Genomic DNA, 54,327 nt, shown 5'->3' with positions numbered 1-54,327 from the left:
CTTTGACGAACAGAAATCTGATAGTAGGCATAATCAACTTGGGTAACCTAGCAACATATAGAATAGCCCGAAGTCTCGAACAGAAGTGTGATTATGTAAATCAGGCAGAGCTATGGGAAAGGGTGGCATCTTACCTCGGGAGATCTTGTCAATTGTCTGAGAGACTAGGCTAGCAGTGATGCTAGACGAAGATTGATAAGAAGTCAGCAGAGGGCATAGTACCCACAGTGTGGGGAAGGCCTGAACCAAGGTTTTAAGCCTACAGTTCACAGATTCTCAGTGTGTATGGAGTCTCAGTCAAAGTAGAAACCCTACAACTACGTTAGGAATGATGGTGAAGTCGGAAACGGATCTGTTACTAGCGAAGAGAGACAAGCCACATTGGCGTTGAAGTTAATATAGTAGATTTAAGCTAACGGAAGTTAGTCTACCTTGTTAGTTTAAAAAAACACTTTGGGTTTTATTTATTATTGCGTCAGTTATTTTGTATCTGATGATATTTGGGAGGTGGTTAGCTAAATATTAATTAACGTAAGAGGATATATCTATGGAAAGTTACTCCCCGGGTTCAGATATTATTTCTGTTGTGAAATCATTATTGCTAGCACAATCAATTGTTGGTGCTGCTGTGATTTTATATCAAATAGTGTCGGGAGATTCCCTGAGTGTTGAGTCAGCATTAATTGGCGTTGCTGTTGCTGTTGTTCCCTCTTTATTAGGTTTGCTTGCTGTTGCAGTAAAAGTTAAGCGTAATAACAGAAGTCACATCAGTGAATTAGCATGGTTTAATGAGTCGATCAAATTGACGTACACCGCTGTATTGATGTTGTTGGTCTCTAGGTTTATAGAAATCAATGAGATAGTAATGCTTATCGCTTACTCTCTGACTTATATGGGAAGTTGTTTAACCCCTATACTTAACAAACCTCAATTTAGGATGACGTAAGGTGGAAATAGTTACTTCTGCTCATGAATATATTGAGCACCATCTGACATTTCTCACGGCAGGCGAAGGATTCTGGAGTATTAACTTAGACTCCATGTTCATGGTTTGGGTGTTAGGTTTAACTTTTATTGGTGTGTTTAGGTATGTTGCAACTAAAGGAACAAGTGGTGTTCCTGGTAGGCTGCAATGTTTTATTGAAATCACATTTGAATTTGTTAATAACCTAGTAAAAGAAATATTTAAAACAGAAGATAAATTAATAGGTCCTCTTTCATTAACCATATTCGTATGGGTGTTCTTAATGAATGCTATTGACTTGCTCCCTGTAGACTTTGTGCCAATGATTGCACGTATTCTGGGTTTTGAGCATTTCAGAGACCTACCATCAGCTGATATAAATGTTCCTGTGTCGATGGCGCTTGGTGTATTCATTCTTATTATTGGATATACGCTTAAAAATAAAGGTTTAGTTGGGTTTATTAAAGAACTAACAACACAACCTTTTGCTCATCCACTGTTGTATCCAGTGAACTTTGTTTTGGAATTAGTAACACTGATCTCCAAACCTATTTCACTTGGTTTACGGTTGTTTGGAAATATGTATGCAGGTGAGATGATTTTTATTCTTATCGCATTAATGCCTTGGTGGATGCAATGGGCACTGAGTGTGCCGTGGGCTCTGTTCCACATCTTAATCGTGTTCTTGCAGGCTTTCATTTTCATGGTACTGACAATTGTTTACCTGGGAATGGCAGTAGAAGAGCAACATTGATTTTATTTTCTTTAGTTTCATTTTTTCACAATTAGATTCGGAGTTATTCATGGATATTGTTAGTGCGGTTCTTTACGTTGCGGGTGCACTGCTTATTGGTTTAGGTGCTGCGGGTGCAGCAAGCGGTATCGGTAACTTGGCCGGTAAATATCTTGAAGGTGTGGCACGTCAACCTGATTTGACCCCAATGCTACGTACTCAGTTCTTCATCATGATGGGTCTGGTGGATGCGGTACCAATGATCGGTGTAGGTATTGGTCTGTACATCATCTTTGCTGTGGCATAAGTCATTCAACCACTCTTTTAAACAACATTGGGTTACCAAAAGTGAGGATGGAATGAACTTAAATGCCACCATGCTAGGACAGGCACTGTCATTCGTGATTTTTGTCTGGCTTTGTATGAAATATGTTTGGCCTCCTTTGACTGCATTACTTGATGAGCGCCAGCGAGTTATCGCCGAAGGGCTGTCTCATACCGAGTATGCGGCGAAAGAGCTACAAATGGCAAAAGCCAATGGCGCCAAATTACTTGATGATGCTAAACAGCAAGTCAGTAGTTTAGTTGAACAAGGTAATAAACGTCGTACGCAGATCATCGAAGATGCCAAGCTCGAAGCGGAGCAAGAAAAAGCACGCATTATTGCCGCTGGGCAAACTGAGCTGGAAAGTGAGCGTAATCGTATTCGCGAAGAACTTCGCCACGAAATGACAGCCTTGGTGATTGAAAGTGCAGAGAAGCTGATTAACCGTCAGCTAGACACAGACACTAACCGAGCATTGGTCAATAAGATCATTACCGATCTGTAATAAGGGGCTAAGAATGTCTGATTCACAAACCATTGCTTACCCCTACGCAAAAGCAGCGTTTGATTATGCTCGCGATGCGGATCAACTAGAAGCTTGGGAAAACATGCTGGTGGTGATGAAAGAAGTCGCCGAAGCGCCAATTGTTGCCAGCCAGATTGAAGCACTCGATATGCTTGGCCCAGATGCTCACGATGCATTTAACCAGTCTTTTCTGGCTATCTGCGATGGTCTCATTGACGAGCACGGGCAGAATTTGGTCAAGCTAATGGCAGAGAACGGCAGGTTAGCGGTATTGCCTCAGGTTACTGAGCTTTACCAGACGTTCAAGTCTGATTTTGAACGCACTGTCGAGGCTTGTGTTGTTACGGCTGAACCATTGGATGAGCAGCAAGCAAAGAGCTTGAGCCAAGCTCTGGAGCGGAAGTTGAACCGCACTGTTTCTCTGACTTGCCAGGTTGATAAATCGCTGGTTGGGGGAATTAAGATCACTGCTGGTGAACTGGTGATTGATGGCTCGCTGAAAAGCGCTATTGATCGACTTGCGATCCGCCTAGAGGTGTAATTAGGTACTAGATATGCAATTAAATTCAAATGAAATCAGCGATCTAATAAGACAACGGATCGCCACCTTTAACGTAGCCAGTCAGGCACGTAACGAAGGCACAATTATCTCTGTCAGCGACGGTATCATCACTATTAATGGCCTTGCGGATGTAATGCAAGGTGAGATGATCGAATTACCGGGTGGCCGTTATGCACTTGCATTAAACCTTGAGCGCCATTCTGTCGGTGCTGTTGTTATGGGCCCTTATGCTGATCTTGCAGAAGGCATGACAGTAAAAGGTACAGGCCGTATTCTTGAAGTACCCGTCGGCAAGGGGTTACTTGGCCGAGTTGTGAATACGCTAGGTCAACCCATCGATGGCAAAGGCGCGATTGAAAGCGACGGTTTTGCTCCGGTAGAAATTATTGCTCCTGGTGTAATCGATCGTAAGTCGGTTGATCAACCTATTCAAACGGGCTACAAAGCGGTTGACTCCATGGTGCCTATTGGCCGTGGTCAGCGTGAATTGATCATCGGTGACCGCCAAACAGGTAAAACAGCGATGGCGATTGATGCCATCATCAACCAGAAAGATTCTGGTATCTACTCGGTTTATGTTGCTATTGGTCAGAAGGCATCAACCATTGCTAACGTAGTACGCAAGCTTGAAGAAAACGATGCATTACAAAATACCATTGTTGTAGTGGCATCTGCATCAGAAGCGGCAGCACTGCAATACCTGGCGCCGTATGCAGGTTGTACTATGGGTGAGTACTTCCGTGACCGCGGTGAAGATGCACTTATTGTTTACGATGACTTGTCTAAACAGGCTGTTGCTTACCGTCAAATTTCACTATTGCTTAAGCGTCCACCTGGCCGTGAAGCCTTCCCTGGTGATGTGTTCTATCTTCACTCTCGTTTGCTAGAACGTGCCGCTCGCGTTAACGCAGACTATGTTACTCATTTCACTAATGGTGAAGTCACTGGACAGACGGGGTCATTAACCGCGTTGCCAATCATCGAAACGCAAGCTGGTGACGTATCTGCATTCGTTCCAACTAACGTTATCTCCATCACTGATGGTCAGATCTTCCTACAGACGCACTTGTTCAATGCAGGCTTACGCCCAGCGGTTGACCCAGGTATCTCGGTATCTCGCGTAGGTGGTGCTGCTCAAACCAAGATCATCAAGAAATTGTCTGGTGGTATCCGTACCGCGCTAGCGCAATACCGCGAATTGGCAGCCTTTGCTCAGTTCTCATCTGATTTGGATGATGCAACCCGCAAGCAGCTGGATCACGGTGAGAAAGTGACAGAACTGATGAAGCAGAAGCAGTATTCACCAATGTCAGTTGCTGAGCAGGCACTAGCCATCTTTGCTGCCGAAAAAGGCTATCTCAATGGTATTTCATTGGCGAAGGTTGGTGAGTTTGAAGAAGAGTTAATGGCTTTTGCTAAGAGCACTCAAGCTGAGTTACTCACTTCAATCAATGCATCGGGTAACTATAACGATGAGATTGAAGCCAGTCTGCACAACCTGTTGAAGACCTTCATGGATACCCAGTCGTTTTGATCGTCAGGGTAAGCCGCTCAGCGGTGTAGCAACAAGGTAGACAGGAGCGAAAAATGGCAAACGCAAAAGAAATTCGCACCAAGATCGGTAGTGTTCAAAACACCCAAAAGATCACCAGTGCGATGGAAATGGTTGCCGCGAGCAAAATGCGTAAGGTGCAAGACAACATGGTGTTGACGCGCCCTTATGCAGACAACATGCGTAAGGTGATCAGCCACGTTGTTTCAGGCTCGCTGGAGTACAAGCATCCATATCTTGAAGAACGCGAGATTAAGCGGGTCGCATACATCATTATTTCTTCTGATCGAGGATTGTGTGGTGGTTTGAATAACAACCTGTTTAAGAAAGTACTGGTCGAGATGCAGCAGTGGCGAGAAAAAGGGGTAGAAGTTGATACTTCTCTGATTGGCTCGAAAGCCATCTCTTTCTTCCACCGCATCGGCAATGTTGTTGCTCAGACCTCGGGTCTGGGTGACAAGCCTAAGTTGGAAGATGTACTTGGTCCAGTAAAAGCCATGCTGGAACATTACGACGAAGGCAGAATTGATCGCTTACACCTAGTGTACAACGAATTCGTCAACACCATGGTGCAAAAGCCGCAGGTTGTACAGTTACTGCCTCGGCCTGAGTTGGCACAAGCCGATAATGCGGATAGTAAAAAGTCGGCAGGTCGTTGGGACTATATCTATGAACAAGATCCCAAGGCGTTACTGGATGAACTAATGCTGCGTTATATCGAATCGCAGGTCTATCAGGGAACAGTAGAAAGTTGTGCGTGTGAGCAAGCAGCCCGAATGGTAGCAATGAAAGCGGCCACCGATAACGCAGGCGCCCTGATTAATGATCTTCAGTTGGTATACAACAAAGCTCGACAGGCAGCGATCACTCAAGAGTTGAGTGAGATAGTGTCTGGTGCCCAGGCCGTGTAATACCAAGCTAACTAAGTAAGAGTCTGAACACTTACTTACTCCGATTGGTATAAATGAATTTCCGAGGATAACAAATGAGTACGGGAAAAATTGTTAAAGTCATCGGCGCGGTCGTTGACGTAGAGTTTAGCCAAAGCAGCGTACCACGTGTGTACGATGCGCTGAATATTATTGATGGCGATCACGCCTCGCTAGTGCTGGAAGTCCAGCAGCAAATTGGTAGTGGTGTTGTACGTTGTATTGCAATGGGTTCATCAGACGGTTTGCGTCGCGGCTTAACTGTTGAAAACAGTGGTTCACCAATCTCGGTTCCAGTTGGTGAAGCAACGTTAGGGCGGATCATGAACGTGCTAGGCACACCGATTGATGAATGCGGTGAGATAGGCGAAGAAGTGACTTACGCCATTCACCGTGACGCGCCTTCGTATGAAGATCAGGCCAATAGCGCTGAACTGCTTGAAACCGGCGTGAAAGTTATCGACTTGATCTGTCCGTTTGCGAAAGGCGGTAAGATCGGCCTATTCGGTGGTGCGGGTGTGGGTAAAACCGTCAACATGATGGAGCTTATCAACAACATCGCAAAAGCACACTCAGGTTTGTCTGTGTTCACTGGTGTAGGGGAGCGTACCCGTGAAGGTAACGACTTCTATTACGAGATGAAAGAGGCGGGCGTACTCGACAAAGTAGCCATGGTTTACGGCCAAATGAACGAGCCTCCAGGTAACCGCCTACGTGTTGCTTTAACGGGTTTGACCATCGCTGAGCGTTTCCGTGATGAAGGCCGTGATGTGTTGTTGTTTATCGATAACATTTACCGTTACACCTTGGCGGGTACAGAAGTATCGGCACTGTTAGGTCGTATGCCATCAGCGGTAGGTTACCAACCTACGTTGGCTGAAGAGATGGGTGTACTGCAAGAGCGTATCACTTCGACTAAGAAAGGTTCGATCACCTCGATCCAAGCGGTATATGTACCTGCGGATGACTTAACGGATCCATCACCAGCAACCACCTTCGCGCACTTAGATGCCACGGTTGTACTGTCACGTAACATTGCGGCGCTTGGTTTATACCCTGCGATTGATCCGCTTGATTCTACCTCACGTCAGCTTGATCCGCTGATTGTAGGTCAGGAGCATTATCAAGTTGCTCGTGGTGTACAAACTGTATTGCAACGTTACAAAGAGCTCAAAGATATTATCGCCATTCTAGGGATGGACGAATTGTCTGAAGAAGATAAACAAACTGTTTCTCGTGCTCGTAAAATTGAACGTTTCTTAACTCAGCCTTACCACGTTGCTGAAGTGTTTACGGGTCAGACTGGGGTGTTCGTTTCTCTTAAAGAAACTATCGAAGGCTTCAAAGGGCTGCTAAGCGGCGAGTATGACGATATTCCGGAGCAGGCATTCCTGTACTGCGGCAGTATCGATCAAGTAATTGAAAAAGCGAAGCAAGTATAGAGAGGAAGTTATGGCAATTGGCGTTACTAACAATACGTTCCAGCTCAACATTGTGAGTGCCGAAGGCCCACTGTTTTCTGGTCCAGCCCATGCGCTGGCGATTGCAGGGTTCGATGGTGAGTTAGGTATTCGCCCGGGCCACTCTCCTTTGCTGAGTGGGATCAAACCAGGTGTGGCGAGTTTCGTTACCGGTCTAAAGGATCCTGAAGAAATCCTTTATATCTCGGGTGGGATTGTTGAAGTACAACCTTCAGTAGTAACCGTGTTGGCTGATACAGCTATGCACGGGAAGGATATCAACAAAGCCCGCGCGGACGAGGCACGCCGTGCAGCAGAAGAGAACATTGTTAAGCATGCTAACGATGTGAACTTCGCACAGGCGCAAATGGATTTGGCAAAAGCAATGGCGCAACTTCGTGCTGTTGAATTAAGCCAGAAACAGAGGCGCCGATAGACCGATATTGCAGTCTGGACACGGATTACCGACCGCTGTCCAGATTGAAATACGGTTTCAGAAAAGCTAATTAAATTTCATTTCCAGAGTTGTCTTGCCCCGTTCAGTGATGAGTTCGGGGCCTTTTTTTTGCGTGGAATTAATCGAGCTGATGATCTAAAGGTGTTTAACTGCGTACACTAGGGTATAGGTTACCCATAGCGACGAAATTTGTAATGACCAAACTAACGGTATTTTATGATGGCACATGCCCGCTTTGTTCAAAAGAAATGGCGGCTTTAGCTGCAAGAGACAAACAGCATTTCATTCAGACCGTGGATATCTACAGTGACGCCTTCAGTGCTTACCCACAAATAGATGCGAATGCAGCCAATACAGTGCTACACGCGTTAGATGATAAAGGGCGGTTATTACTGGGGTTAGATGTCACATACCGTGCATGGCAACTCGTCGGGCGAGGCTGGTTATACGCACCGTTACGTTGGCCTCTCATTAAGCCACTAGCCGATCGTTTTTACCTGTACTTTGCTAGAAACAGATACCGATTTTCATACTGGTTAACCGGTAAATCGCGTTGTGATAGTGGGACATGTTCACGGTAATCAACTTCGGATTGAATCACGTTAGTTTATTAACTTCTTTTCATCGCCGCCCGATAAGCCGTCGGCGTAACATGCTTGTATGCTTTGAACTGACGGTTAAAATTTGCTTGGTTATCGTAGCCTACTTTTTGGATAATGATATTTATCGGTAAACTGGTATTCATCAGTAGATCGCAGGCGACATTTAGCCTGATCTTCTTTAAGTGTTGGCTGAAGCTTTCCTTGTAGTGCTTTTGATACAACCTTCGAACGCTACTCTCACTGATATATAAATGTTCAGCCAGATCGTTAACGGCAATATCATTTGCAAAGTTTTGCATCAAAAATGCCTCGGCTCTACCAATACGCTCACTTATTCTTTCGTCTTCATCAACGGGTGCCACAACATTAATGAGCTGCTGCGCTTGTTTATCTTCAAGCAGCAGTGAGAACAATGAAAATAGTGTGGTGAGTTGTTGGTGAGGTGGCAGTTCAATTACACCTTCTAACAATTGTGTTGCGCGCTCTGTTGTATCTGTCGAAAACTGTATGCCGTGGCTAGCATTTGAGAGTAACCGTTTTAATGGTTCTAGCTCGTGGCAACAAGCGATGAGTTGATGAACCCATTCTTTACGAAACCAAATAACATGCGTCTCACACTGAGTATGCTCCCCATCGGCGTTGGAATAAATCGCATGAGGGAGATCTGGGCCGATAAATACCATGTGATTATGGTTAATCTCATTTTGGTGGTGGCCGACAAAGCAGCTACCTGAAAAATGACGATGAATGGCGAGTTCGTACTCTTTGTGTCGGTGCCAACCATAGCTTTTAGTGCCTTCAACGATCTTTCGGTATCGCCAAGAGGCACAAATTCGTTGCGGCACTTTTTCAAGGTATCCCTTCATCGCTTAGTTCTCACTACTTAGTCTTCACTGCTTAGTTCTCACGGCTTAGTCTTCATTACTTCGTATCACTCATGTTTGCTTGGTGATTTTTTAGTATTGAAATTATACCTAAAATAAAGTTTGGATGTTCTTGTTGCGCGAAAAGTACTGCTATTTGCTCGTTGAATACTCTTGCTGTGAGTTGAGGTCCATATACTTTCAATGTCCACCACATTGGAGAACTAAGATGACATCACTTAAACAAAAAATAGAACAGCTTATCGCTATTAATCGTCAACAATGGCTTGCAGAGTGTGTTTATCGGTATGGGTTAAAAAGCACAGATATGTGGCGACTATATGGCTACGCTTCTTATGACGATTATCGGAAAGATTTAGCGCGAAGTTTACAGCAAAAATAATACCTCAATATCCCCCCGCTTATGATAAACAGGGGGCTTTAATCAGTATTCGTTCATATTCAGCAGCCACTGTAGTGGTCAACTAAAATTGGCCGCTTCGCTCTTGTATATTCAGAGGAGATTGTAAATAGTGGTAGCTATAATGAATACTGTTCACAAAGAGTGGTTAATTCCGTTGGCGTGTGAATAATGAAATCTGGTTGAGTAGCCCAACGTTCAGGTGTTGCACCACTGTAGGTTACGGCAACAGCAATAACGCGCGCGTTTTCGCCCAATGCAGTATGTATATTTCTGGCAAACTGCACATCAGCTTCATGGTCGCCAATATACATAATGGTTTTGCTTTCAGGGTTATCGAATAGCTGGTTCAAACACAGCAAGCCACTTTCTGGTGATGGTTTTTGCCCTGTACTAGACACATCATCGTAGCCAATAACGGCTTTAAAGTAAGAGTCGACTTGCGCTGTATTCAATACATTAACGATGTTGTTTGAAGCATTTTGCGAACAGATACCATGCGGGATCGAGGCTAAATCTTTAATAGTACTGTCTACGTCAGAGAACAGTTGGACTGGCGTCGTGTTGCTCAGTTGATGCTCCGACCATAACGAACCTGCCACTAACATTTCAGATTCAGTCATACCGTAATAACGAACATACAGATCTTGCCAGTTTTTAGCTGCATGGTTTACTTGATGATAGGCAACTTCACTTTGGAGGCATTCTGGCAGGTTGTCTCCCGTTAGGTGGGGTGCAACAATGGATAAAATGTGTTTAGTAATATCTATATTTTTGGGTACTGAGTTTACGAGTGTTCCGTCATAATCCCAAAGGATGGCATCTAGCTTCATTTGTTTTCTCGTACTTTGATACCCAGTCGCGCAAACGGCTAGGTGTTGTTCTGTTGTGCAGTAAATATAACGGAAAATGTAAGTTGAAACAGGCTTAAAACGTCGATGCAGGGAAACAGTGAGTTGATTGCTTTATTCAGAATATAAGCGAAATTATTTGAGTTTGTTAGAGGGGGAACTCACACCATGACACTATTGAAATGATGTGAATAGGCAAATAATTAGCGTCGCTTTCTTAATATAAACATCTGGTAGCCAAATTGGCCAAGGTAATTGGTGTAGATGTTATTTTCTTTACTAATATCTTCAAGCGCGACAGAATCAGGCATTTCATCTCTAAGTGCTTCCACACGAGCCTTGAGCGGTTCATAGTAGTTTTGCCATGCTTTTTTACTGAGTGTGAAGTGCTCGATGACGTCAAAACCTGCGGTATTGATTTGTGCTAATCGTGTCGCTATTGGCTGCATATCTGGGTATTCTTTCTGCCAGAAATTGATCGCTTCTTCATTAGGTGTATCGGTTAACCAGACTAAGTCACTGAGCATCATGAACCCATCATCGATAAGCAGTGGTTTCCATTGAGAAAGAGCATTGGTCGTACCCATAATATACGCGCTCCCCTCAGCCCAAATTAAGTCAAAGCTTGCAGGAGCAAAGGGAAGCTCTGTCATGCTGGCTGAAACTGTGGTTAGTCGAGATACTAAGTCCATTGCCTTGAAACGCTCTGAAAGCTTCTCTAACGCAGAATCTTCATTATCAACAACAGTAATTGATGCATCTGTATTATTTGCCAATACGGTGGTGGCTAGCCCTTTGCCACAACCGATTTCAAGAATGTTTTTAGGCTGATCAGGTAATATAGATAACGCTTGAAGCGTTTCACTGTCGTTGCCTGGCCCCCAGCGTTCAAGTGTTTCAAAGACCTTCATAAAGTCGGCCATGTAAGTGTCGTGTTCGTTCATGTCTTTTGATAACCATTTCAATCGCAAAGCTTCTTTTTCAGTAAAACCTTGCTTAATTAACCAGTCTAAGTGTGCATCAGGCGCGACTTTATCGATGTTCTCATGCCATGCTTTTAGGTCACCTTCACCCAGTAATGCGGCGAGTAATTGACGAGACTGCTGCTTTCGCGCAATCTCTCTATCCAATTCTTGTAAGCGATTTTTAAGCAGCTGACGATCCACTTTTGCTTCTAAGCACGCTTTACATTCTTTGAGTGTTAACCCACCAGATTGCAGTTGCTGAATAAGGCGGATCCGCTGTAAATCTTTATCGCTGTACACGCGATAACCGTTGTCGAGGCGATGCCCCTTAATGAGTTGTTGTTTCTCATAATAGAGTAGAGCAGTGCGTGACAAGCCCACTTGTTCTGCGAGTTCTGAAATTCGATACACTGTTTGTCTCCACACGATTGTTTGAATCAAGGCACTGTAAACTGTAAAGCTATAGACAGGTCAATACTAATAGTCGAACTAATTTATTGATGGTGAGGTGAAAAGCATAGAAGATCGTGAATTGGGTGGGAGATAGAGCCACATCATCACGGAAGCGTAATGATGTGAACGATATTTGTTAGGCTTTTACGTTGCTAGTTTTTAGCAAAAAAATCAACTTTTGTCATACCGTAATGCAGGCGATCAACAAAGCCGTTTTCAACTTTGTAGTAATCTTTTTGGCAGCCTTCGCGGTTGAAACCGCATTTCTCTAACGTTTTGTACGAGCCTACATTACTGGCATAACAGTCAGCTGTTACTTTGTGAGCGTTAAGCTCGTTAAATGCAAGTGCTGTTAAGTATTGTGCGGCTTGAGTGGCAATGCCTTGTCCCCAAGCATGCTCTGCTAGCTGGTAACCAACTTCAAAATTGCCTTCTAAGAACATCACCGACGGCAGTCCTGCCATGCCCATGTATGTGCCTTTCGTGTTACGAATAACGACGGTGAGTTGTTCTGGCCATTCACCTGCAGCTATTGCACTTTCGGTGTTTTCTATAATTGGACCAAAGAAACCTTCATAAACTTCAACGGGCGCAGGGGCAAAAAATAGGTATTCGTTTACCGCTGGATTCCCAAGCATATCGATAATGTCAGGTAAGTCGCTTTGGGTAATTAATGACATATTCAGCGTTGACGTTAACGCAACAGGCTGACCTTTTTTAAGAGATAGAGTAGACAATGTTGTAAACCTTATAATTGGAATTATACCAAGCTCATCGATTATCAAATCATTCTTGCTTTTCCTGCGCAATGTCTGACTAGCTAATCCATGGAATGGATATTACAAGGTGATGATAGTGAAGAGTGCGTAAGACTGATTGAATATTTCCGACACTTTTATGAGATGTAATACCAATCTAGCAAAGTAACTGTTCGTCTTTGCTGGTTAAAACCACTTACTTATCCCGATTGGTATAACGATCGTACGAGAAAGGCTTTTCTTGGTGAGTAGGATCTTTGGGTAGCGATGTTTTGAGTGGCGATGAATTAAAAGTAGGGTGTGTAGGTCGGCATTAGAAAGGAAGCAAGAAACAAAAATCCCCCGCGAGTGACAGGGGATTCATCTGAGCAAGCTATAACGTTGAAGAACAGATTTTAGTCTTGAGTTAAACCAATAAGTGCTTCTTGTGTTGAAGATAGCTGTTGTGTGCTCGACTGATCTAAACCAAGTTCTTTGTGCGCTTCATCTGCAGTCATGCCCAGATGGCAGCGAAGGATATCAATTGCAACTTGGTAATTCTCTTGGTCTGCCATTTTTCCTCCTTGATAGATATGACATTCGTTCTATATGTTATCGACAATAGCTAACTAGCATGATCTATGCAATACGACTAAGGTCTTATACTAATAAAAAAACACTTTGTTCAGCATTTAATCAGCCAGAGTAGTTAATTTGTAACTTAGTCTTAATAGCTATTGTTGTATAGAAAACTCTTTCTATACAATAGACTAGCGATCATCGGTTAGATGCGAAATGTATATTAGCTAACGAAAAGTAACAATTTGCTACTTTCACTTGTAATCACTTTGATCGACCATACTATATAGATAACTCGTTAAATGCTTTTTACGTATACACCGATACAGTGTGTCTACAGATGTAATGGCATATTAGCAATAAAGCTGTTGAAGCTTCTTTTTATTGGAGATAACTAAAAATATGAAGCGTATTGCATTGTTTTTGGCAACCAACCTTGCCGTTATGTTGGTATTCAGTGTCGTCTTGAACATTGTTTATGCTGTCACAGGTATGCAGCCGGGCAGTCTTTCTGGCTTGCTTGTTATGGCGGCACTATTTGGTTTTGGTGGCTCGCTGTTCTCTCTATTCATGTCGAAGAAGATGGCGTTGCGTTCAGTGGGCGGTGCAGTAATTGAACACCCTCGCAATGAAACTGAACATTGGCTAATTGAAACCGTTTCTCGCCAAGCACAAAAAGCGGGCATCGGTATGCCAACGGTAGCGATTTACGACTCTGCTGACATCAATGCTTTTGCGACAGGTGCAAAGCGCGATGATTCATTGGTTGCGGTATCAACAGGTTTGATGCACAGCATGACACGTGATGAAGCTGAAGCTGTACTAGCGCACGAAATCAGCCACATTGCGAATGGCGATATGGTGACGATGACCTTGATGCAAGGTGTAGTGAATACCTTTGTTATTTTCGTCTCTCGTTTAGTTGCTGGTGCTATCAGTGGCGTAAACAGTAACGATGAAGAGGGCGAGGGTGGTAGCTACATGACTTACTTTATCGTCTCTTCTATCATGGAAGTATTGTTCGGCTTCTTGGCGAGCATCTTGACCATGTGGTACAGCCGTCACCGTGAATTTAAAGCGGATGCAGGTTCGGCTCACCTAGTAGGTAAACAAAAGATGATTGCCGCGCTAGAGCGTTTAAAAATGAGCCAAGAGCCACAGCTTGAAGGCTCTATGATGGCGTTTGGTATTAACGGTAAGAAGTCACTGTCTGAGCTATTCATGACACACCCACCGTTAGAAAAACGTATCGACGCACTACGCCGTGGTGAGCACCTTTAATCGGTAATTGATTAAGAGTTAGCTCTCGGAATATTGAAGCTACGCAGCTAGTAATAGAAGCGCGTAACACGTACAAATCGAATGCCAGTCAGTTTTGCTGATTGGCATTTTTTGTTGCTGAAGATTTGATAATCTGACTTCCTGACTTCCTGACTTCCTGACTTCCTGACTTCGAAGGGATAATTAAATCTATCGTAGTTATGATAGGTAACGCTTAATGGGATACTAAGCCAGCTAAGTAATTTATCGTTTTTGCTGGTTAAAACACGCCCCTGACAATCGGGTTATAAATTTTGTAAGTCGAATAACGAACTACAAAATCTACGCTTTATTCTATGTGTCTTTTTCTACGTAACATCGATTAAGCAGAAAACTGCACACTGACTTATCTGAGTTGATATTGATGAGGGAGCCACAATATCGATATAAAAAAAGAGCAAAGCCATTATAGCTTTGCTCTTCTATTTCAACCGTGGATAGCGTTGAGGGTAACTCGCTTAGTTTGTAACAGGTTCACTCGCCATCGCAGGTTGTACTTTGCGCATTGCAAAAATACAGAAACCTAAGAACCAGATACCACTGACGGCCAGACCTGCCCACGCAGAATGAGTGTACCCAATTGCTAAGTAGCCTAGTAGTGCGCCAAATGCGACAGAGCAGGCGTATGGAAGCTGAGTCAGCACATGATCCATATGGTGGCAGCCTGCACCTGTTGCAGACAGAATACTGGTACTTGAGATTGGCGAACTGTGATCCCCAAATACCGCACCTGCTAGTACAGCAGACAGCATAGGTAGTAGCATCGCAATGTCACTTGCTGCTGCAATATCACCTGCGAGTGGCAGCATGATACCGAACGTACCCCAACTTGTACCTGTCGCAAACGCCATTGCACAAGATAAAACGAATACCAGCGCCGGTAACAATTCGATAGGTAAATTACCATTAGCCATAGACGCTAAGTAAATACCTGTTTGCATGTCGCGAACAACAGCACCAATAGTCCAAGCGAAGAATAAAATAACAATGGCAGGCATCATCGCAGAGATACCTTGAGGTGCAGCTTTAAGCCACGTACTTGCGCTCATTTTCAAGCGTAGTGCCAAACCAACTGAAACCACTAAACTACAAATCGCACCGTAAACCAGTGATGAACCAACATTGGTATTTTCAAATGAACCAATAACGCTAAATGCGCGGCCATTTGCGGCAAGTACTTCAGCGCCAGATTGCACCATAAAGAAAACAGTCGCAGCGGTTAGTGTGAAGATAGGCAATACCATATCAATCATGCCGCCTTTAGCATCTTCAGGTACTTCTACGTCTAGGCCTGCAGGTTTACCTTGTGATTCGTCCCAAAGCTGACCTTCTAGTGCTCTTGCTTCGTGCTTACGCATTGGGCCAATGTCTAACTGGAAGAAAATAACGCATATCACCATAACAAGGGTGAACACGGCGTATAAGTTCATTGGCATCATTTCTACAAACGCAGCGATAGGGCTTTGGTCTGTTACGTTATGTGCAACCATAATGCCACCGACAAGTGCGATGATATAAGCACCCCAAGATGAAATAGGCATCAAAACACAAACAGGAGCGGCAGTAGAGTCGAGTAGGTAAGCAAGTTTAGCGCGGGAGATTTTGAAGCGGTCTGTCACTGGGCGGCAAATAGCACCAACGGAAAGGCTATGGAAGAAATCATCAATAAAGAAAACAAACACCATTAAACCCGTTAGCGACTTAGCACTGCGGCGGTCTTTACAGCGAACCGAAGCCCAATCGGCAAAAGCTTGCGTCGCACCAGAAACACTCATTAAGCTAATCAGCGCACCAAGCAATAACATGAAAATAATCATATTTACATTGTCGCCGTTTAGCGTGCCGTCACTCCATACGATGGCTAAGACTTTGCCGACTAAATAGTGAAGGGTGTCTAGCGGCGAATAATGGTTAAGCATTAATGCACCAGCTGCGATACCTGTGCCGAGAGATAGCAAAACACGACGCGTGGAAACAGCAAGGATGACCGCTATCATAGCGGGCAGTACGGACCAAAGAGAGTCCGAAAAATCAAAAAGGTTCATGATCTCAGTTCACCTACAACATATAAGGTGGAGATCTACCGAAAGGACGAGTAACTAAGAAGCATAATAACGATCACTTGTTACCCCTTCTGGCAGCGCTCCATAGTAAAAACCTATGGCAGTTCTGTACCTATTCGGCACAGACCCAGCGACTGAGGTTGATAGTCACAGTCACTTCGGCGCTGGCTCCTTTCTCCGGCATCAAAGGAATCACCCTCCACTCGGATACTTTTAGGCAGCGCGCCTCTACTTTAGGGTTGGCAAACTCCATTATACCAATGAAATGCCTAGTGTTGGTATTATATGTGGTTGAATATTTTAGTCATCAAATAATCCGCTTTATTCACAGTTAAATGCAATTTTTTTGATTGTGATGATAAACATATCAAATAGATGATTGAGGATTGTTCGTTTTGTGAATGTCTCAGGTACTTTTTAGCAACAAAGTGTGCGCAGAGTTGTTGTTAGGCGGAAGTGATAAAATGGAGGGTGAACGTAGGGAAATATTGGCTGAATAAATTATTATGCAGCCAAGTGCTTACTGTTGTGCTATCTGAAAGCTTTATTACTACAGATTAACTGTACGCCGCCTTCAAGCGAGTAACTGGTTTGCAGTTGATTGGAAGGTGAAGTAATGCCGCAATGAAAGCCAGCACTACAGTCGACCACCAAATAGGTTCATACGAACCGTAGTAATCGTAAATTCGACCACCGACCCAAGCACCTAAGAAGCTACCCACTTGGTGTGTAAAGAAAACTAAACCGTATAAGGTTGATAAGTAGCGCGCGCCGAAGATCTGACGAACTAAGCCAGAGGTTAACGGCACTGTACCTAACCAACAAAAACCAATCGCACCACCAAATATAGCTGCGGTGTGCTCAGTCACAGGTAAAGTAACAAAGGCTGCAATAACCACAGTACGAACAAGGTACAGCGAAGTCATGACATAACGTTTGTCAAACTTATCGCCCATTACGCCCCAAAAATACGACCCGAAGATATTAAAAATACCTACATAGGCCAATGCCATAGCGGCAATATTGCCGGGTAAGCCTTTATCGGCCAAATAGCTAGGTAAGTGGGTGGCAATAAACATCACATGAAAACCACATACGAAGAAACCCGCATGAATTAGCCAATAGCCCTTGTGGTTGAAGGCTTCAGACAAGGCTTGTTTCAGTGTTTGTGGATCTTCAACAACGCCTTTACTGTTAGCACTTTCTGTTTTCATAAAGCTTGCGAATGCGATCATTAAGCAGCAAGCCAAAGCAAAAATTTGTAATGCGGTTTGCCAGTCAAAATGTGTCAGTAGCGATTGTGCACCAGGGATAACCGCAAACATACCAAACGAACCCGCAGAGGTGGTTAGGCCAAATGCTTTTGCTGTGTGTTCAGCAGGTACTACGCGTGCAATAGCCCCAAGTACGATCACATAGCTGGTTGCGCTTAAACCAAGGCCGATCAACATGCCAATAGTGACATAGAGCATGCTTGGCTCAGTCGCGATTGACGTTAGGTACAGTCCTGCACCATAGGCAACAGCCCCAAGCATAATAATGCGTCGTGGTCCCCAGCGATCCGATGCCATGCCAATAAAAGGTTGGAACATGCCAAATAACAGGTTTTGTAGGGCAATCGCAAAGCTGAAGAACTCACGGCCAGTTTGAAATGTATCTGAGATTGGCATCATGAAGATACCAAAAGATTGCCTAATCCCAAGGCTAAAAATTAATGTCCCTATTCCCATCCATACTAAAAGTGGAAAACGAAAAATACTCATTAATGGTGCTCTGTATGTGAATCCGAATTTGATTGATGACAACCAGCATGGACAGCATGCTGCGCGAGTGCATCTAACAAAGGCTGACAATGATGAACGCCAATAAGGGTAATGATGAGCAGTAAAACCATACGGCTTAACTGCGCAAAAAGTGATTGTGAAAACATCAGTGCCTCATACGCGAAATTGCGAGGCGCGGATATTAAAGAAACCTAGTTAATGAAACAAATGAATAAAAATCAGGAAGGTTATGCATAAATTGCATGAAATATGAGAGGTTAACTTCCGTGTAAAATAAAGATGGTTTCTTCAACGTTTACCTGTCTAATTGTTGAAAAATCGGACTGTTGAGTCAAGCGGTTTGAAGCCGCAACGATGCAAAATATCGGTATCTTCAGTATGAACCGGATGAAGAGGTATGTCGCTGGAGGATGTGTTTTGAAAGTTTATTCACAAGAAGGTTTTTTCTGACATCTAAGCTGGTTATAGGTATTTTGGCAATCAGAATTAACATTCAGGAGTATAAAGTGTGATGATCTTTGTGATAAATCACTCGGTTCATCGTGAAACTAATCGTTTTTTTGCAAAATCATCATACAATGCGCGTTATTCCTCATTGCTCCATTTTTGTTTAAGATAAATCATTAAATGACCCTCGAAAGACGTGCTGAGTTCTTACTCCTCTTTACAACATTTTGCGCTTCCGCTGGCTGGATCTTTTCGAAAGAAGTGATTCAAGGTTTGCCACCATTTGGCTTTATGGGGTTACGTTTTTTTACTGCCTCACTGATCCTACTTCCTTTTTGTTTCAAGCATTTTAAAACGGTTGCACTTGGCGATGTCCTGCGCTCTATGTCGGTAGGTTGTTTGCTCGGTGGTGCATTATTGTGCTGGATTTATGCAATTTCAATCAGCGATACCTTAGGGGAAGGGGCTTTTATTATGAGCCTGTCGGTATTGCTTGCACCGTTAGTGGCGTGGGTACTCTTTAAGCACAAGCCTGTCCGTGAGTTTTGGTTGTCGTTACCGTTTGCCATTGTCGGTTTAATGCTGTTATCACTTTCACAAGGCTGGCAAGGATCTATAAGCCAATTGTGGTTCTTACTTGCTGCCTTCTTTTTGGCATTGCATTTTAACTTTAATAGTCGCTTTGCTCAGCGTATGCCTGTAATGCTACTAACATGCATTCAATTGTTCGTGACAGGTCTGCTAGGACTAATTCTATCGTTATTTGTTGAAACTTGGCCAACGACGATCCCACCGACGATTTGGGGGTGGTTTGCATTAAGCGTGTTGTTTGCTACCAGCTTACGTTACCTAACTCAAACCATGGGTCAACAACGGGTCACGGCAGCCAATGCTGCGATCATCATGATCTTGGAGCCGATTTGGACGGTGCTATTGAGCATTTTATGGTACAAAGAAGCGATGCCTGCCGCTAAGGTAATAGGCTGTACAATGATCCTGTTTTCTTTGCTGCTGTACCGTGGTTTATCTAACCCTAAAATTCGAGCATTTCTTAAACGCTCTGATCTTCATTCGTCCTAGTGTTGGCTAGTCGCATGGCTGCTTAGTGTGATAGTTTTTTTTGCTTTGCAGTGTATTAGCGTTCACGCTGATAAGGCGTCGCTTGCATGGATTTGACCTCGGGCAAGCGACGGTCATTGGGATCATCCGTGCGATTTTTCAGCAATTTATATTCATTCTCTATCGAATGCAGGACTTGCTTAAACGGTTGGTTGCCAACGGTTAAGCTGGTTTGGAAGGGCTGTGAGTAAATTAAAATAGCGTACATTACCATGCCCGTTGCAGCACCATATGCAGATAGATAAAACATGCTGATCTTGGTTTGTTTAAAATAGCTCATAGGGATCAGTGCTAAGAAAAATAACCCAATAACCATGACCCAAAATAAAGGCGGTAGATCATCGTCGTAGTCAAACAAACGTTGCATGCGTAGCCGTTCTATCTCATCTAGCAGGCTGTCTATTTCTGTGGTTGTTTCAACAATGTCAGGGTTACGAGGAATAGCATCAAGCAAACGTCGTAAATCATACAGAGCATGATCAGCGGTAAGGTTACTTGCTAATGGATCTTTAGCTACCCAATCTTCTTCAATCACGGCATAGACATAGTTTGCGAGTGTCGCGATGCTAGAGAGGGCATGTTCACTGGGGAGTTCTTCCCCCAAATCTTCCAAGACCAAAGAGATCACCATTGCCTCTTGATCAATTGATTCGCGTAATTCGTTGTATTCAGAAAAAACAGAATTGAATGCCAGCGCAAGAATGAATGCCTGAATGGCGCCTAGACGTGTGGATAGCGTTGAGCAAAGTTGGGCATTTTCATCGGTACGGGCGGGATGAACAGCATAGTGGATAATGGTGGTGAATAGCACTGCAATTAGTGCGGAAATACTGATAACGGTGGCTAAGCCAACGAAAGTAGGAAGCGATTCTATCACCACATCAATTCCTTATGTGCACAAGGTGATTACAGTATAGCTGGCGACACTTTGTCTGCGTGTCTTGGATGATAGACACGGCTGGAATATGGCAGGAAAAAGGCTTAATCAGTGGTAAAAAAATAAGCCAAGAAGTCCTTTTCTTGGCTTATTTTATCGTTAATCTATTTTAGGTTGAGATCAGATCTTAAGCTGGTATTAACGACTATCGTTAATGAGCCAATATCAGCGGATCGCTAATATTGAAGCCATAAATGATGACTAAGCCGATAATACCCGTCATAACAAGGTAGTAGAAAGTTGGGATAATCGTTTTACGCAATGTTGCGCCTTCACGGCCTAGCAAGCCAACCGTAGCTGATGCGGCAACCACATTGTGAATCGCAATCATATTACCCGCCGCTGCACCTACTGCTTGCAAGGCAACAACAGCCGCACTTGAGATACTTAACGTTTGTGCCACTTCAAATTGGAATTGGCTGAACATCATGTTAGATACGGTATTAGAACCTGCGATGAATGCGCCTAATGCGCCTATGGTCGCGCTAAGGGCAGGGAAGAACTCACCGACTAAGCCAGATGCAAAGTTCGCAGTGGTTACTGGCATGCTGGCTAAATCAGCACCATTGACGCCAGAGTTAATGAAAATACGTACCATAGGGATAGTAAAAATCAGTACAAAACCAGCGCCAATCAGGGTTTTACTTGATTCGCCAAAAGCTTTAAATAATGGGCTGACTTGGCGTGATTGCAGCAATACCGCAAGCAGCGCAACAAACACTAGAATCCCACCCGGTAAGTATAGCGGCTGGATTGCAGCACTGATCCCAGACTCACCTAAGATATTACTCAACGAGAAGCTGACATCGGTCAACATACCTTTGAAGTCTTTACTTACGCGACTAGCAACCAATATTACAGCTAACAGTACATAAGGTGCCCATGCCAGCGCCAGGCTCATCGGCTTACCCGTTGTCTCTTTGATTTCAATTTTGAGAGAACCTAACCACTCTGCTGGCCATTTGTCTTCACTTTCAAAATCCCACTTTGACTTAGGTACTAAAAAGCCTTTTTTCGCCGCAGTTACCACAATGGCCAATCCCACTAAGCCACCAATCAAAGATGGGAACTCTGGGCCAAGTAATGCACCTGTTAATGCGTAAGGAATAGTAAAAGCTAAACCTGCAAAAATAGCGAATGGTAGAATATCTAGCCCTTCAGTCCAGCTTCTGTTTTTACCAAAAAAGCGCGTTAGCATCATCGCCATAAGCACAGGTATTAATGTGCCAACACAGGCGTGGATTAATGCAACGTTCGTGGTGATTTGCTGTAAGTACACATCCCACGTTGAGCCATTAGCCACTAATGTTTCTGTGATGTTATGAGTATCTAGCCCTTTATTGACACCTACGATGATAGGTGTTCCGACAGCACCAAAAGAAACGGGGGTTGATTGGATCATCATGCCCATTAGTACGGCAGCAAGGGCTGGGAAACCAATGGCAACCAATAGCGGTGCCGCAATGGCTGCTGGAGTACCAAAGCCTGATGCGCCTTCAATGAAGGATCCAAAACACCATGCAATGATAATGGCTTGAACACGGCGGTCGGTAGAGATATCGGTAAAACCATTACGAATAGTTGTGATAGCGCCGGTGTGCTTTAAAGTGTTTAACAAGAAGATGGCACCGAACACTATCCACAACACCGCAATGGTGATCATTAAGCCTTGGATACTGGATGCCAATACACGGTTGGCAGACATATCCCAACCGAATAAGGCAATAATAACCGTTAGACCAAAGGCGACAGGCATAGCATGTTTTGCTGGCCAGTTAAGGCCAACCAGTAAGATAGCGGCGAGCACTATCGGCGAAAAGGCGAGTAAAGCGAGTAGGGTATCAGTCATTAGAGTACATCCTTCGTACAGCCGTTTTGTTTTAACGTTAGAGTAATATTATTGTTGTGTTTGTGTGGATTATGTAAATCAAATGTGACGGTACTCCTTTCATTTTTCTTAATATAGGGGAATAATGAAAAAGATTATTTCCAAAAGTTGATAAATCATGGTTAAAACAGATGACTTGATCCTGTTTGCACAGGTTGTGGAGCTCGGCTCTTTTAGTCGAGTAGCAGAGCAAAACAGCCTTACAAACTCAGTTGTTAGCAAGCGGATAGCGCGATTAGAGGAAAGCCTTGGAGTACAACTTTTGTACCGAAGTACACGAAAGTTAACGGTGAGTGAGGCTGGAAAATTACTTTATCAAGGTGCTAAAAATGTGAAGCAGGCAGCGGTAGAGGCAATAGATACTGTGGCAGGGTTTGGTGAAAAAGTGACTGGACATGTGAAAATGTCAGTGCCTACTATCTCGGGAGACCTACTTTTAGCAGATGCAGTTGCGGATTTTTGCGTGCAAAATCCGGGGATGACAGTGGATATGTCGCTTGATAATAAGTTTGTGGATTTGATTGATGATGGTTTTGACTTAGTGATCAGAACCGGTCACCTCGAAGACTCCAACCTAATTGCACGCCATATTCTAGATTCGCAATGGGTAATATGCGCGGCACCTGCCTATATTAGCCGAAACGGAAAACCGCAGCATCCCGAGGATTTAGTGAACCATAATTGCTTACAGTATGCTTACCAAACAACAGGTGCAGCGGAGTGGTTGTTTAAAAGAGATAGCGGTAATTATATCGTGCGGATCAGTGGTAACTTCTCAACCAATAACGCGGGAGCATTACGTAAAGCAGCCTTAGGCGGTCACGGTATTGCTTATGTACCAAGGTGTTTGGTGTATCACGATTTGATGAAAGGGGATTTAATGGATTTATTCCCTAAGCAAGTTGGTAAGCGGCTAGGCATTTATGCAGTTTACCCGTTCACTCGCCAACCACCGCAAAAAATCAGGTTACTAATAGAGCATATTCGTGCGCGTTATCTCGTTATTGGCCACTATTTTTAATGCATCATTAGTGGCTCGCTTTCATGCTATGAGTCGCGAGCTTACCGTATTATTTTTCTTCGGCGAATAAGGTATCAGTAAAGGGGATTTGTTTGGTCTCGCTATAGCGATCATCAAAACAGGCACGCTCGGCAGAATCACAATAAACCTTGTTACTAAATGAAAAGCGGCTACTGTCGAAGTTGTCGCTTCCGCCAACCTCTTCTATCATTTTTAGCATCTTATTCTGTGCATCGTCACCTAAGTAAGATTGGGTAAAAGCCATTGAAATACCAAATCCATCGACACAGAACCCTGCTTTTTCATCACAAATAATGCCTTGCTCAGGGGAAAATATCCCAGCAGCTAATGTTGTTACTGTCGTTGGCTTCTCTAGTTCAGGTGCTGGTGGGCTGGTTGCAAAGGTAAGGTGCGTAAAGTAAGCCGCGCCAAAAACGAAGGAATATCGGACTAAGTGCTTGATAAACTGCATTGCATTGCCTTATTTGTGAAGAGCATGTCCATTTAGCTTATCGTAAATCGGGTAGAATGCTGTCTCTAATATGCGTTGATGTTGTCTTGTTTAGCTATATTGCATTCTTACATTTCAACGATTTATTTAGCGACTTCATAACGTCTGTTTTATGCTAACAATTAATAAAGCAAGATATAGCAGCAAATATTAAGAGGAAGGTCTATGAGCTGGTATTTACACGTTTTAAAGAATTATGCTGTTTTCAAAGGAAGAGCTCGTCGAAAAGAGTATTGGTATTTCTTCTTAGTTAACCTTGTGATTGCATTATGTTTAGCTGTGGTAGATAACCTACTTCATACACCAGGATCTGCTGATGGAGCGGGTATTTTGGGCTCTATCTATTCTTTTGCTGTGATGATCCCAACAATCGCTGTTGGCGTAAGACGTTTGCATGATACAGGTCGGGTTGGCTGGTGGATGTTTATTGTGATTATTCCTGTTATTGGTGCACTTGTATTGCTGTACTTTTTCGTTAAAGACAGCGAGGCGCAGTCTAACGAGTATGGTCCAAATCCTAAGCAGATTGAAGATGCCCAATTTAGTGGTTAGACGACATTAGCGACTGTAATGCGACAAAAAAGGCAGACTCAAGGTCTGCCTTTTGTTGTTGTGCGCCGAGCATGGTGTCAACCTAGGAGGTGAAAGTCCTCTACGTGCCTTGTCGAGCAGGAAGCGTTAGCCTATGCAAGGGTGTCCATCGTGAGGTGGAATCTGAAGGAAGCAAATGGCAAAACATAGCTGGAACCGCCGTATGCGACCCACGCTTGTACGGTGGTGTGAGAGGACGGAGGCCGTGAGGCCTCCTCCTACTCGATTGTTATCTAGATTGTAACTTACGAATCAATCTTACGCCGTTAGGCCTAGGATGGTCAGTGGTAGAATACCAAACACTAAACTAATGTAACCAAATACAGCTGCTTTGCTCTTGGTTGCTAGGTCACCTAGGTAGAATGCGCCTTTCAGCGGTAATTCACGTAGGAATGGCACACCAAAGATAAGTACAGTTGCTAGTATGTTGAAAACTAAGTGTACTAATGCAATTTGTAGTGCGAATACTGCGTTATCACCAGAGATAGCGGTTGCCGCTAGTAACGCAGTGATACATGTACCAATGTTTGCACCCAAAGTGAAAGGGTAAACTTCACGTACTTTTAGTACACCAGTACCTACTAGTGGCACCATCAAACTTGTTGTCGTAGAAGACGACTGAACAAGGATAGTAACAACAGTACCTGATGCGATGCCATGTAGCGGACCACGACCAATTGCGCTCTTTAGGATGTCTTTTGCACGGCCAACCATAAGGCTACGCATAAGTTTACCCATTGCCGTAATCGCAATAAAGATAAGCGCAATACCGATAACGATAAGTGCAACACCACCCATGTTACCAAATGTGCTTAGTGGGCCTTTTACAAGGTCAACAGCAGGCTGAGTCAGCGGTTTCATGAAGTTTAATCCCTTCATGCTCATGTCGCCTGCATCCAGCAATGGTGATACTAACCACGTTGAAATTTTGTCTAGTATGCCGAACATCATTTCTAACGGTAGGAAGATAGAAACAGCCAATAGGTTAAAGAAGTCATGTACGGTTGCACTTGCAAAGGCACGACGGAATTCTTCTTTACAACGCGCATGGCCTAAACTTACCAAGGTGTTGGTTAACGTTGTACCAATATTGGCACCCATAACCATAGGAATCGCGGTTTCTACAGGTAAACCACCTGCCACTAGACCTACAATGATTGATGTCACCGTGCTTGAAGATTGGATAAGTGCCGTTGCTACTAAGCCAATCATTAAGCCTGCTACAGGGTGAGAGGCAAATTCAAATAAAGTTTTTGCTTGCTCACCAACAGACCATTTAAAGCCGCTGCTGACCATAGATACAGCAACAAGCAGAATGTACAGCATGAACGCTAGGTTAGCCCAGCGGACCCAACGCATAGAGCTGTTTTGTGGCGCAGCAGTAGTGGCTTGGGTATTCATAATCATTTCTCCATGACAATAGGATGTCGTTTGGGTGTCATTTTGTTGAAATCTGCCGCGATGGTAGAGGGCTAATATTTCAGAAATATGACACTTTTAATTACAAGGCACTTTTGTGCTTATTTTATGAGAGATGAGAAAATTCAGCTTTTAGTCAGAAGTGGTGGTATTAATATATAACGTCATGATTAAAGTCGTTTTTTGAGAATGTTTAGTGGTGTTAGGATTTAGGTTTTTATCCTGAATGAATTATTAATATCAGTAATAAAAAACAGGAAAACTCGGATTTGTAGTGGAGGAATATGACAGTTGCGGATTATCTGAAAATTTATTCTGCGGATATTACTTGGTTATGGCTCTAATTATTCGGTATTTACGATGTATTAGCTCTAAACAAACGATTTCTCAGAAAGCGGTATTGCCGATTACACTAACGAAACACAATGTATTTTGTGAAAATTGTTTTTGTTCACAAGGAGTGACGGTCAATGACCGATGCTATTCGTAAATTTTTAAAATTAGAGTCTGCTGGCGGTATTATCCTTATTATCGCAGCAGCTATCGCAATGGTTATTGCGAACTCACCATTACAATCAGTTTACTCAGGTACGCTTCATTCCTATGTTGCTGGCCTATCTGTAGAGCATTGGATCAATGATGGCTTAATGGCTATCTTCTTTATGCTTATCGGATTGGAAGTAAAGCGCGAACTTATTGAAGGTGCGCTGAATACGAAAGAAAAAGCGATTTTCCCTGCACTTGCAGCTGTTGGCGGTATGATTGCACCAGCGTTAGTGTATGTACTATTTAACTACTCAGATCCTGTCGCGATTACAGGTTGGGCGATCCCTGCTGCAACTGATATTGCATTTGCATTGGGTATTATGGCGTTACTGGGTAAACGTGTACCCGTTAGCTTAAAAGTGTTCCTGTTAGCGCTGGCGATTATTGATGACCTTGGTGTTATCGTGATTATCGCTTTGTTCTACAGCAGCGACTTGTCTACTTGGGCATTGGCTGTGGCATTTGCTTCAACAGCGGCACTATTTATCATGAACGCTAAAAATGTCACGAAAATCTCACTCTACTTAATTGTGGGTGCGATATTGTGGTTCAGCGTCTTGAAATCAGGTGTACACGCAACACTTGCTGGTGTGGTGTTAGGCTTTGCGATTCCATTAAGTGGTAAAGATGGTCGTTCAGACAAGCACTCACCGCTTAAACACCTAGAGCATGTACTACATCCATACGTTGCTTTCTTGATTCTTCCTCTGTTTGCTTTTGCAAATGCAGGTATTTCTTTGGACGGTGTATCAGTAGAAGGTATGACAGGCATGTTACCTGTTGGTATCGCTCTGGGTCTGTTCATTGGTAAACCACTGGGGATCTTTACTGCAAGTTATGTCGCAGTAAAAAGCGGTGTAGCAATACTACCTGACGGCATTAACTTCAAGCATATTTTTGCAGTGTCGGTGCTATGTGGTATTGGTTTCACCATGTCGATCTTTATTTCTTCATTGGCTTTTGCTGGTGCGCCAGCAGACTTCAATACTTATTCTCGTTTAGGTATTTTAGTTGGGTCAACGGTAGCGGCAATCGTGGGCTACATGATGCTAAACCGCGTGCTACCTAAATCGGAGGCGTAATATGAAACGTTATCTTCTCACTGCGATGGTGTTCGCGTCGTCAGCTGCTGTAGCTGTACCTGATTATACGAATTGCACCACGGATAGCGAAACGGAACTTTGTCAGGCTTATTTAGCTGGTGTTAGCCACGGTAAGGCTGCTACGACCACTGTGATGACGGAACAGGATGACTCATTCCGTTCTCGCGCACTGGAGCAGCGAGTTGGAGAGCGTTATCGTAAAACCCTTGTCGATGAAAAGAAGTCTGTCAATGCAACGAATTGAGTAGTTAAGACTCAGATTCGCTAAAAACTACTTTCATTGCTTGAAAAATAACAGATTAAGTTGAAGACCCTAGAGGTGCCGCGTAAGCTGCACGTCTGGGGTTTTTTATTATGGCAATGAAATAACGGATGTCTCATCTTAATTATAACCACTTGTATTACTTCTGGATGGTGTGCAAGCAAGGCTCAGTGACTAAGGCTGCTGATGCGCTTTTTCTCGCACCACAGACGGTGACAGGACAAATTCGTGCGTTAGAAGAACGAATGAAAGGGAAGCTGACAAAGCGTGTTGGGCGGAATATTGAACCAACCGAGCTAGGACAGTTGGTTTTTAAGTATGCCGATAAAATGTTTGATCTTAGCTACGAAATGCTGGATATCGTTAACTATACACAGCGTGAAAATCAGTTGCTGGAAGTTGGCGTAGCCGATGCGTTGTCTAAGCGCTTAGTCAGTAAGGTGTTGTTGGAAGGTATTCCGGAAGATGAGCGTATCCACTTGCGCTGCTATGAGTCCACTCATGAAATGTTGTTAGAGCAACTGTCGCTGCATAAATTGGACATGATTTTGTCTGACTGCCCGGTTGATTCAACGCAAAGCCCAGGCCTTTACAGTAAGAAACTGGGTGAATCGAGCATGAGTTTTTTCTGCTCTAAGCCAGAAAAAACGCTACATTTCCCAGCCTGTATTGAAGATTATAAATTACTGATCCCTGGTCGCCGTACTGCGATGGGACGCAAATTACATCAATGGTTTGATCAGCAAGGGATCACGCCAAATATTCTTGGTGAATTTGATGATGCAGCATTGATGAAGGCGTTTGGTGCCTACCATCAGTCGATGTTTGTTGCACCGTCAATTTATGCGGAAGAAATAGAAGAAGCAAACAACATTCGTGAAGTAAAACGGGTGAAAGAAATCAAAGAAGAGTATTACGTCATTTTTGCTGAACGTATGATTATGCATCCTGCGGTGAAAAAGATATGTGAAGCAAACTTTGGTAAGTTGTTTAAATAGCGCTAATTACTACGACTTTTTCATGGATCTTTGCCGTTAACTCACTTAATATTTAAGTATATTAGCGTTAACTTAAATTAGTGGTGAGAATATGGATCTGCAACGAATGGAGCAGAATGCTGGGCAAGCAGTCGTATTACTCAAAGCCATGGCGAACGAAAGGCGTTTATTTATTCTTTGCTACTTGCTAGAAGGGGAAATGTCCGTCGGAATGATGTGTGAGAAGCTCCAATTGAGCCAATCAGCATTATCTCAACACTTAGCATGGCTAAGGCGTGATGGTTTGGTAGAGACGCGAAAAGAGTCACAAACGGTGTACTACCGTTTGAAGAGCGAAGAAGTACGCGCTGTGATTCAATTGTTGCACGATATGTATTGCCATTGAGTTTTTAAATGGCAAATTCCAGACACAAAAAAACCGGCTAAGTGCCGGTTTTTTTTATCGCTGTAAAATCTCGACTCTATTAAAGAGCTTTGATTTTAGCCGCTAGGCGAGCTTTGTGACGTGCAGCTTTGTTTTTATGGATTAGGCCTTTAGTAGCCATACGATCCATAACAGGTTGCATTTCAACGAAAGCAGCAGTTGCAGCTTCTTTGTTGCCTGCTTCAATAGCAACGATAACTTTTTTGAAGAAAGTGCGCATCATAGAACGACGGCTAGCGTTGTGCTGGCGACGTTTTTCTGAAGTTAGTGCACGTTTCTTAGCAGATTTGATATTTGCCAAGGGTGTAACTCCCAAATTCTTTGGTACGGTGACAATTTAAGGCCGAGGACTATGCCAACAAAGCGAAAGATTGTCAAATGATTTGTGTAAATAACCGTCAAGCCCATGAAGTTGGCACTTACGGAATAACACGGTTAATATGGCGGCAGATTTTACCAGCATTTCGCCCCGTAAGTCACCTTTCTGGGCTATCTTTTATGAGGTTTTTTTGTGAGTAAGCGTCTTTTACGCTCAGGACTGATAGTTAGCGCCATGACTTTGGTTTCTCGAGTGCTCGGTTTGGTCCGAGATGTCGTGGTTGCAAACTTGATGGGAGCCGGTGCTGCCGCCGATGTTTTCTTCTTTGCGAATAAGATCCCCAACTTCTTACGTCGTCTGTTTGCTGAAGGTGCTTTTTCTCAAGCGTTTGTTCCGGTATTGACTGAATACCACGCCGCCGGTGATATGGATAAAACCCGTCAGCTGATTGCCAAAGCATCAGGGACCTTGGGTGTACTTGTTTCTATTGTGACCCTCGTAGGGGTTTTAGGGTCTGGCGTTGTAACGGCATTGTTCGGTGCTGGCTGGTTTATTGATTGGTTAAACGATGGCCCTGCGGCGCCTAAGTTTGAATTGGCGAGTTTGCTACTGAAGATTACCTTCCCTTATTTATGGTTCATTACTTTCGTGGCCTTGTCGGGGGCAATCTTAAATACCTTAGGTAAGTTTGCGGTTTCCTCTTTTACCCCTGTTTTCTTGAATGTTGCCATTATTGGTTGTGCATGGTTTTTATCACCACAGTTAGCTCAGCCTGAAATCGGTTTGGCTATCGGTGTATTCCTCGGTGGCTTAATTCAATTCTTATTCCAAATTCCTTTCCTTATAAAAGAAGGGGCATTGGTTCGGCCGCAATGGGGCTGGAATGATCCTGGCGTGAAAAAGATTCGCACCTTGATGATCCCAGCGTTATTCGGTGTTTCAGTGAGTCAAATTAATTTACTGTTTGATACTTTTATTGCCAGCTTCCTGGCTACTGGATCAATCAGTTGGCTGTATTACTCCGACCGCTTATTAGAGTTTCCGCTTGGTCTGTTTGGTATTGCGATTGCCACCGTTATTCTGCCCGCGTTGTCACGAAAGCATGTGGAAAAAACGTCAGGTCAGTTTGCTAGTACGATGGACTGGGGCGTGCGTATGGTGTTGCTACTCGGGATCCCTGCGATGCTAGGACTGATGGTGTTGGCGAAGCCGATGTTGATGGTACTTTTTATGCGTGGTGAGTTTTCTCCGAACGATGTACATCAAGCGTCATTGTCTTTACTCGCATACGCGTCGGGCCTATTAAACTTTATGTTGATTAAAGTGCTGGCACCGGGTTACTACGCTCGTCAAGATACCAAAACACCAGTACGTTTTGGTATTATCGCGATGGTTACTAATATGTTCTTTAATGCCATTTTTGCATATTTTTATGGTTATGTTGGTTTAGCTATGGCGACGGCATTATCGGCACTAGTGAATGCGGCACTGCTTTACCGTGGCCTTCACATGGCAAATGTATACCGTGTGACCAAAACAACCTTATGGTTTGTGGCGCGCTTAGCGGTTGGTGGTGTGGCAATGGTCGCATCGCTATTGTGGTTGATGCCTGCGATGAGCGAGTGGTTAAGCTGGAGCTTAAGCCATCGTGTCATGTGGCTATCGGGATTAATCGCAGTTGGTGCCTCGGTTTACTTGGTAATTGTGATGATTTTAGGCATTCGTCCTCATCATCTTCGCACGGATAGCTGATTGACAGGGCGGAGTAGTATATAATCCGCCAGTTTTTATCATGAATTTTGAAATTTCACTCAGTAAAATAGCAAGCGGTACATGGAATTAATCCGAGGAATACATAATATTAAGCCTCGTCATCACGGTTGCGTGCTGACGATTGGTAATTTTGATGGTGTCCATTTGGGTCATCAGGCGGTATTACGCCAGGTGATTGCCAAGGCGGAGTCTATGTCATTACCCGCTGCGGTGATGTCTTTTGAACCTCAGCCGTTAGAGCTTTTTGCTGGTGACAAAGCGCCAGCTCGGCTAACGCGCTTTCGTGATAAATACCAACAATTGAAAAAAGTAGGCGTTGAGCGTTTGCTTTGCATCAATTTTAATGCCCATTTTGCCAATATGACCCCCCGTGACTTTGTTCGTCGCTTGTTGGTTGAGCAATTGGGTGTTAAGTTTCTGGTAGTTGGTGATGATTTTTGCTTCGGTCAAGGTCGAAGTGGAACATTTGAAATGCTACAAGCGGCTGGCCGTGAGTGGGGTTTTGAAGTGGTAAGTACACAGAGTTTTTGTGTTTCAACACAACGTGTAAGTAGCACTGCAATTCGTCAGGCGTTAGCCAAAGACGAATTAACATCAGCAGCAACCATGCTAGGACGACCTTATAGTGTTTGTGGGCGAGTCTCTCACGGACGAAAACTAGGTCGAACCATTGGCTTTCCAACGGCAAATGTTCCGTTGAAACGACGAGTGTCTCCAGTCTCTGGGGTATATGCAGTCGAAGTCTTTGGCTTAGATGGCGCACCTTATGCGGGTGTTGCCAATGTTGGTCACCGACCAACAGTAAACGGTGTACGCCAACAGTTAGAAGTACACCTATTTGACTTTACTGGTAACTTATACGGTTGTCAGATTGAAGTTGTGTTGCACCATAAGCTACGCAACGAAATAAAATTCGAATCGTTTGATGCGCTGAAAGCACAAATTGAGCGAGATGCCCAAACAGCACGGGTGTGGCTGTCTGAGCGTAATAATGTCCAACTTCGCCCAAGTAACGGAATCCAGAATCAATGAGCGACTATAAAGATACCCTGAATTTACCTGAAACAGGGTTTCCGATGCGAGGCAACCTAGCTCAACGTGAGCCAGCAATGCTTCAGCGTTGGAATGATGAAGATCTTTACGGTGAAATTCGTAAAGCTAAGAAGGGTAAAAAGTCCTTCGTATTACACGATGGCCCTCCCTACGCCAACGGTGATATTCACATTGGTCACGCGCTAAATAAGATTCTTAAAGACATTATTATTAAGTCAAAGACGCTTTCAGGCTTTGACGCACCGTATGTACCAGGTTGGGATTGCCACGGTCTACCAATTGAATTAATGGTAGAGAAAAAGTGGGGTAAGCCGGGTCGTAAATTGACTGCTGCTGAATTCCGCGAAAAATGCCGTGAATATGCTGCTGGTCAGGTTGAAGGTCAGAAAGAAAGCTTCATTCGTCTAGGCGTACTAGGTGAGTGGGCTAAGCCATACCGTACAATGGATTTTGCAACAGAAGCGAACATCATTCGTTCTCTGGGTAAAATTGCAGACAAAAATCACCTACTGAAAGGTTTTAAACCTGTTCACTGGTGTACAGACTGTGGTTCAGCGTTAGCTGAAGCGGAAGTGGAATACCAAGATAAAGTTTCACCATCGATTGATGTGAAATTCAAAGCGGTAGACGAAGCAGCAACACTTGCTAAGTTCTCTTGCGTTGAAGATCATCAAGGCCAAGGTGACGTATCTATCGTTATCTGGACGACAACGCCTTGGACACTACCAGCAAACCGTGCCGTTGCCGTACGTGACGATCTTGAGTATGTATTGGTTCAAGTTGAAGCGGATGCTGAAAACAATCAACAAGCATACCGTCTCATCGTTGCAGCTGAGCTGGCAAAAGATGTGATGGACCGTGCGGGTATCAAGCACTTCCATAACCTTGGTTTCTGTAAAGGTGAAGATTTAGAGCTAGTACGCTTTAACCACCCATTCTACAGCTTTGATGTGCCAGTTATTCTTGGCGATCATGTTACGACTGATTCTGGTACGGGTTGTGTGCATACAGCACCTGGCCACGGTCAAGAAGATTTCGTGGTTGGTAAAAAATACGACCTAGAAATTGCAAACCCTGTTGGCAGCAACGGTGTTTACCTACCTGATACTGAACTATTCGCCGGTCAACACGTATTCAAAGCGAACGATTCAGTACTAGATACACTAAAAGAGCACGGTGCGTTATTACATCACCATGCTTACGAGCACAGCTACCCACATTGCTGGCGCCACAAGACACCTATCATTTTCCGTGCGACGCCGCAGTGGTTCATTTCGATGGACAAAGCTGGCCTTCGTAAGAAAGCGCTAGGTGAAATTAAGAATGTTCAGTGGTTACCTGAGTGGGGTCAAAGCCGCATCGAAGGTATGATCGAAGGTCGCCCTGAGTGGTGTATCTCTCGTCAACGTACTTGGGGCGTGCCAATTGCCTTGTTCGTTCATAAAGAAACACAAGAAATGCACCCTGACTCTCACGATCTAATTGAGAAAGTAGCACAACTTGTTGAGCAAAAAGGCATTCAAGCATGGTGGGATCTTGATCCTGCAGAGCTTATGGGTGAAGAAGACGCTGCGAACTACGAAAAAGTGCTAGATACACTTGACGTATGGTTCGATTCTGGTGTGACACACTCATCAGTTGTTGATAGCCGTGAAGAGTTTAATGGCAACGCTGCTGATCTGTACCTTGAAGGTTCAGACCAACACCGCGGTTGGTTCCAGTCTTCATTGATCACCTCAGTGGCAATGAAAGATACGGCACCGTACAAGCAAGTACTAACACACGGTTTCGTTGTTGATGGCCAAGGCCGTAAAATGTCGAAATCTGTAGGTAACGTGGTTGCACCTAAAGATGTGACGAACAAACTAGGCGCAGATATCCTTCGCCTATGGGTTGCATCAACGGATTACACGGGTGAAGTAGCGGTTTCAGATGAAATCCTAAAACGCTCTGCGGATGCTTACCGTCGTATTCGTAACACAGCACGTTTCTTCCTAGCGAACCTAAGTGGCTTTAACCCAGAAACAGACCTAGTTGCACCAGAAGATATGGTGGCACTGGATCGTTGGGCGGTTGGTCGTGCAATGGCAGCGCAAGAAGAAATCGTTAAAGCATACGACGAGTACAACCTACACGGTGTGACTCAGCGTCTGATGCAGTTCTGTTCTGTTGAAATGGGCTCATTCTACCTAGACGTGATTAAAGACCGTCAGTACACAGCGAAACAAGGTGGCCACGCACAACGTAGCTGTCAGACTGCGCTTTACTACATCGTTGAGGCACTTGTTCGTTGGATGGCACCTATTATGTCGTTCACTGCGGATGAAATCTGGAACGAAATGCCTGGTCAACGTGACAAGTTTGTATTCACAGGTGAGTGGTTCGAAGGTCTATTCGGCCTAGCGGAAGACGATAAACTAAACAACGAATTCTGGGCTGAAATCCAGCAAGTTCGTGGTGCAGTAAACAAACTTCTTGAAGGCGCGCGTAAAGACAAAGTGATCGGTGGTGCACTACAAGCAGAGATCACGCTTCATGCAAATGCAGAACTTGCAGACAAACTGAATACTTTAGAAGACGAACTACGTTTCGTTCTACTAACGTCACAAGCTGCCGTTGTTGTTGCTGATAGCCAGCCTGCTGGCGCACAAGAAACTGATTTTGCTGGTTTATTTGTAACTGTAACTGCATCTGAAGCCGCGAAGTGTGACCGTTGCTGGCACCATGTGGCAGATGTAGGCACTATCGAAGGGCACGAAGAAATTTGTGGTCGTTGTGTTAGCAACATCGATGGTGAAGGCGAAGAGCGTAAGTTTGCCTAATGACAATGACATCGCCTAAACAGACCGAACTGTCATTGAAACAATCAGGAGTGCGCTGGCTTTGGCTAGCGGCTCTGGTTTTCATTGTTGATGTGGGTAGTAAGCTACTTGTCATGAACACCATGGAATATGGCTGGCCAAATCGTATTGAGCTATTGCCATTTTTCAACTTGCTGTACGTGCATAACTACGGTGCTGCATTTAGCTTTTTAAGTGATGCAGGTGGTTGGCAGAGATGGTTTTTTACAGCGATAGCATTAGGTGTTTGTAGCTTACTTGTTTTTTGGATGCGCCGTTCTCCGGCAGAAAATCGACTGGCAAATAGTGCTTATGCACTGATTGTTGGTGGTGCACTCGGTAATTTGTTTGACCGTATGTACCACGGTTTTGTGGTTGATTTTCTGGATTTCTATGTTGGGAATAGCCATTGGCCTGCATTCAATATTGCTGATTCAGCTATATGTATTGGGGCAGCCATGATCATTCTTGAAGGCTTTATTGCTGACAAGAAAGAAAAAGCCAAATAAAAGCCTTTCTACGTAATACCCCTAAGCGCTGTCCGTTGATACGGGCGGCGCTTTGTTGTAAAAGGGGGGTAGAAAATTGTTTATCAGCAATCATCAAAATAATTAATACCAATTCGGAGAAGTGCCGTTTAGGTACACGAAAAGGACCCTACGTATGTCGGTAATCAAGGAAAACAGCGAAGTGCTGATGCACTTTTCGATTAAACTTTCAGATGGCTCAGTAGCAGACTCAACCCAAGCAATGGGAAAGCCAGCTAAATTTAGAATGGGTGATGGTAGCTTAACGGATAATTTTGAAAAATGTCTGTTAGGGTTACAGCAAGGCCAGACCAACAGTTTTGAACTAGCACCAGAAGATGCTTTTGGTCAATCAGATCCAGATAACATCCATCATATAGAATTAAGTAAGTTCGGTGCAGATGTACCGGCTGAAGTGGGCACTATCGTTGCGTTTGCAGGGCCAGATGGCCAAGATATCCCAGGCGTGATCACCCAAATTGTTGGTGACTCGGTAACCGTCGACTTTAATCACCCGCTTGCGGGGCAGCGCGTCACTTTTGATGTGGAAGTCGTGACAATAGAAAACTAAGAGCTGTTAGCAATGAATATCTTACTAGCAAATCCACGTGGCTTTTGTGCCGGTGTTGATCGAGCAATCAGCATTGTTGAGCGCGCGCTTGAAATGTATCAACCACCGATTTATGTTCGCCATGAAGTGGTACATAACCGCTTTGTTGTGGAAGGACTGAAACAGCGTGGTGCCGTTTTTGTTGAAGAACTGCATGAAGTGCCTGATGACAGTATCGTGATTTTTTCAGCGCACGGTGTATCGCAAGCAGTACGAACTGAAGCGAAAGCGCGTCAACTCACGGTGTTTGATGCAACTTGTCCGCTGGTAACGAAAGTACATATGGAAGTTGCACGTGCCAGTCGCCGTAATATGGAAGTGGTGTTGATTGGCCATGCAGGACACCCTGAAGTTGAAGGTACCATGGGTCAGTACGCTAGCGAGACGGGCGGCATGTATTTGGTTGAGAAACCAGAAGATGTCGACAAGATGCAGGTAAAAGACCCAAGCCACTTACATTACGTGAGTCAAACAACCTTATCCGTGGATGAAACGGCGGACGTGATTGAAAAATTGCGAGAGGTGTTTCCTGAGATCCAAGGTCCACGTAAAGATGATATTTGTTACGCGACCCAAAACCGTCAAGATGCCGTACGTGAAATGGCAGAGACTGTCGATATCATGATCGTCGTGGGGTCGAAGAACTCATCGAACTCAAATCGTTTACGTGAACTCGCTGAAAAGCTAGGTACGCCAGGTTATTTGACCGATTGCCCTGAAGACATTAATCCATCGTGGTTTAACGGACAAGCTAAGGTGGGTGTCACCGCGGGTGCTTCGGCACCGGAAGAGTTAGTTAATCAAATCATTGCGCGTATCCAAGAATTGACGCAAGCAACGGTTGAAGAGCTTTCTGGCCGTGAAGAAAATATGTTCTTTGAAGTGCCGCGTGAGCTGCAGGTTAAAAACATTACTGAGTAATCGCATGCTTGCTAGCTAAGTGATTGAATAAAAGAAAGCCCGAGTCATTCATAATATGGCTCGGGCTTTTTGATCGTGATGAGAACAGAAGCTAGTTCTGCTTCGCAATGCCCCCCATGTCGACCTTTTTAACTTTTTCACGTATTGATTGAATCGCAAAGTACAGTACTGGCGTGAGAATCGTTCCGACGACAACCGCTAAAGTCATACCGCCAAATACTGCATTGCCCAAGGCGCGTCGGCTACCTGCACCCGCACCGCTGGCGACAACCAGTGGCATTACGCCCAGTACAAATGAGAAGCCTGTCATTAATACCGCACGGAAACGCATTTTTGCCGCTGTCACAGCGGAATCACGGATTGATAACCCTTCTTCTTCACGCTGCATTTTGGCAAATTCAATGATCAAAATAGCATTCTTACTGGCAAGGCCTATCAGCAATACTAAGCCGATCTGGGTGTAGAGGTTAACGTCACTACCTATGACCCAGACAAACAATAAAGCCCCTAAAATTGCAATTGGCACGGAGAAGATAACCCCAAGTGGTACTGTCCAGCTCTCGTATTGTGCGACTAAGAACAGGTAAGTAAAGACGAGTGCCAGAGAGAAGATCAGTGGTGCTAAGTTACCCGCTTTGATTTCTTGATAGGTCATCCCTGTCCACGAGAAGCTATAGCCTTCGGGTAAACTTGTTGCCGCACGTTCCATCGCGGTCACTGCTTCGCCAGAACTGAACCCAGGAACGGGAATCGCGTTGATGGTCGCTGAATTATAAAGATTGTAACGATCGACAACATCAGGCCCGAGTGAGGGACGGGTACTGACAAGGGTACTGAGCGGCACCATTTGCCCGCCATTACCGCGCACGTAGAAATGTTGAATACCGGCTTCATCGGAACGATACTCAGTTTCTGCCTGCATCATGACACGGAAGTTTTTACCAAACTTGGTGAAGTCATTGACGTACATCCCGCCTAACTGAGTTTGGAGGGTGAAGAAAATTTCGTCCAGAGGCACGCCCAATACCTTGGCTTTTTCACGGTCAATATCAGCGAATATTTGTGGTACTTCTGCGGTGAAGTTACTAAAGGCAAAGGCGATTTCAGGTTGCTCATTGGCTTTGATAATAAAGCCGCGCATGACAGAGGCTAACTCTTGTGCTGACCGTCCTCGGTTATCTTGCAGTACAAACTCGACCCCAGCCACGCTACCGACACCGGGTAGTGGTGGTAGTGCGAAAGCTTGTGCGACCCCTTCTGGCAGTTGGTTATATTTTTGTTGAAGACGGGCAATGATTTGGTTTTGGTGTAACTTGGGATCGCTTCGTTCTTCCCATGAATCCAAACTCACAATCAATAGACCACCATTTGATTTTAATGATCCAGATAAGATACTAAAACCACTGGCGTGTATCACGTTAGCAACGCCTTGCTCGTTACGTGTTATATCGACCAACTCGGCCATCACCTGTTCGGTTCGATTTAAAGAGGAACCGTCGGGTAGCGACACATCGACCATGAAAGATTTTTTATCTTCATCTGGAATAAAGCCACTTGGCAGTACTTTAGCGAGCAATCCAGTACCTGCGAGCATGACAACAAACAAGACACTGACAATAATTACACGCCGGATCATGGTCGCGACGACCTTGGTATAGCGTTCAGTTATCTTGTTAAAAATACGGTTGAAAGCGGCATGGAAGCCTTTTTCATGTTTCTTAGGTGGCTTAAGTAAAGAGGCACACAGTGCGGGAGAAAGGGTGAGGGCATTAATCGATGAAATCAGTACCGAGATACAGATAGTGATCGAGAACTGAGCATACATTTGCCCCGTTATGCCGGGCATTACCGCAGTCGGGGCAAATACCGCCAATAGAACCAAGGTGGTAGCAATAATTGGCCCAGTGACTTCTTCCATGGCTTTTAGGGTGGCATCGCGAGGGCTTAATCCTTCGTCTTCCATCAAACGCGTGACGTTTTCGATCACCACGATGGCATCATCAACCACGATCCCGATAGCCAGAATCAATGCGAACAGCGATACGGTATTGATAGTCATACCGAAAATCAGCAAGAACACAAAAGTACCCACTAACGAAACGGGTATCGCAATTGCTGGTATCAAGGTTGAACGGAAATCTTGCAAGAAAATGAAGACGACGAGAACAACAAGAACCACAGAGATAAAGAGGGTCTGTACCACTTCATTGATCGACGTTTCAACAAATTCTGTGGTGTCGTAAAGTACCTTTTGCTCGAGATCTTCAGGGAAACTGGATTCGAGCCTCTCCATAGTGTCACGAACACCTTGCGCGACTTCAAGTGCGTTAGCATCAGGTGACTGATAGATGGTGATGATGGCTGAGGGTTGACCGTTTAGTTTACCTTGAGCATCGTAGGTTTGTGAGCCTAGCTCAACCCGAGCAACATCTTTTACCCGTAATTTACGACCATCTTGAGTTGCTCTAATAATGATGTTTTTAAACTCAGCGGCATCAACTAATCGACCTTGAGTTTGTAGCGTGTATTGGAATTGTTGATCGGGTGGCGTTGGTGAGGCCCCAATACGCCCAGCAGCAACTTGGATGTTTTGCTCTTTGATAGCCGCCAGTACATCTTGTGGGGTAACGCCTAGCGGCGCCATTTTGTCGGGATCAAGCCAGATACGCATTGCGTAATCTAGCGAACCTATGATGTTAACTTTACTGACACCAGGAACACGCGCTAACTCATCTTTTAGGTTCAAACTAGCGTAGTTGGTAATATACAGCGCATCGTAAGTGTCTTTTGGTGAAAACAGGTTTACGACCATCAAAATGCTGGAAGATTGCTTTTCTACTGCGATACCTTCGCGCTTAACCTCTTCGGGTAAGCGTGATGTGGCTTTTTGGACCCTGTTTTGCACTTGGACTTGGGCGTCATCGGCATTGGTCCCAACAGCAAAAGTGACCGTCAGGTTATAACTACCGTCATTCGATGATTTCGAAGACATGTAAATCATGTTTTCGACCCCGTTGACCTCACTTTCGACGACCTGAGCAACGGTGGCTTTAACGACTTCTGCGTTTGCGCCAGGGTAGCTGGTGCTGACACTGATACTGGGTGGTGCGACTTCTGGAAATTCTGCTACAGGCAAAACAGGAATGGCAAGCAAGCCGCAAAGTGTCAATACAATAGCAATGACAAATGCGAACTTGGGCCGATAAACAAAAAAGCGACTGATCATGGGTGATCTCCTTTACTGCTGATCGGCAAATGGTTTGATTTGCTGTACTTGCGGTTTTACTTCAGCTCCTACACGAACACGCTGTAACCCTTGAATGATCACACGTTCATTAGGCATTAGACCTGCATCGATAATCCAATAAATGCCTTGGCGCGTATGCACTTCTAAATCTCGACGCTCAACAATATTCTCGTTGTTCACCACCATAGCAAAGCGGCCTTTTTGGTCTTCCTGTACGGCAACCTGAGGAACTAATAGTGCTTCAATCGGATCGGATGAAGCGATGATGATATTGCCGAATTGACCAGGCTGAAGAACGTGGTCGGGGTTAGGGAAGCTGGCTCTGATTTGTACCGTCCCTGTTGTTGGATCAATACGGTTATCAATAAAATCTATTTTGCCTTGCTGGTCATACATACTTTTATTGGAGAGCTCTAAATTGAGAGAGAGCTCATTTAATGCCGGTACTTGGCCTGATTTTCTAAGTTCGTAAGCATCGAGGATTTGGGTTTCGCTGGCATTAAAAATAACGTGCATCGGCTCTTGTTGCACCAGTGTAGTAAGCACACCTGTTGATGGATTAATTAAATCGCCAATCGAGACATTGGATGCACCAATACGACCATCAATCGGCGCGAGAATTTGGGTGTAGCCCTGATTCAATTTCGCGGCATCAAGCGCTGCTTCTGCTTGAGCAACAGAGGCTTCTGCTGTGATTTTTGCCGTGGTTATTTCATCAAAATCAACCGCACTAATACTGCCTTTCGGAAGTAGTCTTTTACCGCGTTTGTAGTTGATCAGTGAGACTTCATATTTAGCGCTAGCTTGTTTAAGTGCCGCTTCCTTTTGGCGAACTTCGGCTGCAAAAGGTTTGGGGTCTAATTCAAACAGTAAAGTGCCTTTCTTAACATAATCCCCTTCATGAAATGGACGTGCCATTAGGTAGCCTTCGACACGTGCCTGTAAGGAAACATCTTCCACTGCTTCAATACGGCCACTAAATTGAGTTGAAGGGTTAATTTGTTGCTTGGTGATGGTTTCGACAATAACGGAAGGAGGCGGTGGAGCGACTTGTTGTTGTGCTGCTTCTTCACATCCACTGAGTAAGCCGATGGATAGCAAAATAGCGGCGCATGCTGTGCTGCGCTTTAAAATCCATTTCATGATTTAACATCCTGTTTTTTCAAATATAACATTAGTTGATTATGCGCACATTCTAATTAACAGTAAATAAATTGCTCCTAATAACGAGAGTTGCTGTAACTTTTTTGTCAGGGTAGAGTGGATTGCAATGATTTTAGGTTAATGAATGGAGTAAGCATGGTACGTATCGCGATAGCTGGCGCAGCCGGTCGGATGGGGCGCAATTTAATTAAAGCCGTTGAAGCATCAGAGTTTGCAACATTAGGGGCAACCAGTGAACGCCCTGAATCAAGCATGATTGGTGTTGATGCAGGTGAGCTAGCTGGCATTGGTAAATGTGGTGTCGCTGTTGTTGATGATCTTGCTAATGTCGTTGATGATTTTGATGTCGTGATTGATTTCACTGCCCCGACACCGACATTGGCGAATCTCGCGTTATGTCAGAAACATGCTAAACGCATTGTTATTGGGACGACCGGCTTTAGCGAAGAGGAACGTCAACGTATTGATGACGCTGCGAAATCGTTAGGCGTTGTAATGGCACCTAACTACAGTGTCGGCGTGAACCTTGTTTTTAAATTGCTCGAAAAAGCGGCCAAAGTGATGGGTGACTACTGTGATATTGAAGTGATTGAAGCACATCACCGTCATAAAGTAGATGCACCATCGGGTACTGCGATTGGTATGGGTGAAGCGATTGCTGGCGCGATGGGCAATAAACTCAGTGATGTTGCCGTGTATGCGCGTGAAGGGATCACGGGTGAACGTAGCCGCGATGAAATTGGTTTTGCCACTATTCGTGCGGGCGATATTGTTGGCGAACACACAGCTATGTTTGCCGATATTGGTGAACGTGTAGAGATTACACATAAAGCAACAGATCGTATGACTTTTGCCAATGGTGCGGTTCGTGCGGCGTCATGGTTAGCGCAGCAGCCTGCTGGATTTTATACTATGCAGGATGTACTTGGGCTAGATGAGCTTTAAATTATCATAAATCCAGTTTATGCATCAACGTTTCGCTGGTGCATAAATCCCCACCAATGCACACCCTGGTTTTCAATTCTTATTATCTACTTCTTATCTTTGTTAAATCACCCTCTTTGTGTTAATTAAATCTCGTTTTATTGTGTTTTAGCCTTTAAGTGCCCAAAATGCTATCTATTCCCTGTGTTTATAATCGTTTGCTTATCTCTTTAGCTTCATTAATCTCTGGTTACATTTTGGCAAACGATAAAATGAGATCGGCCACAACTTTCATGTGACAAATAACCGACTTATCATTGTGTTTTAGTTGTTTCGCTCATTTTTGTGTCTTAAATTGATATATTTAGTAGTTATTTTAAGGCTGTTATTGACAGAAAAATAAGCGCTCTATAGACTACGCGGAATTTGTCAAAAATCGGCTTTCGGCAATTCTTGGCAATGTATTGAATGGGTAGTTGCAAATTTATCTGTTTTAATTGCATTTTTATATTTTTTGGAGGTTGTCTTGAGCAAATCTGCGCTGTTAGTCCTTGAAGATGGGACAGTGTTCCGCGGCGTGTCCATTGGGGCAGATGGTTCGGCCGTTGGTGAAGTCGTTTTCAATACCTCGATGACGGGGTATCAAGAAATTCTCACTGACCCTTCTTATTCACAACAGATAGTTACTCTTACTTACCCTCATATTGGCAACACCGGAATCAATTCCGAAGACGAAGAATCCACCGCAATCCATGCGCAAGGCTTGATAATTCGTGACCTCCCTCTTATTGCTTCAAACTTCCGCAGTGAACAAACCCTTTCTGATTACTTAAAATCACAAAACATTGTTGGTATCGCAGATATTGATACCCGTAAGCTGACGCGTATTCTGCGTGAAAAAGGCGCGCAAAATGGTTGTGTGATTGCAGGTACTAACCTTGATGAAGCATTAGCACTGGTAAAAGCGAAAGAGTTCCCTGGTCTGAAAGGCATGGATTTGGCAAAAGAAGTCACAACGTCTGAAGCATACTCGTGGAAACAAGGTTCTTGGACGTTGCTAGGCGGTTTACCTGAAGCGAAAGACGACAATGAATTGCCATACCACGTAGTTGCTTACGACTTCGGCGCAAAACGTAACATCTTACGCATGCTTGTTGACCGCGGTTGTCGCTTAACCGTTGTTCCTGCACAAACTTCGGCAGAAGATGTGTTGGCCCTGAACCCAGATGGTGTGTTCTTATCTAACGGCCCTGGTGACCCAGAGCCATGTACTTACGCAATTGAAGCAACCAAGACTTTCCTTGAAAAAGGCCTACCAATATTTGGTATTTGTCTTGGTCACCAAATTCTTGCTCTGGCAAGTGGCGCACAAACAGTGAAAATGAAATTTGGTCATCACGGTGCAAACCACCCAGTGAAAGACCTAGACCGTGATGTGGTAATGATTACTGCTCAGAACCACGGTTTTGCAGTGGATGAGGCAAGTTTGCCTGAGCATCTACGAGCAACACATAAATCATTGTTTGATGGCTCACTACAAGGTATCCATCGTACAGACAAGCCAGCATTCAGCTTCCAAGGTCACCCTGAAGCAAGCCCTGGCCCACACGATGCAGCACCCTTGTTTGACCACTTTATCGAATTGCTAAAAAAGCACAGCGCCTAAGTCCGGAGTAGTAAAAGATGCCAAAACGTAATGATATTAAAAGTATTCTGATTCTAGGCGCTGGTCCGATTGTTATCGGTCAGGCGTGTGAATTCGACTACTCAGGTGCACAAGCATGTAAAGCACTTCGTGAAGAAGGCTACCGTGTAATCCTAGTTAACTCGAACCCAGCAACAATCATGACTGACCCAGACATGGCTGATGCGACCTACATCGAACCTATTCACTGGGAAGTGGTTCGCAAGATTATTGAAAAAGAACGTCCAGATGCAGTGCTACCAACGATGGGTGGTCAAACCGCTCTGAACTGTGCGCTTGATTTGGAAAAACACGGCGTACTGGCTGAGTTTGGCGTAGAGATGATTGGTGCAACGGCTGATGCGATTGATAAAGCAGAAGACCGTTCTCGTTTCGATAAAGCAATGAAGTCTATCGGTCTTGAGTGTCCAAACGCAGATACTGCGAAAACAATGGAAGAAGCTTACAAAGTTTTAGACATGGTTGGCTTCCCTTGTATCATTCGTCCTTCGTTCACCATGGGTGGTACGGGCGGTGGTATCGCTTATAACAAAGAAGAATTTGACGAAATCTGTCGCCGTGGTTTGGACTTGTCGCCAACTAACGAATTACTAATCGATGAGTCACTGATCGGTTGGAAAGAATACGAGATGGAAGTGGTTCGTGATAAAAACGACAACTGTATCATCGTATGTGCGATTGAAAACTTCGATGCGATGGGTATCCATACAGGTGACTCCATCACTGTTGCGCCAGCACAAACGCTGACCGACAAAGAATACCAGTTGATGCGTAATGCATCGCTAGCAGTACTACGTGAAATCGGTGTTGAAACGGGCGGTTCAAACGTACAGTTTGGTATCAATCCTAAAGATGGCCGTATGGTTATCATCGAGATGAACCCTCGTGTTTCTCGCTCTTCTGCACTAGCGTCGAAAGCAACTGGTTTCCCAATCGCTAAGATTGCAGCGAAACTGGCGGTTGGCTTTACGTTAGACGAGCTAATGAATGACATTACTGGCGGTGCAACGCCAGCATCATTTGAACCAACAATCGATTACGTAGTAACGAAGATCCCTCGCTTTAACTTCGAGAAATTTGCAGGCGCAAATGACCGTTTAACGACGCAAATGAAGTCAGTTGGTGAAGTGATGGCTATCGGCCGTAACCAACAAGAATCGCTACAGAAAGCACTTCGCGGCCTAGAAGTTGGCGCAATGGGCTTTGATGAAATGGTTGACCTAGATGCGCCAGACGCTCTGACAACAATTCGTCACGAACTAAAAGATGCTGGTGCTGAGCGTATTTGGTACATCGCAGATGCGTTCCGTGCTGGTATGTCTGTTGATGGTGTCTTCAACCTAACTAACGTTGACCGTTGGTTCTTAGTGCAAATCGAAGACCTAGTTAAAGCCGAACAAGCTGTTAAAGATGGTGGTTTTGCAGGCTTGAACGAAACGGTACTTCGCCAGCTAAAACGTAAAGGTTTTGCTGATGCGCGTCTTGCTAAGCTGCTAGGTGTTGCGGAAAGCGAAATTCGCCGTTTACGTGACCAGTATGATATTCACCCTGTTTACAAGCGCGTTGATACCTGTGCGGCGGAATTCTCGTCTGACACGGCTTACATGTACTCATCGTACGATGACGAATGTGAAGCCAACCCGACAGATAAAGATAAAATCATGATCCTAGGTGGCGGTCCAAACCGTATCGGCCAAGGTATTGAATTTGATTACTGTTGTGTACACGCATCACTTGCGCTTCGCGAAGACGGTTATGAAACCATCATGGTTAACTGTAACCCTGAGACAGTATCGACGGATTACGATACGTCTGACCGCCTATACTTCGAGCCAGTGACGCTGGAAGATGTATTAGCTATCGCACGTGTTGAAAAACCAAAAGGTGTTATCGTTCAATACGGTGGTCAAACACCACTTAAGCTAGCACGCGCACTTGAAGCGGCTGGAGTGCCAATTATTGGTACGAGTCCTGATGCTATCGACCGTGCGGAAGACCGTGAGCGTTTCCAAGCTGCTGTTGACCGTCTTGGCCTTCTACAGCCAGAGAATGCGACAGTGACAGCAATGGAGCAAGCGATTGAAAAGTCGAAAGACATCGGCTTCCCATTAGTTGTTCGTCCTTCTTATGTTCTTGGTGGTCGTGCGATGGAAATCGTATACGATGAGCAAGACTTACGCCGTTATTTCAATGAAGCCGTTAGCGTATCAAATGAATCTCCAGTTCTGCTTGACCGCTTTCTAGATGACGCTGTTGAAGTAGATGTAGATGCGATTTGTGATGGTGAGCGCGTTGTTATCGGCGGCATCATGGAGCACATTGAACAAGCGGGTGTTCACTCGGGTGACTCAGCATGTTCTCTGCCAGCTTATACGCTAAGCCAAGAAATCCAAGATGTAATGCGTCAACAAGTTGAAAAACTAGCATTTGAACTAGGTGTTCGTGGCTTAATGAATACCCAGTTTGCGGTTAAGGATAACGAAGTTTACCTTATCGAAGTAAACCCACGCGCAGCACGTACCGTACCATTTGTATCTAAAGCAACAGGTGCACCACTAGCGAAAATTGCAGCACGTGTAATGGCTGGTCAGTCTCTTGAGTCTCAAGGCTTTACCAAAGAGATTATTCCACCGTACTACTCGGTAAAAGAAGTGGTACTACCGTTCAACAAGTTCCCAGGTGTTGACCCACTGTTAGGCCCAGAGATGCGCTCAACTGGTGAGGTGATGGGGGTGGGTGATACGTTTGCAGAAGCGTTTGCTAAAGCTGAACTTGGCTGTAGCAAAGAGAAGCAAGCAAGTGGTCGCGCATTATTATCAGTTCGTGAGAATGATAAGAAACGTGTTGTTGACCTAGCTTCTAAGCTAATCAAGCAAGGTTACGAACTTGATGCAACTCATGGTACTGCGGTGATTTTGGGTGAGGCGGGTATTAACCCTCGCCTAGTGAATAAGGTACACGAAGGTCGTCCACATATTCTTGACCGTATCAAGAACAATGAATACACCTACATCGTGAACACTGCTGAAGGTCGTCAAGCGATTGAAGATTCGAAAGTTCTTCGCCGTGGCGCATTGGCTGAGAAGGTGAACTACACCACGACGCTAAATGCAGCATTTGCAACATGTATGGCTTGGGCTGCAGATGACCGAAATAAGGTTACCTCTGTTCAAGAATTACATGCGCGTATCAAGAACGCGTAATTATGCTAGCGCATTAGCGTGAACATATAAAAAAACAGGCCCGCCTACACTGGCGGGCTTTTTTGATCTGCATAGATAATATTAGGAGTCGAGGCTTTATTCTACTTAGCAGTGGCGCGGCAGGTTTAAGAAATATTTTGTGGCAAATTATTAACTTAAATACCTTGCACGCATGAGTGAATTCCGTAAAATTACCGCGTCGCACTAATGCGGCATCTTTGGAGACTTTAATGAACGATACCGACCATCCCCCGAGTATGAAGGTGGAAAATCAAACCTGCTAACGGTGTCGGTCTCCTATTGTCCGAACCCACCGCTGGTTCGGAATACACGTCTACAAGTATCACTCTTATTGATACATGCTAATCGCTCTATTCCTCGATTTTCTTCCTTATATCTCATGTTGAATTTGTCAGTTAGTTGAAAAACGACTTACGGGCTTATCGACGTTGTTTGTCGCCTTTTTTAGGTGATAAACGATGCCGTTTAGCAGTAGGGCGTGTTAGCTTTTAGGTTAATTCTGGTGGTCGTTACTGTTAGCTGAGTAACTAGTACATGCTAGTGACTTAGTTCTTGCCAATCGGGAGATTCGCTATGGCGGTAATGAACTATGCGGTGCAAACTGCAAACGAAAATTTAGCACAGAACGATGTGCTGGCTGTGAAAAACGCTTTTTTGAAATACAGTGCTGAAGAGCAAGCAAGACTATTGACGGTGATGCCCTTTACAGAGGCTCTTGCTGTATTGCATGAGTGTCCGTTGAGGCACGTACAGTGTTTACTCGATCGTCTTGATGAGATGAATGAAGAGAAGCGGATGCGTCACTTGGCCAATGGACTTGGATTGATATGCTCGGAAGCTGAACCTGCTGGGCACTATTTACAAAATAGTGTGATGTCCCATGTGCGTGAACGTATTGGCTGGATTGTTGGCCTTGCTTTATTAGGGATCGTATCGGGTCTTATCATTTCACATTACGAAGACACGCTGAGTCAGCTGGTGTTGTTAGCTATTTATATGCCGGTTATTGCCGCCGCTGGTGGCAATACGGGGTCGCAGGCTGCGACTTTGGTCGTGCGGGCTTTAGCGATGGAAGAGATACGGTGTAAAGACTGGCTGGCCGTATTGTGGAAAGAGTTCCGTGTTGCCTTAGTGGTTGCAGGCGTATTAGCCGCCGTTATTATTGGCCGAGTCATGCTGTTTAGTGATGCTTCGAGTTTACCCTTTGGTATTCATTTAGAAGATATTGCAGTGGCGATAGGTATGGCAATATCGATCCAGGTTGTGATTTCGACCAGTATCGGTGGTGTATTGCCTATGGTTGCGCGCGCATGCCGATTAGATCCTGCGGTATTGGTTAGCCCTGTACTTGCATCAGTCGTCGATATAACAGGTATGATGATTTACTTCACGACGGTGAATTGGATGCTGGGACTCGCTTAATGTTCCTGCTTGCCTAACGCTTTCATTTTGCAACAGTCTTTGGCTATCCCTATTCTTATTGTGCCAAGCTGTTATATATAAGCCCCAGTGCCTAGATGCACTGGGGCTTTTTTCATACTTGTGCCGTTGTACTAATCTGGCTTTATCATTCCGCTTTATTCTTTAATTTTAGAGTGCCTTAGTATCTGTTGCGCCTAGATCTGCATGATACAGCACCTCATAAAAGGCTTTTTCGAATTGAGTAATCGCGGGTGTCATCGGTTTATCTTCTAATGGTTTCACTGGGTGATAGTTATTGATCAGCTGGATCACAATGAGCGATTGCCCTGATTCTGTTTTAAGCACCCCCGCAAGATTGTAAGCTCCGTATAGTGAGCCACTCTTTGCTGTTAAATTACCAGCCAGTGGCAGTTTTCGTAAGCTTGGACGGTAGCGCAAGGTGCCACTTTCATTAGCAACGGGTAGGGCCGCTAAAAGCGCGAGTTGCTGATCGTGTGTAATTAAGTAGTTCATCACATATAGCAACTGTTCGGCGGTTAGGCGGTTATTACGTGATAGCCCTGACCCATCAACTAAGACTGCATTGTTAAGATCGATCCCTGCTTGGTCGCTGAGAATCGCTTTAATTGCCGCAGTACCGTTGGCGAAATTACCGGGTTGCTTGAAGTAGTAGTGCCCCAGTGTTTTCGCTAAATTATCAGCAATAAGATTGTCAGAATCTTTTAACATGATCTCTAAAAGCTCAGGTAATGGCACTGATTGATGGCGGGCGATACGCTGACCTTGGTGGTCATCACTGCGCTTGATCTCTCCCGTAAATCGAATACCTAAACGTTTTAGCTCAGCTAATAATACTTGCTGGGTAAATGCTTCCGTATCTTGGATGGCAAAATTAAGAGGCAACGGCTTTTCGCGTTGTAATAGACAGCCATTTAACTGATAGCTGTTATCGGGTAAAGCATGAAGTTCTAAATCGCAAAATTGCGATTTTTTCTGTGCTTTAGACACAATGTTAGCATGGGTTGTGACGGTAATAGGTTGATGAGAAGGAACATGGACTCGCGTGGGTTGACCTTCTTTTTTATTACTGTAAATAGCGCCTTGTACACAGTTATGCTCAAGGCTGATGCTACTTGATGGCGCACTATAGCAAACCCCTAAAATGTCCCACGGCCAGCCGACAGCACGCTCGTAGCCATTAAAAATACTGCCATCAAGATAAATATTACCCTCTAAGCGATTAATGCCCTGCAATTTCACTTTCCTTAGCAAGGCCGTGAGATCTTTACGGCTAAAGAGAGGATCGCCGTTAAAGCGAATGATGAGGTCTTGTTTAGCCTTATTGGTACTTAGCTCTATATCTGTATTAAAGGTGAATGCTGACGGTAGATAGAGTTTGGCTGCTAATGCGGTTAATAATTTTTGGGTGCTGGCTGGCGCGCGAAGTTGCTGCGGATTTTTTTGCCACACAAGAGTCGGATTTTTTTTTGGTGGAACGGCATGCTGCGCCACAATTACACTGCTGCTATTGCCCGAGGGTAATAGCGCAAGTGATTGAGTGATATTTGCGTGTAAAGGGGGGGCTGTCACGGCCATTACTTGCTGAGAGAAAGTAGCGACAGTAGCCAACAGGAATACACTTTTTTTAGAAAGTAGAGAAATCGTCATGATACAGGCTTGATATGAAAGCATTTATAGCATCATAGCTGAATTATTGGCGTGAATGTCAGAGGGGATGTTATGAAAACAAAAAACGCAGACCGAAGTCTGCGTTTTATCAGCATATTGCGCTTTTAATCCAAACGGGATTAGAAGTCGTAACGTGCACCAAGAACGAACTCATCTTTGTTACGCTCGCCAGCAACATCAGTCTTAGCTTGGTCTAGTTTGTAAGACGCGTAAGTACGGAAGTTGTTAGTGAAGTAGTAAGTCGCGTCAACTGCGTACGAGTTAGCAAGTGCGTCGTCTGAGTTAGAGTTGTCTTTGTCTTCTAGGTAGTTGAAAGTACCTGTGAATACTAGCTTGTCCATAGTGTACTTAGCAGCAAGTTCGTAACCACGTACTTTTTCAGCAGCAGTGTTACGTGAGTCTTGGTATAGACCTGCGAAGTAGAAATCGTTGATTGCGTAAGAGATAGCTGCGAATGCTTGTTTCTCAGTTTTGTCAGTTTTGTCTGCGCCAGTTTCTTGTTGTGCGTAACCCGCACCGAAACCAAGACCCATGTCTAGCGTGTACATTGCGCCAGCAGAGTAACCGTCTTCTTTTGAACCGTTGTCAAACACGTAGTTAGCTTTAACTACTAGGTTATCGAAAGAACCGATGTATGCAAGGCTGTTGCTTGCACGGTCAGCAGCGTTGATTTTGCCACCTGCTTCGTTACCGTGGTAAGCCATGATATCTGTGAAGTCAGTGATCATGCCTAGAGAACCGTCGATTTTACCGTATACAACTTGACCGTAGTCAGAACCGATACCAGCGTAAAGTTTACGGTTTTCATCTTTAGGAGAAACGTTGATTGATTCGCCATCGATCTTAACGCTATCGCCTGCGCGGAATTCACGCTCGAAGAAACCAAGACCGTATACAGAATCAGTGATGTCTGATTTAGCGCCGATGTTGATACGAGTACGAGTGTTGTCAGTCACGTCGCCGTCTTTAACTGCTGCACGTGCTTCGATACGACCGCCAATTGCTAGGCTAGACGTTTCGTCTGAGTATACTTCTGCCGCTTGTGCTGCACCAGAAAGAGTCGCTGCTGCTACTGCTAGAGCAATCAGGTTCTTGTTCATTGCTGAATCCTTTTAAAATATTTTTTTATTTGATGCACTTCAATGTGTAAATGCATGGCGTTCTTTTTACTGGTTATGGGGCAGTAGTGTTAGTAAAAAAAGCTAAAAAAAATGTTTTTAGGTTGGTTTTGTTTGATGTTTTACTATATTTAATGCATGTAAAACAGTTGCTTGGGTGTGGTATGTAAAGTTCAGTAGAAAATTCACTTTTTAGTATGTTTTAGAAAAGTGGTGTGAGATTGTTGTGGTTGTTTTCGTTTTCTTGTGGTTCAAAATGTGACCATTGCTGCATTATTTTGTTGTTTAATCAGATATGTAATGCTCAATTCTTTGAGATGAGAACAATGCCATCTAGATGCAGCAATAGGTGACCTATCGATGATATTTGTTTAAAATAGGCAACAATCTTTTGTGAATTAATGACACTCAGGTCGTTACTGAGTGGCTTTTATTTGTCTGAAATGCGTGGCATGAAGACATGAGGAAGTTGAAATGGATAAAGTACCAATGACAGTTAGCGGCGAGAAGAAGCTGCGTGAAGAGCTGGATGTGTTAATGAAGCGTCGCCCGATTATTTCGCAAGCGATTGGTGAAGCCCGTGAACTGGGTGACCTTAAAGAAAACGCGGAATATCACGCAGCACGTGAAGAGCAGGGGATCTGTGAAGCACAAATTCGAGATATCGAATATAAGCTGTCTGTGGCGCAGGTTATCGATGTAACTAAGATAACGAACACAGGTAAAGTAATTTTTGGTACGACGGTACGTTTGATGGATGTCGATACTGAAGAAGAAGTGACCTACAAAATCGTTGGTGATGACGAAGCGAATATTAAAGCGGGTCGTATCTCTGTGAACTCGCCGATTGCTCGTGGTCTGATTGGCAAAGAAGAAGGTGATGAAGTGGTTATTTCTACACCGGGTGGCCAGAAAGAATTTGAAATCGAGAAAGTAGAGTACATTTAATCGCCTATTGCGAAAAAGCATGTACTATTAATGTGTTAGAGAATGTAACTTTTTCGTTTTGTGAAAAGACAAAAAAGGCCGCATCGGCGGCCTTTTTTATTTGCGTGGAAGCTCGATTTTACGTGCTTCACTTTGGCGGTAAAGAACAAGTGTCTTACCGATTACTTGTACTTTTTCAGCTTTAGATTCACGAATAATTGCATCTACGATCAATACTTTAGTTTCACGATCTTCAGTTGCTACCTTCACTTTAATTAATTCGTGATGGTTAAGTGCAAGTTCGATTTCTGCCAGTACGGCTTCGGTTAAGCCGTTTGCACCCATAAGTACAACTGGTTTTAGGCTGTGAGCAAGACCCTTTAGGAACTGCTTTTGTTTGGTGCTTAGATTCATAACGACTCTATTTTTTAATACTAGGGTTGAAAACGAGGTATTCTAACGCCATCTAGTCGAGAAGACTAATTTGTTTAGTATGCAAGGTGGTTAAATCGCCATGTATACTTAAATAAGTACTCAAGCTCATTAGGTAAATCATGAGTAGAAAAATAATCTGGTAGCTCCGGACGTTGGTTGAAAGAACATTTTGATGATAAATATGTTCAGGAAGCTCAAAAGAAAGGTTACCGTTCCCGTGCAATCTTCAAAATAGAAGAAATTTAAAACAAATATAAACTGTTGAAACAAGGTGTGACGGTTGTCGATCTTAGCGCTGCACCTGGTAGCTGGTCACAGTATGCGGCTGAAATTGTTGGCGATTCAGGGCAAGTCATTGCTTGTGATATCTTACCAATGGATTCACTGTCTGGCGTGAGCTTCTTGCAGGGTGATTTTCGTGAAGAATCGGTACTTGATGCACTGTTAGAACGTATTCAACCTGATATGGTTGATGTCGTGATGTCGTGATGTCTGACATGGCACCCAATATGAGTGGCAATTTAGCATCAGATCAACCTAGAGCTATGTATCTTGTTGAACTAGCATTAGATATGTGTCGACAAGTACTTGCACCGAATGGCAGTTTTACGGTAAAAGTTTTCCAAGGTGAAGGCTTTGACCAATATTTAGCTGAAATTCGTAGCATGTTCAAAGTGGTCAAAATTCGGAAACCTGACTCATCGCGAGATCGCTCGCATGAAGTCTACATAGTAGCTACAGGTTACAAACTGTAGTAGTCTACATTCATCTATTAGTTATCGCGAGGTTAACACCTTGAGTGACATGGCAAAAAACTTGATCTTGTGGCTAGTTATCGCAGTTGTACTGATGTCTGTTTTTCAGAGCTTCGGTCCAGGTGATAATGCAGGCCGTCAAGTCGACTATACAACCTTTGTCCGTGAAATCGGTCAGGATCAGATTAGGGAAGTGCGATTCAATGATCGTGAAATCACTGTATTTAAACGTGATAACACCCGATACCTAACTTACCTGCCT

The 54,327-nt window shown here is 44.3% G+C and carries 49 protein-coding genes, 1 pseudogene and 1 riboswitch (1 of these 51 cut by a window edge); of the genes and pseudogenes, 32 read left to right on the top strand and 18 right to left on the bottom strand.

The window, feature by feature from the left end; genetic code table 11:
• The first annotated feature begins 547 nt into the window (after positions 1–547).
• The 10 genes from ASV53_RS00925 to ASV53_RS00880 all read left to right on the top strand — a co-directional run bounded on the left by ASV53_RS00925 (position 548) and on the right by ASV53_RS00880 (position 8,089).
• Positions 548–946, top strand: coding sequence for an ATP synthase subunit I (locus ASV53_RS00925; RefSeq protein ID WP_062688824.1), 399 nt, complete (start codon positions 548–550; stop codon positions 944–946).
• Position 947: 1 nt separating this feature from the next.
• A complete protein-coding gene (atpB, locus tag ASV53_RS00920; RefSeq protein ID WP_094955753.1) occupies positions 948–1,718 on the top strand; it encodes a F0F1 ATP synthase subunit A in 771 nt (256 codons plus the stop codon).
• Positions 1,719–1,767: 49 nt separating this feature from the next.
• Complete coding sequence (gene atpE / locus ASV53_RS00915; protein WP_004730405.1) at positions 1,768–2,004, top strand: F0F1 ATP synthase subunit C; 237 nt, start codon at positions 1,768–1,770, stop codon at positions 2,002–2,004.
• 52 nt (positions 2,005–2,056) lie between these two features.
• Positions 2,057–2,527: a F0F1 ATP synthase subunit B gene (locus tag ASV53_RS00910; protein ID WP_062688828.1), complete on the top strand. Its 471-nt coding sequence runs from the start codon at positions 2,057–2,059 to the stop codon at positions 2,525–2,527.
• 13 nt (positions 2,528–2,540) lie between these two features.
• On the top strand, positions 2,541–3,089 hold the full coding sequence (locus tag ASV53_RS00905) for a F0F1 ATP synthase subunit delta (RefSeq protein WP_094955752.1): 549 nt from the start codon (positions 2,541–2,543) through the stop codon (positions 3,087–3,089).
• Positions 3,090–3,102: 13 nt separating this feature from the next.
• Positions 3,103–4,644, top strand: a complete 1,542-nt coding sequence (gene atpA, locus ASV53_RS00900; RefSeq protein WP_062688831.1) for a F0F1 ATP synthase subunit alpha — start codon at positions 3,103–3,105, stop codon at positions 4,642–4,644.
• Between the two features lie 53 nt (positions 4,645–4,697).
• On the top strand, positions 4,698–5,573 hold the full coding sequence (gene atpG / locus ASV53_RS00895) for a F0F1 ATP synthase subunit gamma (protein WP_094955751.1): 876 nt from the start codon (positions 4,698–4,700) through the stop codon (positions 5,571–5,573).
• Positions 5,574–5,647: 74 nt separating this feature from the next.
• Positions 5,648–7,033, top strand: coding sequence for a F0F1 ATP synthase subunit beta (atpD, locus tag ASV53_RS00890; RefSeq protein ID WP_094955750.1), 1,386 nt, complete (start codon positions 5,648–5,650; stop codon positions 7,031–7,033).
• A 10-nt stretch (positions 7,034–7,043) separates the two neighbouring features.
• Complete coding sequence (locus ASV53_RS00885; RefSeq protein WP_062688833.1) at positions 7,044–7,487, top strand: F0F1 ATP synthase subunit epsilon; 444 nt, start codon at positions 7,044–7,046, stop codon at positions 7,485–7,487.
• A 215-nt stretch (positions 7,488–7,702) separates the two neighbouring features.
• Positions 7,703–8,089 (top strand): thiol-disulfide oxidoreductase DCC family protein, encoded by a 387-nt coding sequence (locus ASV53_RS00880; protein WP_094955749.1) that lies wholly within the window; start codon positions 7,703–7,705, stop codon positions 8,087–8,089.
• Between the two features lie 29 nt (positions 8,090–8,118).
• On the opposite strand, the gene ASV53_RS00875 is transcribed toward ASV53_RS00880, so the two are convergent.
• The gene (locus ASV53_RS00875) at positions 8,119–8,976 is read right to left on the bottom strand and encodes a helix-turn-helix transcriptional regulator (RefSeq protein ID WP_094955748.1); all 858 of its coding nucleotides are present in this window, start codon (positions 8,974–8,976) and stop codon (positions 8,119–8,121) included.
• Positions 8,977–9,202: 226 nt separating this feature from the next.
• On the opposite strand from ASV53_RS00875, the gene ASV53_RS25370 reads away from it, so the two are divergent.
• Complete coding sequence (locus ASV53_RS25370; RefSeq protein WP_189337802.1) at positions 9,203–9,376, top strand: hypothetical protein; 174 nt, start codon at positions 9,203–9,205, stop codon at positions 9,374–9,376.
• Between the two features lie 137 nt (positions 9,377–9,513).
• Here ASV53_RS25370 and ASV53_RS00870 read toward each other — a convergent pair whose 3' ends face one another.
• The 4 genes from ASV53_RS00870 to ASV53_RS25365 all read right to left on the bottom strand — a co-directional run bounded on the left by ASV53_RS00870 (position 9,514) and on the right by ASV53_RS25365 (position 12,975).
• Complete coding sequence (locus tag ASV53_RS00870) at positions 9,514–10,227, bottom strand: HAD family hydrolase (RefSeq protein ID WP_094955747.1); 714 nt, start codon at positions 10,225–10,227, stop codon at positions 9,514–9,516.
• Positions 10,228–10,448: 221 nt separating this feature from the next.
• Positions 10,449–11,621, bottom strand: coding sequence for a MerR family transcriptional regulator (locus ASV53_RS00865; protein WP_094955746.1), 1,173 nt, complete (start codon positions 11,619–11,621; stop codon positions 10,449–10,451).
• Positions 11,622–11,815: 194 nt separating this feature from the next.
• The gene (locus ASV53_RS00860; protein ID WP_189337801.1) at positions 11,816–12,400 is read right to left on the bottom strand and encodes a GNAT family N-acetyltransferase; all 585 of its coding nucleotides are present in this window, start codon (positions 12,398–12,400) and stop codon (positions 11,816–11,818) included.
• A 416-nt stretch (positions 12,401–12,816) separates the two neighbouring features.
• Complete coding sequence (locus ASV53_RS25365; protein WP_189337800.1) at positions 12,817–12,975, bottom strand: hypothetical protein; 159 nt, start codon at positions 12,973–12,975, stop codon at positions 12,817–12,819.
• 406 nt (positions 12,976–13,381) lie between these two features.
• Between ASV53_RS25365 and htpX the strand changes: the two genes are divergently transcribed.
• Positions 13,382–14,260 (top strand): protease HtpX, encoded by an 879-nt coding sequence (htpX, locus tag ASV53_RS00855; RefSeq protein WP_062688843.1) that lies wholly within the window; start codon positions 13,382–13,384, stop codon positions 14,258–14,260.
• Between the two features lie 497 nt (positions 14,261–14,757).
• Here htpX and ASV53_RS00850 read toward each other — a convergent pair whose 3' ends face one another.
• The 3 genes from ASV53_RS00850 to ASV53_RS25360 all read right to left on the bottom strand — a co-directional run bounded on the left by ASV53_RS00850 (position 14,758) and on the right by ASV53_RS25360 (position 18,292).
• Positions 14,758–16,344 carry a Na+/H+ antiporter NhaC family protein gene (locus ASV53_RS00850; protein WP_062690374.1) on the bottom strand — a complete coding sequence of 529 codons (1,587 nt, stop codon included), beginning with the start codon at positions 16,342–16,344 and terminating at the stop codon, positions 14,758–14,760.
• A gap of 85 nt (positions 16,345–16,429) precedes the next feature.
• Positions 16,430–16,601: riboswitch (Lysine riboswitch) on the bottom strand.
• A 318-nt stretch (positions 16,602–16,919) separates the two neighbouring features.
• A complete protein-coding gene (locus tag ASV53_RS00845; RefSeq protein WP_094955745.1) occupies positions 16,920–18,125 on the bottom strand; it encodes an MFS transporter in 1,206 nt (401 codons plus the stop codon).
• Complete coding sequence (locus ASV53_RS25360; protein WP_164488547.1) at positions 18,125–18,292, bottom strand: hypothetical protein; 168 nt, start codon at positions 18,290–18,292, stop codon at positions 18,125–18,127. The genes ASV53_RS00845 and ASV53_RS25360 overlap by 1 nt, the downstream gene beginning before the upstream one ends.
• Positions 18,293–18,773: 481 nt before the next feature.
• On the opposite strand from ASV53_RS25360, the gene ASV53_RS00840 reads away from it, so the two are divergent.
• Positions 18,774–19,673 (top strand): DMT family transporter, encoded by a 900-nt coding sequence (locus tag ASV53_RS00840; RefSeq protein ID WP_094955744.1) that lies wholly within the window; start codon positions 18,774–18,776, stop codon positions 19,671–19,673.
• A gap of 55 nt (positions 19,674–19,728) precedes the next feature.
• Here ASV53_RS00840 and ASV53_RS00835 read toward each other — a convergent pair whose 3' ends face one another.
• Entirely contained in the window at positions 19,729–20,592 is an 864-nt protein-coding gene (locus tag ASV53_RS00835) for a bestrophin-like domain (protein ID WP_189337799.1), read from the bottom strand.
• 208 nt (positions 20,593–20,800) lie between these two features.
• Positions 20,801–22,498 (bottom strand): L-lactate permease, encoded by a 1,698-nt coding sequence (locus ASV53_RS00830; RefSeq protein ID WP_094955742.1) that lies wholly within the window; start codon positions 22,496–22,498, stop codon positions 20,801–20,803.
• Between the two features lie 157 nt (positions 22,499–22,655).
• On the opposite strand from ASV53_RS00830, the gene ASV53_RS00825 reads away from it, so the two are divergent.
• On the top strand, positions 22,656–23,558 hold the full coding sequence (locus ASV53_RS00825; RefSeq protein WP_094955741.1) for a LysR family transcriptional regulator: 903 nt from the start codon (positions 22,656–22,658) through the stop codon (positions 23,556–23,558).
• A gap of 49 nt (positions 23,559–23,607) precedes the next feature.
• Here the strand turns inward: ASV53_RS00825 and ASV53_RS00820 are convergent, their stop codons facing one another.
• A complete protein-coding gene (locus tag ASV53_RS00820) occupies positions 23,608–24,030 on the bottom strand; it encodes a YcgJ family protein (RefSeq protein ID WP_083540912.1) in 423 nt (140 codons plus the stop codon).
• A 204-nt stretch (positions 24,031–24,234) separates the two neighbouring features.
• Between ASV53_RS00820 and ASV53_RS00815 the strand changes: the two genes are divergently transcribed.
• A complete protein-coding gene (locus ASV53_RS00815) occupies positions 24,235–24,621 on the top strand; it encodes a DUF805 domain-containing protein (protein WP_094955740.1) in 387 nt (128 codons plus the stop codon).
• 297 nt (positions 24,622–24,918) lie between these two features.
• On the opposite strand, the gene ASV53_RS00810 is transcribed toward ASV53_RS00815, so the two are convergent.
• Positions 24,919–26,061 (bottom strand): Na/Pi symporter, encoded by a 1,143-nt coding sequence (locus ASV53_RS00810; protein WP_094955739.1) that lies wholly within the window; start codon positions 26,059–26,061, stop codon positions 24,919–24,921.
• A gap of 488 nt (positions 26,062–26,549) precedes the next feature.
• On the opposite strand from ASV53_RS00810, the gene nhaA reads away from it, so the two are divergent.
• The 4 genes from nhaA (at position 26,550) to ASV53_RS00790 (ending at position 29,373) form a co-directional block, all read left to right on the top strand.
• Positions 26,550–27,707, top strand: a complete 1,158-nt coding sequence (gene nhaA / locus ASV53_RS00805) for a Na+/H+ antiporter NhaA (RefSeq protein WP_094955738.1) — start codon at positions 26,550–26,552, stop codon at positions 27,705–27,707.
• 1 nt (position 27,708) lies between these two features.
• Positions 27,709–27,972: a hypothetical protein gene (locus ASV53_RS00800; protein WP_062691276.1), complete on the top strand. Its 264-nt coding sequence runs from the start codon at positions 27,709–27,711 to the stop codon at positions 27,970–27,972.
• A 128-nt stretch (positions 27,973–28,100) separates the two neighbouring features.
• The gene (nhaR, locus tag ASV53_RS00795; protein ID WP_062691277.1) at positions 28,101–28,988 is read left to right on the top strand and encodes a transcriptional activator NhaR; all 888 of its coding nucleotides are present in this window, start codon (positions 28,101–28,103) and stop codon (positions 28,986–28,988) included.
• Between the two features lie 91 nt (positions 28,989–29,079).
• A complete protein-coding gene (locus ASV53_RS00790) occupies positions 29,080–29,373 on the top strand; it encodes an ArsR/SmtB family transcription factor (RefSeq protein WP_062691278.1) in 294 nt (97 codons plus the stop codon).
• Between the two features lie 79 nt (positions 29,374–29,452).
• Here ASV53_RS00790 and rpsT read toward each other — a convergent pair whose 3' ends face one another.
• Positions 29,453–29,713, bottom strand: a complete 261-nt coding sequence (gene rpsT, locus ASV53_RS00785; protein ID WP_062691279.1) for a 30S ribosomal protein S20 — start codon at positions 29,711–29,713, stop codon at positions 29,453–29,455.
• Between the two features lie 210 nt (positions 29,714–29,923).
• Between rpsT and murJ the strand changes: the two genes are divergently transcribed.
• The 6 genes from murJ to ispH all read left to right on the top strand — a co-directional run bounded on the left by murJ (position 29,924) and on the right by ispH (position 37,455).
• Complete coding sequence (gene murJ / locus ASV53_RS00780) at positions 29,924–31,483, top strand: murein biosynthesis integral membrane protein MurJ (protein ID WP_062691280.1); 1,560 nt, start codon at positions 29,924–29,926, stop codon at positions 31,481–31,483.
• A gap of 81 nt (positions 31,484–31,564) precedes the next feature.
• A complete protein-coding gene (gene ribF, locus ASV53_RS00775; RefSeq protein WP_094955737.1) occupies positions 31,565–32,536 on the top strand; it encodes a bifunctional riboflavin kinase/FAD synthetase in 972 nt (323 codons plus the stop codon).
• A complete protein-coding gene (ileS, locus tag ASV53_RS00770) occupies positions 32,533–35,379 on the top strand; it encodes an isoleucine--tRNA ligase (protein WP_094955736.1) in 2,847 nt (948 codons plus the stop codon). The genes ribF and ileS overlap by 4 nt, the downstream gene beginning before the upstream one ends.
• Entirely contained in the window at positions 35,379–35,906 is a 528-nt protein-coding gene (lspA, locus tag ASV53_RS00765) for a signal peptidase II (RefSeq protein WP_094955735.1), read from the top strand. The genes ileS and lspA overlap by 1 nt, the downstream gene beginning before the upstream one ends.
• 154 nt (positions 35,907–36,060) lie before the next feature.
• Positions 36,061–36,495 (top strand): FKBP-type peptidyl-prolyl cis-trans isomerase, encoded by a 435-nt coding sequence (fkpB, locus tag ASV53_RS00760; protein WP_062691282.1) that lies wholly within the window; start codon positions 36,061–36,063, stop codon positions 36,493–36,495.
• A gap of 12 nt (positions 36,496–36,507) precedes the next feature.
• On the top strand, positions 36,508–37,455 hold the full coding sequence (gene ispH, locus ASV53_RS00755; RefSeq protein WP_094955734.1) for a 4-hydroxy-3-methylbut-2-enyl diphosphate reductase: 948 nt from the start codon (positions 36,508–36,510) through the stop codon (positions 37,453–37,455).
• A 91-nt stretch (positions 37,456–37,546) separates the two neighbouring features.
• Here the strand turns inward: ispH and ASV53_RS00750 are convergent, their stop codons facing one another.
• Both ASV53_RS00750 and ASV53_RS00745 read right to left on the bottom strand, forming a co-directional pair.
• Positions 37,547–40,681, bottom strand: coding sequence for an efflux RND transporter permease subunit (locus ASV53_RS00750; protein ID WP_094955733.1), 3,135 nt, complete (start codon positions 40,679–40,681; stop codon positions 37,547–37,549).
• Between the two features lie 12 nt (positions 40,682–40,693).
• On the bottom strand, positions 40,694–41,845 hold the full coding sequence (locus tag ASV53_RS00745) for an efflux RND transporter periplasmic adaptor subunit (protein WP_094955732.1): 1,152 nt from the start codon (positions 41,843–41,845) through the stop codon (positions 40,694–40,696).
• Between the two features lie 156 nt (positions 41,846–42,001).
• Between ASV53_RS00745 and dapB the strand changes: the two genes are divergently transcribed.
• From dapB to ASV53_RS00725, 4 genes are all read left to right on the top strand, one after another.
• On the top strand, positions 42,002–42,811 hold the full coding sequence (gene dapB, locus ASV53_RS00740; protein WP_094955731.1) for a 4-hydroxy-tetrahydrodipicolinate reductase: 810 nt from the start codon (positions 42,002–42,004) through the stop codon (positions 42,809–42,811).
• A gap of 505 nt (positions 42,812–43,316) precedes the next feature.
• A complete protein-coding gene (gene carA, locus ASV53_RS00735) occupies positions 43,317–44,456 on the top strand; it encodes a glutamine-hydrolyzing carbamoyl-phosphate synthase small subunit (protein WP_094955730.1) in 1,140 nt (379 codons plus the stop codon).
• A gap of 17 nt (positions 44,457–44,473) precedes the next feature.
• Positions 44,474–47,698 carry a carbamoyl-phosphate synthase large subunit gene (gene carB, locus ASV53_RS00730; protein WP_094955729.1) on the top strand — a complete coding sequence of 1,075 codons (3,225 nt, stop codon included), beginning with the start codon at positions 44,474–44,476 and terminating at the stop codon, positions 47,696–47,698.
• Positions 47,699–48,292: 594 nt separating this feature from the next.
• A complete protein-coding gene (locus ASV53_RS00725) occupies positions 48,293–49,141 on the top strand; it encodes a magnesium transporter (RefSeq protein ID WP_062691288.1) in 849 nt (282 codons plus the stop codon).
• A 168-nt stretch (positions 49,142–49,309) separates the two neighbouring features.
• Here the strand turns inward: ASV53_RS00725 and dacB are convergent, their stop codons facing one another.
• Together dacB and ASV53_RS00715 are read right to left on the bottom strand one after the other, a co-directional pair.
• Positions 49,310–50,809, bottom strand: coding sequence for a serine-type D-Ala-D-Ala carboxypeptidase (gene dacB / locus ASV53_RS00720; protein WP_239928696.1), 1,500 nt, complete (start codon positions 50,807–50,809; stop codon positions 49,310–49,312).
• A 140-nt stretch (positions 50,810–50,949) separates the two neighbouring features.
• Positions 50,950–51,930, bottom strand: coding sequence for a porin (locus ASV53_RS00715; RefSeq protein WP_062691289.1), 981 nt, complete (start codon positions 51,928–51,930; stop codon positions 50,950–50,952).
• Positions 51,931–52,422: 492 nt separating this feature from the next.
• Here ASV53_RS00715 and greA point away from each other — a divergent pair, with 492 nt between their 5' ends.
• Positions 52,423–52,896: a transcription elongation factor GreA gene (gene greA, locus ASV53_RS00710; protein WP_062691290.1), complete on the top strand. Its 474-nt coding sequence runs from the start codon at positions 52,423–52,425 to the stop codon at positions 52,894–52,896.
• A 96-nt stretch (positions 52,897–52,992) separates the two neighbouring features.
• On the opposite strand, the gene yhbY is transcribed toward greA, so the two are convergent.
• Positions 52,993–53,289 (bottom strand): ribosome assembly RNA-binding protein YhbY, encoded by a 297-nt coding sequence (gene yhbY, locus ASV53_RS00705; protein WP_062691291.1) that lies wholly within the window; start codon positions 53,287–53,289, stop codon positions 52,993–52,995.
• A gap of 177 nt (positions 53,290–53,466) precedes the next feature.
• Between yhbY and rlmE the strand changes: the two are divergent.
• A pseudogene (gene rlmE, locus ASV53_RS00700) lies at positions 53,467–54,065 on the top strand (23S rRNA (uridine(2552)-2'-O)-methyltransferase RlmE).
• A 49-nt stretch (positions 54,066–54,114) separates the two neighbouring features.
• Positions 54,115–54,327, top strand: the 5' portion of a protein-coding gene (gene ftsH, locus ASV53_RS00695; protein WP_062691364.1) for an ATP-dependent zinc metalloprotease FtsH. The gene runs 1,749 nt beyond the window's last position; 213 of the gene's 1,962 nt are visible here — the first part of the coding sequence; it begins with the start codon at positions 54,115–54,117; the stop codon falls past the right edge of the window.

The sequence above is a fragment of the Photobacterium sanguinicancri genome (assembly GCF_002265265.1).
Taxonomy (GTDB): Bacteria; Pseudomonadota; Gammaproteobacteria; order Enterobacterales; family Vibrionaceae; genus Photobacterium; species Photobacterium sanguinicancri.
Note: the sequence above shows the minus strand (reverse complement) of the source record. Positions and strands in the feature narration are given on the sequence as shown.

What these genes read in the sequence shown, in the direction of transcription:
- atpD (WP_094955750.1), top strand. Translation starts at nt 5,648, where the DNA reads ATGAGTACGGGAAAAATTGTTAAAGTCATCGGCGCGGTCGTTGACGTA.
- atpE (WP_004730405.1), top strand. Translation starts at nt 1,768, where the DNA reads ATGGATATTGTTAGTGCGGTTCTTTACGTTGCGGGTGCACTGCTTATT.
- nhaA (WP_094955738.1), top strand. Translation starts at nt 26,550, where the DNA reads ATGACCGATGCTATTCGTAAATTTTTAAAATTAGAGTCTGCTGGCGGT.
- nhaR (WP_062691277.1), top strand. Translation starts at nt 28,101, where the DNA reads ATGTCTCATCTTAATTATAACCACTTGTATTACTTCTGGATGGTGTGC.
- ASV53_RS00910 (WP_062688828.1), top strand. Translation starts at nt 2,057, where the DNA reads ATGAACTTAAATGCCACCATGCTAGGACAGGCACTGTCATTCGTGATT.
- ASV53_RS00905 (WP_094955752.1), top strand. Translation starts at nt 2,541, where the DNA reads ATGTCTGATTCACAAACCATTGCTTACCCCTACGCAAAAGCAGCGTTT.
- ASV53_RS00885 (WP_062688833.1), top strand. Translation starts at nt 7,044, where the DNA reads ATGGCAATTGGCGTTACTAACAATACGTTCCAGCTCAACATTGTGAGT.
- ASV53_RS00875 (WP_094955748.1), bottom strand. Translation starts at nt 8,976, where the DNA reads ATGAAGGGATACCTTGAAAAAGTGCCGCAACGAATTTGTGCCTCTTGG.
- ASV53_RS25360 (WP_164488547.1), bottom strand. Translation starts at nt 18,292, where the DNA reads ATGTTTTCACAATCACTTTTTGCGCAGTTAAGCCGTATGGTTTTACTG.
- ASV53_RS25370 (WP_189337802.1), top strand. Translation starts at nt 9,203, where the DNA reads ATGACATCACTTAAACAAAAAATAGAACAGCTTATCGCTATTAATCGT.
- ASV53_RS00725 (WP_062691288.1), top strand. Translation starts at nt 48,293, where the DNA reads ATGGCGGTAATGAACTATGCGGTGCAAACTGCAAACGAAAATTTAGCA.
- fkpB (WP_062691282.1), top strand. Translation starts at nt 36,061, where the DNA reads ATGTCGGTAATCAAGGAAAACAGCGAAGTGCTGATGCACTTTTCGATT.
- lspA (WP_094955735.1), top strand. Translation starts at nt 35,379, where the DNA reads ATGACAATGACATCGCCTAAACAGACCGAACTGTCATTGAAACAATCA.
- ASV53_RS00815 (WP_094955740.1), top strand. Translation starts at nt 24,235, where the DNA reads ATGAGCTGGTATTTACACGTTTTAAAGAATTATGCTGTTTTCAAAGGA.
- ASV53_RS00850 (WP_062690374.1), bottom strand. Translation starts at nt 16,344, where the DNA reads ATGAACCTTTTTGATTTTTCGGACTCTCTTTGGTCCGTACTGCCCGCT.
- atpA (WP_062688831.1), top strand. Translation starts at nt 3,103, where the DNA reads ATGCAATTAAATTCAAATGAAATCAGCGATCTAATAAGACAACGGATC.
- ASV53_RS00840 (WP_094955744.1), top strand. Translation starts at nt 18,774, where the DNA reads ATGACCCTCGAAAGACGTGCTGAGTTCTTACTCCTCTTTACAACATTT.
- ASV53_RS00750 (WP_094955733.1), bottom strand. Translation starts at nt 40,681, where the DNA reads ATGATCAGTCGCTTTTTTGTTTATCGGCCCAAGTTCGCATTTGTCATT.
- ASV53_RS00880 (WP_094955749.1), top strand. Translation starts at nt 7,703, where the DNA reads ATGACCAAACTAACGGTATTTTATGATGGCACATGCCCGCTTTGTTCA.
- ASV53_RS00845 (WP_094955745.1), bottom strand. Translation starts at nt 18,125, where the DNA reads ATGAGTATTTTTCGTTTTCCACTTTTAGTATGGATGGGAATAGGGACA.
- ASV53_RS00800 (WP_062691276.1), top strand. Translation starts at nt 27,709, where the DNA reads ATGAAACGTTATCTTCTCACTGCGATGGTGTTCGCGTCGTCAGCTGCT.
- ribF (WP_094955737.1), top strand. Translation starts at nt 31,565, where the DNA reads ATGGAATTAATCCGAGGAATACATAATATTAAGCCTCGTCATCACGGT.
- dacB (WP_239928696.1), bottom strand. Translation starts at nt 50,809, where the DNA reads ATGACGATTTCTCTACTTTCTAAAAAAAGTGTATTCCTGTTGGCTACT.
- dapB (WP_094955731.1), top strand. Translation starts at nt 42,002, where the DNA reads ATGGTACGTATCGCGATAGCTGGCGCAGCCGGTCGGATGGGGCGCAAT.
- htpX (WP_062688843.1), top strand. Translation starts at nt 13,382, where the DNA reads ATGAAGCGTATTGCATTGTTTTTGGCAACCAACCTTGCCGTTATGTTG.
- ileS (WP_094955736.1), top strand. Translation starts at nt 32,533, where the DNA reads ATGAGCGACTATAAAGATACCCTGAATTTACCTGAAACAGGGTTTCCG.
- ASV53_RS00820 (WP_083540912.1), bottom strand. Translation starts at nt 24,030, where the DNA reads ATGCAGTTTATCAAGCACTTAGTCCGATATTCCTTCGTTTTTGGCGCG.
- ASV53_RS00715 (WP_062691289.1), bottom strand. Translation starts at nt 51,930, where the DNA reads ATGAACAAGAACCTGATTGCTCTAGCAGTAGCAGCAGCGACTCTTTCT.
- carB (WP_094955729.1), top strand. Translation starts at nt 44,474, where the DNA reads ATGCCAAAACGTAATGATATTAAAAGTATTCTGATTCTAGGCGCTGGT.
- ASV53_RS00870 (WP_094955747.1), bottom strand. Translation starts at nt 10,227, where the DNA reads ATGAAGCTAGATGCCATCCTTTGGGATTATGACGGAACACTCGTAAAC.
- greA (WP_062691290.1), top strand. Translation starts at nt 52,423, where the DNA reads ATGGATAAAGTACCAATGACAGTTAGCGGCGAGAAGAAGCTGCGTGAA.
- ASV53_RS00790 (WP_062691278.1), top strand. Translation starts at nt 29,080, where the DNA reads ATGGATCTGCAACGAATGGAGCAGAATGCTGGGCAAGCAGTCGTATTA.
- ispH (WP_094955734.1), top strand. Translation starts at nt 36,508, where the DNA reads ATGAATATCTTACTAGCAAATCCACGTGGCTTTTGTGCCGGTGTTGAT.
- ASV53_RS00925 (WP_062688824.1), top strand. Translation starts at nt 548, where the DNA reads ATGGAAAGTTACTCCCCGGGTTCAGATATTATTTCTGTTGTGAAATCA.
- ASV53_RS00745 (WP_094955732.1), bottom strand. Translation starts at nt 41,845, where the DNA reads ATGAAATGGATTTTAAAGCGCAGCACAGCATGCGCCGCTATTTTGCTA.
- ASV53_RS00830 (WP_094955742.1), bottom strand. Translation starts at nt 22,498, where the DNA reads ATGACTGATACCCTACTCGCTTTACTCGCCTTTTCGCCGATAGTGCTC.
- ASV53_RS00810 (WP_094955739.1), bottom strand. Translation starts at nt 26,061, where the DNA reads ATGAATACCCAAGCCACTACTGCTGCGCCACAAAACAGCTCTATGCGT.
- ASV53_RS25365 (WP_189337800.1), bottom strand. Translation starts at nt 12,975, where the DNA reads ATGGCAGACCAAGAGAATTACCAAGTTGCAATTGATATCCTTCGCTGC.
- atpG (WP_094955751.1), top strand. Translation starts at nt 4,698, where the DNA reads ATGGCAAACGCAAAAGAAATTCGCACCAAGATCGGTAGTGTTCAAAAC.
- yhbY (WP_062691291.1), bottom strand. Translation starts at nt 53,289, where the DNA reads ATGAATCTAAGCACCAAACAAAAGCAGTTCCTAAAGGGTCTTGCTCAC.
- ASV53_RS00825 (WP_094955741.1), top strand. Translation starts at nt 22,656, where the DNA reads ATGGTTAAAACAGATGACTTGATCCTGTTTGCACAGGTTGTGGAGCTC.